This is a genomic window from Mycobacterium sp. E183 (genome assembly GCF_001667735.1).
GTDB lineage: Bacteria > Actinomycetota > Actinomycetes > Mycobacteriales > Mycobacteriaceae > Mycobacterium.
Map to the genome: position 1 here is coordinate 1 of NZ_LZJN01000156.1, position 57367 is coordinate 57367.

The 57367-nt window shown below is 68.7% G+C and carries 52 protein-coding genes, 2 tRNA genes and 2 pseudogenes (1 of these 56 cut by a window edge); 21 read left to right on the forward strand and 35 right to left on the reverse strand.

The window, feature by feature from the left end; genetic code table 11:
- Nucleotides 1-292: pseudogene (locus A5691_RS27475) on the reverse strand (hypothetical protein); the annotation flags it as partial.
- On the opposite strand from A5691_RS27475, the pseudogene A5691_RS17950 reads away from it, so the two are divergent.
- Together A5691_RS17950 and A5691_RS17955 are read left to right on the forward strand one after the other, a co-directional pair.
- Nucleotides 185-550 (forward strand): annotated as a pseudogene (locus tag A5691_RS17950) (RNA degradosome polyphosphate kinase); the annotation flags it as partial. The pseudogenes A5691_RS27475 and A5691_RS17950 sit on opposite strands and share 108 nt — an antisense overlap.
- Nucleotides 551-636: 86 nt before the next feature.
- Complete coding sequence (locus A5691_RS17955; protein ID WP_067886950.1) at nt 637-1566, forward strand: NUDIX hydrolase; 930 nt, start codon at nt 637-639, stop codon at nt 1564-1566.
- Nucleotides 1567-1635: 69 nt separating this feature from the next.
- On the opposite strand, the gene A5691_RS17960 is transcribed toward A5691_RS17955, so the two are convergent.
- From A5691_RS17960 to leuC, 3 genes are all read right to left on the reverse strand, one after another.
- A complete protein-coding gene (locus tag A5691_RS17960; protein WP_067758352.1) occupies nt 1636-2265 on the reverse strand; it encodes an HU family DNA-binding protein in 630 nt (209 codons plus the stop codon).
- A gap of 211 nt (nt 2266-2476) precedes the next feature.
- The gene (gene leuD / locus A5691_RS17965; RefSeq protein ID WP_067758349.1) at nt 2477-3073 is read right to left on the reverse strand and encodes a 3-isopropylmalate dehydratase small subunit; all 597 of its coding nucleotides are present in this window, start codon (nt 3071-3073) and stop codon (nt 2477-2479) included.
- A 24-nt stretch (nt 3074-3097) separates the two neighbouring features.
- Entirely contained in the window at nt 3098-4513 is a 1416-nt protein-coding gene (leuC, locus tag A5691_RS17970) for a 3-isopropylmalate dehydratase large subunit (RefSeq protein WP_067889053.1), read from the reverse strand.
- 86 nt (nt 4514-4599) lie between these two features.
- Between leuC and A5691_RS17975 the strand changes: the two genes are divergently transcribed.
- Entirely contained in the window at nt 4600-5301 is a 702-nt protein-coding gene (locus A5691_RS17975; RefSeq protein ID WP_067758343.1) for an IclR family transcriptional regulator, read from the forward strand.
- Nucleotides 5302-5457: 156 nt separating this feature from the next.
- A complete protein-coding gene (locus tag A5691_RS17980; RefSeq protein ID WP_067783874.1) occupies nt 5458-5970 on the forward strand; it encodes a pyridoxamine 5'-phosphate oxidase family protein in 513 nt (170 codons plus the stop codon).
- A gap of 5 nt (nt 5971-5975) precedes the next feature.
- Here the strand turns inward: A5691_RS17980 and A5691_RS17985 are convergent.
- From A5691_RS17985 to A5691_RS18000, 4 genes are all read right to left on the reverse strand, one after another.
- Nucleotides 5976-6048: transfer RNA gene (locus tag A5691_RS17985), tRNA-Glu, on the reverse strand.
- 72 nt (nt 6049-6120) lie between these two features.
- Nucleotides 6121-6192, reverse strand: a tRNA-Gln gene (locus tag A5691_RS17990).
- 147 nt (nt 6193-6339) lie between these two features.
- Nucleotides 6340-7809, reverse strand: a complete 1470-nt coding sequence (gltX, locus tag A5691_RS17995; protein WP_082950392.1) for a glutamate--tRNA ligase — start codon at nt 7807-7809, stop codon at nt 6340-6342.
- Nucleotides 7806-8603: a fumarylacetoacetate hydrolase family protein gene (locus A5691_RS18000; RefSeq protein WP_067758337.1), complete on the reverse strand. Its 798-nt coding sequence runs from the start codon at nt 8601-8603 to the stop codon at nt 7806-7808. The genes gltX and A5691_RS18000 overlap by 4 nt, the downstream gene beginning before the upstream one ends.
- A gap of 94 nt (nt 8604-8697) precedes the next feature.
- Between A5691_RS18000 and A5691_RS18005 the strand changes: the two genes are divergently transcribed.
- Complete coding sequence (locus A5691_RS18005; protein ID WP_067889050.1) at nt 8698-10002, forward strand: MFS transporter; 1305 nt, start codon at nt 8698-8700, stop codon at nt 10000-10002.
- Here A5691_RS18005 and A5691_RS18010 read toward each other — a convergent pair.
- Nucleotides 9902-10912: a 3-isopropylmalate dehydrogenase gene (locus A5691_RS18010; protein ID WP_067889047.1), complete on the reverse strand. Its 1011-nt coding sequence runs from the start codon at nt 10910-10912 to the stop codon at nt 9902-9904. The two genes, A5691_RS18005 and A5691_RS18010, sit on opposite strands and share 101 nt — an antisense overlap.
- A gap of 37 nt (nt 10913-10949) precedes the next feature.
- Complete coding sequence (gene serA, locus A5691_RS18015) at nt 10950-12536, reverse strand: phosphoglycerate dehydrogenase (RefSeq protein WP_067758328.1); 1587 nt, start codon at nt 12534-12536, stop codon at nt 10950-10952.
- Nucleotides 12537-12643: 107 nt separating this feature from the next.
- Here serA and wrbA point away from each other — a divergent pair, with 107 nt between their 5' ends.
- Entirely contained in the window at nt 12644-13243 is a 600-nt protein-coding gene (wrbA, locus tag A5691_RS18020) for an NAD(P)H:quinone oxidoreductase (protein WP_067758327.1), read from the forward strand.
- Between the two features lie 174 nt (nt 13244-13417).
- On the opposite strand, the gene ilvC is transcribed toward wrbA, so the two are convergent.
- The 3 genes from ilvC to A5691_RS18035 are packed head-to-tail and all read right to left on the reverse strand — an operon-like array spanning nt 13418 to nt 16771.
- Nucleotides 13418-14419, reverse strand: coding sequence for a ketol-acid reductoisomerase (gene ilvC, locus A5691_RS18025; protein WP_082950394.1), 1002 nt, complete (start codon nt 14417-14419; stop codon nt 13418-13420).
- A gap of 34 nt (nt 14420-14453) precedes the next feature.
- Nucleotides 14454-14954 (reverse strand): acetolactate synthase small subunit, encoded by a 501-nt coding sequence (ilvN, locus tag A5691_RS18030; protein WP_067758323.1) that lies wholly within the window; start codon nt 14952-14954, stop codon nt 14454-14456.
- On the reverse strand, nt 14954-16771 hold the full coding sequence (locus tag A5691_RS18035; protein ID WP_369807437.1) for an acetolactate synthase large subunit: 1818 nt from the start codon (nt 16769-16771) through the stop codon (nt 14954-14956). The genes ilvN and A5691_RS18035 overlap by 1 nt, the downstream gene beginning before the upstream one ends.
- Nucleotides 16772-17135: 364 nt before the next feature.
- Here A5691_RS18035 and A5691_RS18040 point away from each other — a divergent pair, with 364 nt between their 5' ends.
- On the forward strand, nt 17136-17492 hold the full coding sequence (locus tag A5691_RS18040) for a PH domain-containing protein (protein ID WP_067758317.1): 357 nt from the start codon (nt 17136-17138) through the stop codon (nt 17490-17492).
- A gap of 3 nt (nt 17493-17495) precedes the next feature.
- Here A5691_RS18040 and A5691_RS18045 read toward each other — a convergent pair whose 3' ends face one another.
- A complete protein-coding gene (locus A5691_RS18045) occupies nt 17496-18350 on the reverse strand; it encodes a DoxX family protein (protein ID WP_068016304.1) in 855 nt (284 codons plus the stop codon).
- 261 nt (nt 18351-18611) lie between these two features.
- Here A5691_RS18045 and A5691_RS18050 point away from each other — a divergent pair, with 261 nt between their 5' ends.
- Nucleotides 18612-19733 (forward strand): sorbosone dehydrogenase family protein, encoded by a 1122-nt coding sequence (locus A5691_RS18050; RefSeq protein WP_067758311.1) that lies wholly within the window; start codon nt 18612-18614, stop codon nt 19731-19733.
- Nucleotides 19734-19893: 160 nt separating this feature from the next.
- Here A5691_RS18050 and gatB read toward each other — a convergent pair whose 3' ends face one another.
- The 5 genes from gatB to gatC form a co-directional block, all read right to left on the reverse strand.
- Nucleotides 19894-21405 (reverse strand): Asp-tRNA(Asn)/Glu-tRNA(Gln) amidotransferase subunit GatB, encoded by a 1512-nt coding sequence (gatB, locus tag A5691_RS18055; protein WP_068016307.1) that lies wholly within the window; start codon nt 21403-21405, stop codon nt 19894-19896.
- A 45-nt stretch (nt 21406-21450) separates the two neighbouring features.
- Nucleotides 21451-22638, reverse strand: coding sequence for a MinD/ParA family protein (locus A5691_RS18060; protein WP_231980979.1), 1188 nt, complete (start codon nt 22636-22638; stop codon nt 21451-21453).
- A 144-nt stretch (nt 22639-22782) separates the two neighbouring features.
- Nucleotides 22783-23814, reverse strand: a complete 1032-nt coding sequence (locus tag A5691_RS18065) for an ATP-dependent 6-phosphofructokinase (RefSeq protein WP_067758305.1) — start codon at nt 23812-23814, stop codon at nt 22783-22785.
- A 67-nt stretch (nt 23815-23881) separates the two neighbouring features.
- The gene (gene gatA, locus A5691_RS18070; RefSeq protein ID WP_067758302.1) at nt 23882-25381 is read right to left on the reverse strand and encodes an Asp-tRNA(Asn)/Glu-tRNA(Gln) amidotransferase subunit GatA; all 1500 of its coding nucleotides are present in this window, start codon (nt 25379-25381) and stop codon (nt 23882-23884) included.
- A complete protein-coding gene (gene gatC, locus A5691_RS18075; RefSeq protein ID WP_067276513.1) occupies nt 25378-25677 on the reverse strand; it encodes an Asp-tRNA(Asn)/Glu-tRNA(Gln) amidotransferase subunit GatC in 300 nt (99 codons plus the stop codon). Before gatC ends, gatA begins: the two co-directional genes overlap by 4 nt.
- A 96-nt stretch (nt 25678-25773) precedes the next feature.
- Between gatC and A5691_RS18080 the strand changes: the two genes are divergently transcribed.
- A complete protein-coding gene (locus A5691_RS18080; RefSeq protein ID WP_156670191.1) occupies nt 25774-26430 on the forward strand; it encodes an amino acid-binding protein in 657 nt (218 codons plus the stop codon).
- Here A5691_RS18080 and A5691_RS18085 read toward each other — a convergent pair.
- From A5691_RS18085 to A5691_RS18115, 7 genes are all read right to left on the reverse strand, one after another.
- Entirely contained in the window at nt 26427-29351 is a 2925-nt protein-coding gene (locus tag A5691_RS18085; RefSeq protein ID WP_068016311.1) for an RND family transporter, read from the reverse strand. The genes A5691_RS18080 and A5691_RS18085 overlap by 4 nt on opposite strands.
- Complete coding sequence (locus A5691_RS18090; protein ID WP_231969403.1) at nt 29348-29779, reverse strand: MmpS family transport accessory protein; 432 nt, start codon at nt 29777-29779, stop codon at nt 29348-29350. Before A5691_RS18090 ends, A5691_RS18085 begins: the two co-directional genes overlap by 4 nt.
- A 173-nt stretch (nt 29780-29952) precedes the next feature.
- A complete protein-coding gene (locus tag A5691_RS18095) occupies nt 29953-30561 on the reverse strand; it encodes a TetR/AcrR family transcriptional regulator (RefSeq protein WP_156675585.1) in 609 nt (202 codons plus the stop codon).
- 27 nt (nt 30562-30588) lie between these two features.
- On the reverse strand, nt 30589-31704 hold the full coding sequence (locus A5691_RS18100; RefSeq protein ID WP_067891956.1) for a cystathionine gamma-lyase: 1116 nt from the start codon (nt 31702-31704) through the stop codon (nt 30589-30591).
- Nucleotides 31705-31708: 4 nt separating this feature from the next.
- Entirely contained in the window at nt 31709-33790 is a 2082-nt protein-coding gene (gene ligA / locus A5691_RS18105; protein ID WP_068016315.1) for an NAD-dependent DNA ligase LigA, read from the reverse strand.
- A gap of 69 nt (nt 33791-33859) precedes the next feature.
- Entirely contained in the window at nt 33860-34753 is an 894-nt protein-coding gene (locus A5691_RS18110; RefSeq protein ID WP_067751001.1) for a hypothetical protein, read from the reverse strand.
- A 79-nt stretch (nt 34754-34832) separates the two neighbouring features.
- Complete coding sequence (locus A5691_RS18115; RefSeq protein WP_068016318.1) at nt 34833-35846, reverse strand: methionine synthase; 1014 nt, start codon at nt 35844-35846, stop codon at nt 34833-34835.
- Between the two features lie 106 nt (nt 35847-35952).
- Between A5691_RS18115 and A5691_RS18120 the strand changes: the two genes are divergently transcribed.
- A complete protein-coding gene (locus A5691_RS18120; protein ID WP_067751013.1) occupies nt 35953-36588 on the forward strand; it encodes a sensor domain-containing protein in 636 nt (211 codons plus the stop codon).
- Here A5691_RS18120 and mnmA read toward each other — a convergent pair.
- The 4 genes from mnmA to A5691_RS18140 all read right to left on the reverse strand — a co-directional run bounded on the left by mnmA (nt 36585) and on the right by A5691_RS18140 (nt 40815).
- Entirely contained in the window at nt 36585-37661 is a 1077-nt protein-coding gene (gene mnmA, locus A5691_RS18125; protein ID WP_067751017.1) for a tRNA 2-thiouridine(34) synthase MnmA, read from the reverse strand. The genes A5691_RS18120 and mnmA overlap by 4 nt on opposite strands.
- Nucleotides 37662-38864 carry a cysteine desulfurase family protein gene (locus A5691_RS18130; RefSeq protein WP_067751020.1) on the reverse strand — a complete coding sequence of 401 codons (1203 nt, stop codon included), beginning with the start codon at nt 38862-38864 and terminating at the stop codon, nt 37662-37664.
- Nucleotides 38865-39070: 206 nt separating this feature from the next.
- On the reverse strand, nt 39071-39973 hold the full coding sequence (locus A5691_RS18135) for a 1-acyl-sn-glycerol-3-phosphate acyltransferase (protein ID WP_068016321.1): 903 nt from the start codon (nt 39971-39973) through the stop codon (nt 39071-39073).
- Nucleotides 39970-40815, reverse strand: a complete 846-nt coding sequence (locus A5691_RS18140) for a GNAT family N-acetyltransferase (RefSeq protein ID WP_067751030.1) — start codon at nt 40813-40815, stop codon at nt 39970-39972. The genes A5691_RS18135 and A5691_RS18140 overlap by 4 nt, the downstream gene beginning before the upstream one ends.
- Before the next feature lie 149 nt (nt 40816-40964).
- Between A5691_RS18140 and A5691_RS18145 the strand changes: the two genes are divergently transcribed.
- Nucleotides 40965-42509 (forward strand): cryptochrome/photolyase family protein, encoded by a 1545-nt coding sequence (locus A5691_RS18145; protein WP_369827069.1) that lies wholly within the window; start codon nt 40965-40967, stop codon nt 42507-42509.
- 11 nt (nt 42510-42520) lie between these two features.
- Nucleotides 42521-42901: an SRPBCC family protein gene (locus A5691_RS18150; RefSeq protein ID WP_082950396.1), complete on the forward strand. Its 381-nt coding sequence runs from the start codon at nt 42521-42523 to the stop codon at nt 42899-42901.
- Nucleotides 42902-42962: 61 nt separating this feature from the next.
- Here A5691_RS18150 and A5691_RS18155 read toward each other — a convergent pair whose 3' ends face one another.
- Complete coding sequence (locus A5691_RS18155) at nt 42963-43916, reverse strand: electron transfer flavoprotein subunit alpha/FixB family protein (protein WP_067751042.1); 954 nt, start codon at nt 43914-43916, stop codon at nt 42963-42965.
- Nucleotides 43917-43955: 39 nt separating this feature from the next.
- Complete coding sequence (locus A5691_RS18160; RefSeq protein WP_067751045.1) at nt 43956-44747, reverse strand: electron transfer flavoprotein subunit beta/FixA family protein; 792 nt, start codon at nt 44745-44747, stop codon at nt 43956-43958.
- A gap of 227 nt (nt 44748-44974) precedes the next feature.
- Between A5691_RS18160 and A5691_RS18165 the strand changes: the two genes are divergently transcribed.
- From A5691_RS18165 to A5691_RS18185, 5 genes are all read left to right on the forward strand, one after another.
- Entirely contained in the window at nt 44975-45790 is an 816-nt protein-coding gene (locus A5691_RS18165; protein WP_067751048.1) for a bifunctional 2-polyprenyl-6-hydroxyphenol methylase/3-demethylubiquinol 3-O-methyltransferase UbiG, read from the forward strand.
- A gap of 26 nt (nt 45791-45816) precedes the next feature.
- The gene (locus tag A5691_RS18170; RefSeq protein ID WP_156669999.1) at nt 45817-47379 is read left to right on the forward strand and encodes a glycoside hydrolase family 57 protein; all 1563 of its coding nucleotides are present in this window, start codon (nt 45817-45819) and stop codon (nt 47377-47379) included.
- Between the two features lie 13 nt (nt 47380-47392).
- Nucleotides 47393-48637, forward strand: a complete 1245-nt coding sequence (locus A5691_RS18175) for a glycosyltransferase family 4 protein (protein ID WP_067751053.1) — start codon at nt 47393-47395, stop codon at nt 48635-48637.
- 9 nt (nt 48638-48646) lie between these two features.
- Nucleotides 48647-50002 (forward strand): TIGR01777 family oxidoreductase, encoded by a 1356-nt coding sequence (locus A5691_RS18180; RefSeq protein WP_067751056.1) that lies wholly within the window; start codon nt 48647-48649, stop codon nt 50000-50002.
- Nucleotides 50003-50068: 66 nt separating this feature from the next.
- Complete coding sequence (locus A5691_RS18185; RefSeq protein WP_067751059.1) at nt 50069-51055, forward strand: hypothetical protein; 987 nt, start codon at nt 50069-50071, stop codon at nt 51053-51055.
- A 97-nt stretch (nt 51056-51152) separates the two neighbouring features.
- Here the strand turns inward: A5691_RS18185 and A5691_RS18190 are convergent, their stop codons facing one another.
- The 3 genes from A5691_RS18190 to A5691_RS18200 all read right to left on the reverse strand — a co-directional run bounded on the left by A5691_RS18190 (nt 51153) and on the right by A5691_RS18200 (nt 53298).
- Entirely contained in the window at nt 51153-51830 is a 678-nt protein-coding gene (locus A5691_RS18190; RefSeq protein WP_067751062.1) for a phosphodiesterase, read from the reverse strand.
- A 114-nt stretch (nt 51831-51944) separates the two neighbouring features.
- The gene (locus A5691_RS18195) at nt 51945-52676 is read right to left on the reverse strand and encodes a hypothetical protein (protein ID WP_067751066.1); all 732 of its coding nucleotides are present in this window, start codon (nt 52674-52676) and stop codon (nt 51945-51947) included.
- Between the two features lie 127 nt (nt 52677-52803).
- Entirely contained in the window at nt 52804-53298 is a 495-nt protein-coding gene (locus A5691_RS18200) for a MarR family winged helix-turn-helix transcriptional regulator (protein WP_067751072.1), read from the reverse strand.
- A gap of 260 nt (nt 53299-53558) precedes the next feature.
- On the opposite strand from A5691_RS18200, the gene A5691_RS18205 reads away from it, so the two are divergent.
- The 4 genes in view from A5691_RS18205 to A5691_RS18220 are tightly spaced (at most 27 nt apart) and all read left to right on the forward strand, a layout consistent with a single transcriptional unit that may run on beyond the window.
- Complete coding sequence (locus A5691_RS18205; protein ID WP_067751263.1) at nt 53559-54740, forward strand: polyprenyl synthetase family protein; 1182 nt, start codon at nt 53559-53561, stop codon at nt 54738-54740.
- A gap of 27 nt (nt 54741-54767) precedes the next feature.
- Nucleotides 54768-56300, forward strand: a complete 1533-nt coding sequence (gene crtI, locus A5691_RS18210) for a phytoene desaturase family protein (RefSeq protein WP_067751084.1) — start codon at nt 54768-54770, stop codon at nt 56298-56300.
- The gene (locus A5691_RS18215) at nt 56297-57253 is read left to right on the forward strand and encodes a phytoene/squalene synthase family protein (RefSeq protein WP_067751087.1); all 957 of its coding nucleotides are present in this window, start codon (nt 56297-56299) and stop codon (nt 57251-57253) included. Before crtI ends, A5691_RS18215 begins: the two co-directional genes overlap by 4 nt.
- Nucleotides 57250-57367, forward strand: the 5' portion of a protein-coding gene (locus tag A5691_RS18220; RefSeq protein WP_067751090.1) for a lycopene cyclase domain-containing protein. It continues 206 nt past the right edge of the window; the window shows 118 of its 324 coding nt (coding positions 1-118); the start codon lies at nt 57250-57252; its stop codon lies off the right edge, out of view. The genes A5691_RS18215 and A5691_RS18220 overlap by 4 nt, the downstream gene beginning before the upstream one ends.

Below are 57367 nucleotides of genomic sequence, written 5' to 3' on the forward strand. Positions count from 1 at the left end.
GACCGAGGATCGAGCGGACCGCAATGTTCTCCGAGAACTCTTCGGCGCCGGGGCGCAGCGCGCAGATGCCGCGCACCACCACCTCCACCCGCACGTCCGCCATCGATGCGCGATACAGCGCGTCGATGACCTGTTCGTCGACGAGGGCATTCATCTTGAGCCGGATCCGGCCGCCGCCGTGCTCGCGGTGCGCGGCATCTGCGCGCTGCGCCCCGGCGCCGAAGAGTTCTCGGAGAACATTGCGGTCCGCTCGATCCTCGGTCGTTTCCTCGAACATTCCCGCATCATGCATTTCAATCGCATCAACGAGTTCTGGATCGGCAGCGCCGACATGATGCACCGCAACCTCGACCGCCGCGTCGAGGCGTTGGTTCAGGTCAAGGATCCGAGGCTCACCTCATACCTGGACGACCTGTTCGAGTCCGCACTCGACCCCTCCACTCGATGCTGGGAGCTGGGGCCCGACGGGCAGTGGACCGCGTCGCCGCAAGAGGGCCACACCGTGCGCGATCACCAAGTGTCGTTGATGGAGCGGCACCGCAGTCCGTAACCCTCCGCGTGGTGCTTTACGGTTGTCTCCGGCCGCACCGCGACCGTGCGCGCGACCCCGCACCGAATTGACCTGCAGGAGTTGAGTTGCCGACCAAGAGCTCGCGTTCGGGAAGCCGGATCGTGTATGCCGCCGGAGCCGTGCTGTGGCGGCCGACCGATTCGACCAACCCCGGCCTCGAGATCGCGGTGATCCACCGCCCCCGCTACGACGACTGGTCGCTGCCCAAGGGCAAGGTCGACCCGGGCGAGACGGCGCCCGTCGCCGCGGTGCGGGAGGTACGCGAGGAGACGGGGCACCACTCCATCCTGGGCAGGCGGCTCGACATGGTGAGCTACCCGATCGATGCCGGGGTCAAGAAGGTCTACTACTGGGCCGCGCGCAGCACCGGCGGTGACTTCACCCCCGGCAACGAGGTCGACGAATTGGTGTGGCTACCGATTTCCGACGCGCTGAAGAAAATCAGCTACTCTCACGACCGAAAGATGCTGCGCCACTTCACCAAACATCCCGCGGACACGCACACGGTGGTGGTGGTCCGGCACGGGACGGCGGGCCGTAAATCGCGCTTCAAGGGCGACGACACCCAACGGCCGCTGGACAAACGGGGCCGCGCGCAGGCCGAGGCGCTGGTGCCGCAGCTGCTGGCCTTCGGCGCCACCGACGTCTATGCGGCCGACCGGCTGCGCTGCCACCAGACGGTGGAGCCCCTCGCGGAGGAGCTGGGTGTGCCGGTGCACAACGAGCCCACCCTCACCGAAGAGTCCTACGCCAAGAGCCCCAAACGCGGCCGGCACCGGATGCTCGCCATCGCGGAGCAGCAAGGCACACCGGTCATTTGCACCCAGGGCAAGGTGATCCCGGATTTGATCGCGTGGTGGTGCGAACGCGACGGGGTACGCCCGGACAAGTCACGCAACCACAAGGGCAGCACCTGGGTGCTCTCGCTCGCGGGCGGCCGGCTGGTGTCGGCGGACCACATCGGCGGCGCCCTGGCCGCCAACGTGCGGGCATAACACGCGAATACCCTTCGGGTGCATCGCTGCGCCCCGAAGGGTATTCGCGTCTAGAACTCGACCGATGCCTCAGCGGCGACCGCGACGCGCGGTGGCCTTCTTGGCGGGAGCCTTCTTTGCGGCGGTCTTCTTGGCCGGAGCCTTGGTTGCGGCCTTCTTGGCCGGAGCCTTCTTCGCCACGACCTTCTTCGCCGCGGTCTTCTTGGCCGGGGCCTTGGTTGCGGCCTTCTTGGCCGGGGCCTTGGTCGCCGCCTTCTTGACCGGAGCCTTCTTGGCGGGAGCCTTCTTGGCGGCGGCCTTCTTGGCGGGAGCCTTCTTGGCGGCCGCCTTCTTCGCCGGAGCCTTCTTGGCGGCCGTCTTCTTGGCCGCACCGCTTGCCACTACACCACGCTTCACTGCAGGTCCTTCCGACGGGAGACGCTGTGCCCCAGACACAACCGCTTTGAATTGAGCACCGGGCCGGAACGCCGGCACGGAAGTCGGCTTAACTTTCACCGTCTCGCCGGTACGCGGGTTGCGGGCCACCCGGGCCGCGCGACGCCGCTGCTCGAACACACCGAACCCAGTGATGGTGACGCTGTCACCCTTGTGCACGGCACGCACAATGGTGTCCACAACGTTCTCGACAGCCGCGGTTGCCTGCCGACGGTCGGTGTCCAATTTCTGTGTGAGCACATCAATGAGCTCTGCCTTATTCATCCAATCCCTCCGACGCTAGTGGTCCTCTGTTTGAACCGACTAGTGCACACGGTAAACCCTCACCCAGCAAATTTCCAAGAGCCACGCGCAATTTCAGGGTCGGACAATCGGAAGTTTTCGCAATCCGGTTGCCGCCCTTGACCGGTGGGGGACTGGAATTCCGCCCGAATTAGTTAGGTGAGCGAGAAGAAATTTCGGTCGTCACGACCGCTCAGGAGGCAGGCAGGGTGCGCGGTTTCCACTTCGGATACGCGGCCTCGTATGACTCGATTTTGTCGAGTTTCCGCAGCGTAAGGGCTATATCGTCAAGCCCCTCGAGAAGCCGCCAGGCGGTGTGGTCGTCAATCTTGAACGGCAACACCGTCGTTCCCGCGGTGATATTTCGATCTTGAAGATTGGCAGTGATTTCCAGCCCCGGACTCTGCTCGATGAGCTTCCAAAGGAGTTCCACGCCGTCTTGCGAAACCTCGGCCGCCAGGAGCCCCGCCTTGCCGGCGTTGCCCCGGAAGATGTCACCGAATCGAGACGAGATGACCACCCGGAACCCGTAGTCCATGAGGGCCCACACCGCATGCTCGCGCGACGAGCCGGTCCCGAAATCGGGTCCAGCGACCAGGACCGACCCCCGGTCAAAGGGGCTGAGGTTGAGGACGAATGAGGGATCCGAGCGCCAGCTGGCGAACAGTCCGTCCTCGAAACCGGTTCGGGTGACCCGCTTCAAATACACCGCCGGAATGATCTGATCGGTGTCCACATTGGACCGCCGCAACGGCACACCGATGCCGGTGTGCGTGTGAAATGCTTCCATGCTCTTGCCTTCTTCTCGAATGGATCAGTTCAAATCGGCCGGGGCGGACAACGTGCCGCGAACCGCCGTCGCGGCGGCGACGGCCGGAGACACCAGGTGCGTGCGGCCGCCTTTCCCCTGCCGCCCTTCGAAGTTGCGGTTGGACGTCGCCGCGCACCGCTCTCCCGGCGACAGCTGGTCCGGGTTCATCCCCAGGCACATCGAGCAGCCCGCCTGGCGCCATTCGGCGCCCGCGGCGGTGAAAACGTCGCCCAGCCCTTCGGCTTCGGCCTGCGCGCGCACCCGCATCGACCCGGGCACCACGAGCATCCGCACCCCCGGTGCCAGCTTGCGACCGCGCAGCACGTCGGCGACCACGCGCAGGTCTTCGATGCGACCGTTGGTACAGGAGCCCACGAACACGGTGTCGACGGCGATATCGCGCATCGGGGTGCCGGGGCGAAGGTCCATGTAAGCCAACGCCTTCTCGGCGGCCTGCCGCTCGGCGTCGCCGGTCATCAGCTCCGGGTCGGGCACGGCCGCGGACAGCGGTACGCCCTGCCCCGGATTGGTTCCCCAGGTCACGAACGGGCTCAACGTTGTTGCGTCGAGGTGGACCTCGGTGTCGAAGACGGCGCCGGGGTCGGTGTGCAGCTGCTGCCAATAGCGCATCGCCGCCTCCCATTGCTCGCCCTGCGGCGCGTGCGGCTTGTCGCGCAGGAATTCGAAGGTGGTGGCATCCGGTGCCACCATGCCCGCCCGGGCGCCGGCCTCGATGCTCATGTTGCAGATCGTCATCCTGGCTTCCATCGACAGCGATTCGATGGCGCTGCCGCGGTATTCGATGACGTGGCCCTGCCCGCCGCCGGTGCCGATCTTGGCGATCAGCGCGAGAATGATGTCCTTGGCCGTCACACCGGCGGGCAATTCGCCGTCGACATTTACCGCCATGGTCTTGAATGGCCGCAGCGGCAACGTCTGGGTCGCCAGCACATGCTCGACCTCCGACGTGCCGATGCCCATCGCCAGCGCGCCGAATGCGCCGTGCGTCGATGTGTGACTATCCCCACAGACAACGGTCATTCCGGGTTGCGTGAGCCCCAATTGCGGCCCGACGACATGCACGATGCCCTGTTCGATATTGCCCATCGGGTAAAGGCGGACGCCGAATTCGGCGCAGTTTCGGCGCAACGTCTCGACCTGAGTGCGCGACACCGGGTCGGCGATCGGCTTGTCGATGTCGACCGTGGGCACGTTGTGATCCTCGGTGGCCAGCGTCAGATCGGGGCGCCGCACCGGACGGCCCGCCAGGCGCAAACCGTCGAAGGCCTGCGGGCTGGTGACCTCGTGCACCAGATGCAGATCGATGTAGATCAGGTCGGGCGCGTCAGCGGCCCCTTTGTCCACAACGTGGTCCTCCCAGACCTTTTCGGCCAGGGTGCGCGGCTTGTCGGATCCCATCTGAAAACTCGCCTCTATTCCTGGTGCGCGGCTCGCCGATCCACCACGGGCTGTGATCTCAGAATGCGAGACGCTAGTATCTTCTTGTGAGACAGCATAGCGGCATCGGCGTCCTCGACAAAGCCGTGAGTGTCCTGCACACGATCGCCCAATCCCCGTGCGGACTGGCCGAACTGTGCGAACGGACCGGATTACCCAGGGCCACCGCGTATCGGCTGGCCGCCGCGCTCGAAATCCATCGCCTGCTGGGCCGCGACGACGAAGGGCGCTGGCTACTGGGCCCGGCCATCACCGAGCTCGCCGCTCACGTCAACGATCCGCTGCTGGCCGCCAGCGCGGGCGTGCTGCCCCTGCTGCGTGAGACCACGGGCGAGAGCGTGCAGCTGTACCGCCGCGAAGGCACGACGCGGGTCTGTGTGGCCGCCCTGGAACCCGCTGCGGGCCTTCGCGATACCGTGCCGGTCGGGGCTCGACTGCCGATGACCGCGGGCTCGGGCGCCAAGGTGCTGCTGGCCCACAGCGACGCGGCGACGCAAAAGGCGGTGCTGCCGACGGCGAAGTTCACCGAGCGCACGCTCGCCGAAGTGCGGCGGCGCGGCTGGGCGCAGAGCGTGGCCGAGCGAGAGCCCGGCGTCGCGAGCGTGTCGGTTCCCGTGCGCGATGGCCGGGGCGCCGTCATCGCCGCCATCTCCGTGTCGGGACCCGTCGACCGGATCGGCCGCCGTCCCGGCGCGCGCTGGGCCGCCGACCTGTTGTCCGCGGCCGACGCGCTCACCCGCCGGCTGTAGGGCCGCCAAGTCGGGTGTGCATCGATGGCGTTGCGAGTGCAACTATGGCGGCGAAGTCGCCAAAATCCCGCCGCACACGCACACCCGACGCCATCAGCGCACACTGAACGCCACCAGCGCACGCTCGACCGGACGTCGCCTGACAGACTGACCGCCATGGGAACCAATCAGCGCGCGAGCATCGTCATGTCGGAAGACGAAATCGCCGACTTCGTCGTCAAGAGCCGCACCGGAACGCTGGCCACCGTCGGCCCCGACGGCCAGCCGCATCTGACCGCAATGTGGTACGCCGTCGTGGACGGAGAAATCTGGCTGGAAACCAAGGCCAAGTCGCAGAAGGCGGTCAACCTCAAACGGGATCCGCGGGTGAGCTTCCTGATCGAGGACGGCGACACCTACGACACACTGCGTGGGGTCTCATTCGAGGGCGTCGCGGAGATCGTCGACGATCCCGACGTGTCGCACCGCGTCGGGGTCAGCGTGTTCGAGCGCTACACCGGGCCCTACACCGACGAGATGAAGCCCTTCGTGGAGCAGATGATGAACAAGCGCGTCTGCGTGCGCATCGTCGCTCAGCGCGCGCGGTCATGGGATCACCGCAAACTCGGCCTGCCGGCCATGCCGGTGGGTGGGTCCACGGCACCAGCCGTGTTGGGAACCGGTCAATAGTTTTGTAGCCCCGATGGGATTCGAACCCACGCTACCGCCGTGAGAGGGCGGCGTCCTAGGCCGCTAGACGACGGGGCCAGACACGATCCGAGGTGTCAGCATAGCTCACACGTCAAAGGCCACCTAATCGCTTGAGGTGGCGAGATTTTGCTGGGGTACCAGGACTCGAACCTAGAATGGCTGAACCAGAATCAGCTGTGTTGCCAATTACACCATACCCCATTGGCTGCCTAAAACCGCTGGTCAGCGGTCACTCTGAGCGATAACGCGCCGCTCCGGGGACCGCCGCTGCCAGCCGTTGTCGGCCTTTGCGAACCGCAGTGCAGACTACCAAAGACTCGGCACACAATCCGCACGCGATGTCTTCGCCTAGCCGCCGACCGTTTCGCGTGCGGCGCGTAACCGCTGCAGGCTGCGCTCACGGCCCAGCAGCTCCAGCGATTCGAACAACGGCGGGCTCACGGTCGTTCCGGTGGCCGCAACCCTGATCGGACCGAAGGCCTTGCGCGGTTTGAGGCCCAAATCCTCGATGAGGGTCGCCTTGAGCGCGGGCTCGATCTGGGCTGTCGTCCACTCCGACAGGCCGTCCAGCGCGGCCAGCGCCGCGTCTAGCACGGCGACCGCCTCCGGGCCGAGCTCCTTGGCGGCGGCCTTGGGATCGATGCCGTACTCGTCGTCGTTGAGGAACTTCAGCAGCTCCCACGCGTCGGCGAGCACCACGATGCGCGTCTGCACCAGGTCGGCGGCGGTGGCGAACGCCGGATCGTCCAACCCGAGGCGGTGGCCGTGCACGTCGAAGTAGTCGCGCAGCCGGCCCACGAAGTCGGCCGGCTCGAGCATCCGGATGTGCTCGGCGTTGAGCGCGTCGGCCTTTTTCTGGTCGAACCGCGCGGGGTTGGAGTTGACGTCGACGACGTCGAACGCGGCCACCATCTCGTCGAGACTGAACAGGTCGTGGTCGTCGGCGATGGCCCAGCCCAGCAGCGCCAGATAATTGAGCAGCCCCTCCGGGATGAAGCCCCGGTCGCGGTGCGCGAACAGGTTCGACTGCGGGTCGCGCTTGGACAGTTTCTTGGTCCCCTCCCCCAACACCGTTGGCAGGTGGGCGAACTCCGGGACGCGCTCGGCGACGCCGATCCGAATCAGCGACTGATAGAGCGCCAGCTGGCGTGGGGTGGACGGCAGCAAGTCCTCGCCCCGCAGCACATGGGTGATCCTCATCAGCGCGTCGTCGCACGGGTTGACCAAGGTGTACAACGGATCTCCGTTGGCGCGGGTCAGCGCGAAGTCGGGCACGCTGCCGGCGGCGAAGTTCGTGGGCCCGCGCACCAGGTCGTTCCAACCGAGGTCTTGGTCGGGCATCCGCAGCCGCACCACCGGCTTGCGCCCCTCGGCGAGGAACGCGGCCCGCTGGGCGTCGGTGAGTTGCCGGTCGAAGTTGTCGTATCCCAGTTTCGGGTTGCGGCCCGCCGCGATGTGGCGCGCCTCAACCTCTTCCGGGGTCGAGAACGCGTAGTAGGCCTCGCCCGCTTCGAGTAGCTTGGCCACCACGTCGCGGTAGATCTCCTTGCGCTGCGATTGGCGGTACGGGCCGTAGGGCCCGCCGACCTCGGGCCCCTCGTCCCAGTCCAAGCCGAGCCAACGCAGCGCGTCCAGCAGCGCCAAATAGCTTTCCTCGCTGTCGCGTTCGGCGTCGGTGTCCTCGATCCGGAACACGAACGTGCCACCCGTGTGCCGGGCGTAGGCCCAGTTGAACAGCGCGGTGCGGACCATTCCGACGTGCGGCGTGCCGGTGGGCGAGGGGCAGAACCGGACCCGGACTTTCGCTTCCGCCGTCACGACTTGCCCTTACGGACCACGGGATTGGACAGGGTGCCGATGCCCTCGATGGTGATCGACACCGTGTCGCCGTCCTCGATCGGGCCGACCCCGGCCGGCGTTCCGGTGAGGATCAGGTCGCCGGGCAGCAGGGTCATCACGGCCGAAATCCATTCGACGATGGCGCCGACGTCATGGATCATCAGCGAGGTGCGGCTGTGTTGCTTCACTTCGCCGTTGACCTCGGTTCGGATTTCGAGATCCGCCGGGTCGACATCGGTGACGATCCACGGTCCCACCGGGCAGAAGGTGTCGTGTCCCTTCGCCCGCGTCCACTGGCCGTCGGCCTTCTGTTGATCGCGGGCCGAGACGTCGTTGCCGACGGTGTAGCCCAGGATGCTGTCGGCCGCCTCGGCGGCCGTGACGTCCTTGCAGGGCCGGCCGATGACCACGGCCAGCTCGCCCTCGAAATGCACGGGTGATGCGTTGGCCGGCAACCGAATCGGCACATTCGGGCCGACGATCGCCGTGTTGGGCTTGAGGAAGATGATCGGATCTTGCGCGGCCGGACCGGTGAGCTCGGTCATCTCCGCGATGTGATCGGTGTAGTTCTTGCCGATGCAAACCACCTTGCTGGCCAGTATCGGGGCCAGCAGCCGCACGTCGGGCAGCGGCCACGAGCGGCCGGTGAAGTTCGGCGTGCCAAACGGATGCTCGGCGATCTCGCGGGCAATCATCGCGGCGGGATCGGTGAGTTCGCCCTCGATGCTGACGAAGGCGACACCGTCGGGGCTGGCGATTCGACCAAGGCGCATTTCGTTGAGCCTACTAATGAGCGGTTGCCTCATCGCAATGGCAGCAGGCACACGAGTATTACCAGCGGTTTTGCCGCGTATGCAAGCATGGGGGATGCAGACCGGGACGGCCGCGACGCGGGACCTGGGCGCGGGCGCGCGCTGGTCCATCATGGTCGTATCGCTGGTGGCCACCGCGAGCTCCTTCCTCTTCATCAATGGCGTCGCGTTCCTGATCCCGTCGCTGCAATCGGCGCGGGGAATCCCGCTCGACGAAGCCGGTCTGTTGTCCTCGATGCCCAGTTGGGGCATGGTCGTCACGCTGGTGCTGTGGGGTTACGTCCTGGACCGGGTGGGCGAGCGTCTGGTGATGGCCGCGGGTTCGGCGCTCACCGCCGTGGCGGCCTACGCCGCGGCCTCGGCGCATTCGATGGTGCTCATGGCGGTCTATTTGTTTCTCGGCGGCATGGCGGCCGCGAGCTGCAACACCGCCGGCGGGCGGCTGGTGTCGGCGTGGTTTCCGCCGCACCAACGCGGCCTCGCGATGGGCTTCCGCCAAACCGCGCAACCCCTCGGAATCGCCTTGGGAGCGCTGGTCATTCCCGAGCTGGCCGAGCACGGGCCAAGTACGGGGCTCAGGTTCACGGCGTTGGCGTGCGCCCTGGGAGCGGCAGCCAGCGCGGTCGGCATCATCGACCCGCCGCGCAAGCCGCGGGAGAAAGCCACCGACACCGAACTCGCCAGCCCCTACCGAGGGTCGTTGACGCTGTGGCGAATTCACACGGTCGCCGGTCTGATGATGGTGCCGCAGACGGTGACCGTCACGTTCATGCTGGTGTGGCTGATCAAGAATCTGAACTGGTCGGTCGCGGCCGCCGGCAGTCTGGTCACCCTCTCGCAGCTGCTGGGCGCCGTCGGCCGCGTCTTGGTGGGCCGCTGGTCCGACCGGATCGGTTCGCGAATGCGCCCGGTGCGCCTCATCGCGGGCGCGGCCGCCGTCACGCTGTTGCTGTTGGCCTGGGCCGATTTCCTGAATTCGAGCTATCAGGCGCCGCTGATGGTGGCCATCTCGGTGATCGCCGTGCTCGACAACGGGCTGGAGGCCACGGCCATCACCGAATTCGCCGGTCCGTTCTGGAGCGGGCGCGCCCTGGGCATCCAGAACACCACCCAGCGGGTGATGGCCGCCGCGGCGCCACCGCTATTCGGCGCCTTGATCACCGCCGCGAAATATCCGAATGCGTGGATGTTGTGCGGACTGTTCCCAATGATCGCGGTGCCCCTGGTTCCCGCGCGCCTGCTCCCGCCCGGCCTGGAAACTACAGCGCGGAAGCAATCCGTTCGCCGACTTCGGCGGTGGCGAGCCGTTCGCTCCCACGCGCTGCCAGGTAGGCCTCGACGGCCCGATCCACCCGGCTAGCGGCATCGTCCTCGCCGATATGGGCGAGCAGCAACGCCACCGACATGATCGCCGCGGTCGGGTCGGCGATGCCCTGGCCCGCGATGTCCGGCGCGCTGCCGTGCACCGGCTCGAACATCGACGGGTTCGTCCGCGTGGCGTCGATATTCCCGCTGGCGGCCAACCCAATTCCGCCACACACCGCCGCCGCCAAGTCGGTGATGATGTCGCCGAACAGGTTGTCGGTGACGATCACGTCGAAGCGCCCTGGGTCGGTCACCATGAAGATGGTGGCGGCGTCGACGTGTTGGTACGCGACTTCGACGTCGGGGTACTGCTCCCCGACCTCGGCCACGATGCGCGCCCACAGCTTGCCGGCGAACGTCAGCACGTTGGTCTTGTGCACCAGCGTCAGGTGCTTGCGCCGCCGCTGCGCGCGCTCGAATGCGTCGGCCACCACGCGGCGCACGCCGAAGGCGGTGTTCAGGCTCACCTCGGTGGCAACCTCGTTGGGCGTGCCGGTGCGGATGGCGCCGCCGGTGCCCGTGTAGGGACCCTCGGTCCCCTCACGCACGACCACGAAATCGATGTCGGGGTTTCCGGCGAGCGGGCTTGCCACACCGGGATACAGCCGGCCCGGGCGCAGGTTGACGTGATGATCGAGCTCAAACCGCAGGCGCAGCAACAGACCCCGCTCCAGCACGCCGCTGGGCACCGACGGATCGCCGATCGCGCCGAGCAGGATGGCGTCGTGCTGGCGCAGTTCGGCGAGCACCGATTCCGGCAAGAGCTCACCGCTGGCGTGAAAACGCCGGGCGCCCAAGTCGTATTCGGTCTTCTGGACACCGGGCAGCACCGCGTCGAGCACCTTGAGGGCCTCGGCCGTCACTTCCGGCCCGATACCGTCGCCGCCGATGACCGCCAACTTCATTGCGCCGCTCCTCGTTCTGCATCGTCGACGGCGCGCTTCACGACAGATCAACCACCTCAAGCTTGTTGGCGCCCACCGCCGAACCGATCTCCGATCGCACCTCGCTCGGCACGTCCCGGTCCAGCCGCAACAGGATCGTCGCGCCCGGGCCCTCGGCGTCCTCGGACAGCTGCGCGGCCTGGATGTTCACACCGGCCGAGCCGAGCAGGGTGCCGATCTTGCCCAGCGCCCCGGGTTGGTCGACGTAGTTGATCACCAGGTTGGTGCCGCGAGCGCGCAAATCGAAGTTGCGGCCGTTGATCTGGACGATCTTCTCCACCAACTGCGGCCCGGACAGCGTGCCGGCCACGTTGACGGCGCTGCCGTCGGCGGCGACCGCGCGCACGTCGACGACGCTGCGGTGGTTCGGGCTCTCCGAGGCCGTGGTGAGCTCCGCGGTGACGCCGCGCTCGTCGGCCAGCGCCGGTGCGTTGACGAACGTGACCGGCCCCTCGACCACCGCCGAGAACAGTCCGCGCAGAGCCGAAAGCTTCAGCACCTCAACGTCTTCGGAGGCCAGCTCGCCGCGCACTTGCACCGACACCGAAACGGGCGGCCCGGCGGACAACGAGGCGGCCAGCACGCCGAGCTTGCGCACCAGGTCCAGCCAGGGCGCCACCTCTTCGTTGACCACGCCGCCGCCGACGTTGACGGCGTCGGGAACGAATTCCCCGGCCAGCGCCAGTTTCACGCTTTCGGCTACGTCGGTGCCCGCCCGGTCCTGGGCCTCGGAAGTGGATGCGCCGAGGTGCGGGGTGACCACCACCTGCGGCAGCTCGAACAGCGGGCTGTCGGTGCACGGCTCTTTGGCGTAGACGTCGAGACCGGCCGCCCGGACGTGGCCGCTGCTCACCGCCTCGGCCAGCGCGGCCTCGTCGATCAGGCCGCCGCGGGCGGCGTTGACGATGATGACGCCCGGCTTGGTCTTGGCGAGCGCTTCCTTACCGATGAGGCCCGCCGTCTCGGGCGTCTTCGGCAGGTGCACCGAGATGAAGTCGGCGCGGCCCAGCAGGTCGTCGAGGGGCAGCAGTTCGATGCCCAGCTGCGCGGCCCGCGCCGGCGAGACGTAGGGGTCGTAGGCGACGAGGTGGGTGCCGAAGGCCGTCAACCGCTGGGCGACCAACTGCCCGATCCGGCCTAGCCCCACCACGCCGACCGTCTTGCCGAAGATTTCGGTGCCGTTGAACGAAGACCGCTTCCAGGTGTGCTCGCGCAGCGAGGCGTCGGCGGCCGGGATCTGCCGGGCGGCGGCCAAGAGCAGCGCCAGGGCGTGCTCGGCGGCACTGTGGATGTTCGAGGTGGGCGCGTTGACCACCAGCACGCCGCGCTCGGTCGCGGCGTCCACGTCGACGTTGTCCAGCCCGACCCCGGCGCGGGCGACGATCTTCAGCTTGGGGGCCGCCGCCAGCACCTCGGCGTCCACCGTGGTGGCCGAGCGCACCAGCAGCGCGTCGGCCTCCGGCACCGCGGCCAGCAGCTTCTCCCGGTCCGGCCCGTCTACCCAGCGCACCTCGACCTGGTCTCCCAGGGCGGCGACAGTCGATTGGGCGAGTTTGTCGGCGATCAATACAACAGGCAGATTCACCCGGCCAGCCTAACGGCTGCGTTTGACGGGCCTCGACGGGCTCACCACTGCCGTAACCTGCACCGACGGCCGTTGGGCGCGGGCCGGCGAGGTCCTACGATGCGCTGATGACCAAACTCGCGATCATCTACTATTCGGCCACCGGGCATAACACCGCGATGGCGCAACGCGTGGCCGCCGCGGCCGAGTCCGCCGGCGCCGAAGTCCGGCTGAGGCACGTCGCCGAGACCCGCGACCCGGAATCGTTCGCGCAGAACCCGGCCTGGACCGCGAATTACGAAGCAACCAAGGACCTTCCGGCGGCATCCGGTGAGGACATCGTCTGGGCCGACGCGGTGATCTTCGGTTCGCCGACCCGCTTCGGCTCTCCCGCTGCGCAATTGCGCAACTTCCTGGACTCGCTCGGCGGGCTGTGGGCCGAGGGCAAGCTCGCGGACAAGGTGTACGCGGGATTCACGTCGTCCAACACGCTGCACGGCGGTCAGGAAACCACCCTGCTGTCGCTATACATCACCCTGATGCATTTCGGCGGCATCATTGTGCCGCCCGGTTACACCGACCCGGTCAAGTTCGTCGACGGCAACCCGTACGGGGTGAGCCTGGTCTCCACCCACGACAACATTCACGAATTCGACGAGGCCACCGGGAACGCCCTGGACCACCTGGCCCGCCGCGTGGTCGAAACCGCCGGCCGGCTGGGTGCTTGAGCGGCGCCCGCGCCGAGCGTGAAACTGTCGCGAGAATAAGCCAAGAAATTCGCAACAGCTTCACGCTCGGCGGAGAGAGGACGCCGTAAACGGTCGCCGTGGTTTATGTCTCGCAGCCGCGGCAGGGCCGCCGGCAGCGGCAAGCCGCCGGCAGTCGGCAGCGCGGCCCGCCGGTTACGCGGTCTCGGTGATCGGCCGGTCGACCCAGCTCATCAGGTCGCGCAGCTTCTTGCCGGTCACCTCGATCGGGTGTTCGGCGTTCTCCTTGCGCAGCTGCTCGAGTTGCTTGTTGCCGCCCTCGACGTTGGCCACCAGCTTCTTGGTGAAGGTGCCGTCCTGGATGTCGCGCAGGATCTCACGCATCCGCTCTTTGGTGCCGGCGTCGATGACCCGCGGACCCGACAGATACCCGCCGAACTCCGCGGTGTCGGACACTGAGTAGTTCATCCGGGCGATGCCGCCCTCATACATCAGGTCGACGATCAGCTTGAGCTCGTGCAGCACCTCGAAGTAGGCCATCTCCGGCGGGTAGCCCGCCTCAACCATGACGTCGAAACCGGTCTTCACCAATTCCTCTGTGCCGCCGCACAACACGGCCTGCTCGCCGAACAGGTCGGTCTCGGTCTCGTCCTTGAACGTGGTCTTGATGACGCCGGCCCGGGTGCCGCCGATGGCCTTGGCGTAGGACAGCGCCAGCGCCTCGCCGTTGCCGTTCGGGTCCTGGTCGACCGCGATCAGGCAGGGCACGCCCTTGCCGTCGACGAACTGGCGGCGCACCAGGTGGCCGGGACCCTTCGGGGCCACCATCGCGATGGTCACATCGGCGGGCGGCTTGATCAGACCGAAGTGAATGTTGAGACCGTGCCCGAAGAACAGCGCGTCACCGGGCTTGAGGTTGGGCTCGATGTCGTTCTTGAAGATGTCCGCCTGCGCGGTGTCGGGCGCCAACAGCATGATGACGTCGGCCCACTTGGCCACCTCGGCGGGCGTGTCGACCTCCAGGCCCTGCTCCTCCACCTTGGCCCGCGACTTCGAACCCTCCTTGAGCCCGACGCGAACCTGCACACCCGAGTCGCGCAGGCTCAGCGAATGCGCGTGCCCTTGGCTGCCGTACCCGATGACGCCGACCTTGCGGCCCTGGATGATCGACAGGTCTGCGTCGTCGTCGTAGAACATTTCTAGTGCCACTGTTTCAATATCTCCTTGTGTGTTACTTGGCCGTGGCGATGCCGCGCGGACCGCGGGACAACGACACCACTCCCGATTGGACTATCTCGCGGATGCCGAACGGTTCCAGCACCCGCAGCAGCGCCTCGATCTTGCCGCGGTCACCGGTAGCCTCGATCGTCAGCGCCTCAGTCGATACGTCAATCACCTTGGCGCGGAACAGGTTCACCGCCTCGATCACCTGACTGCGGCTGCCCGCGTCGGCGCGCACCTTGATCAGCGCCAACTCCCGGGACACCGCGGCCCCGTCGTCGAGCTCGACGATCTTGATGACGTTGATCAGCTTGTTGAGCTGCTTGGTGATCTGCTCGAGCGGGGTCTCCTCCGCGCTGACCACAATCGTCATGCGCGACATGTCCTTTTGCTCGGTGGCCCCGACGGCCAGCGACTCGATGTTGAAACCGCGCCGGGAGAACAGCGCCGCCACGCGGGCGAGCACACCGGGCTTGTCCTCCACCAACACCGACAGCGTGTGCGTGTGCATCAGGCGTGCCCTTCGCTCTCGTCGTCGAAGAGCGGGCGAATGCCGCGAGCGGCCTGGATCTCGTCGTTGCTGGTGCCCGCGGCGACCATCGGCCACACCTGCGCGTCGGCGCCGACGATGAAGTCGATCACCACGGGACGATCGGTGATCGCCCGGGCCGCGTTGATCACGTCCTCGACGTCTTCCTCACGCTCGCAACGCAATCCGACACAGCCCAGCGCCTCCGCGAGCTTCACGAAGTCGGGGATGCGATGCGAGTGCGTGGCCAGGTCCGTCTGCGAATACCGCTCCTCGTAGAACAGCGTCTGCCACTGACGCACCATGCCCAGGTTGCCGTTGTTGATCAGCGCCACCTTGATCGGCACGCCTTCGATGGCGCAGGTGGCCAGCTCCTGATTGGTCATCTGGAAGCAGCCGTCGCCGTCGATGGCCCACACCTCGGCCTCCGGGCGAGCCATCTTGGCCCCCATGGCGGCCGGTATGGCGAACCCCATGGTGCCCAGCCCACCGGAGTTGATCCAGGTGCGCGGTTTCTCATACGAGATGAACTGCGCGGCCCACATTTGGTGCTGGCCCACCCCGGCGACGTACACCGCGTCGGGCCCGGCGATCTGGCCGAGCTTCTCGATGACGTATTCCGGGCCGAGACTGCCGTCGCTCTGCGGGTCGTAGCTCAGCGGGTAGGTGGACTGAACGCTGTCCAGATAGGCCCACCACTCCGTCATGTCGACGCTGCCGGGGATGTCGTAGTGCCGCAGCATCGCGATCAGGTCGGTGATGACCGCTTGGACGTCGCCGACGATCGGCACGTCGGCGTGGCGGTTCTTGCCGATCTCGGCCGGGTCGATGTCGGCGTGAATGACTTTCGCCTCGGGCGCGAAGGTGTCGAGCTTCCCGGTCACCCGGTCGTCGAAGCGTGTGCCCAGGGCGATCAGCAGGTCGCTGCGCTGCAGCGCCGCCACCGCGGCGACGGTGCCGTGCATACCGGGCATGCCCATGTGCTGGCGGTGGCTGTCGGGGAACGCCCCGCGCGCCATCAGGGTGGTGACCACCGGGATGCCGGTCAGCTCGGCCAGCTCGCGCAGCTGCTCGGTCGCCTCCCCGCGGATGACGCCACCACCGACGTAGAGGACCGGCTTGCGGGCGTCGGCGATCAGCTTGGCGGCCTCGCGGATCTGCCGGTTGTGCGGCTTGGTGTTCGGCTTGTAGCCGGGCAGGTCCATGCGCGGCGGCCAGCTGAACGTGCACTGCCCCTGCAGCACGTCTTTGGGGATGTCGACCAGCACCGTGCCGGGGCGGCCGGAGGACGCGATGTGGAACGCCTCGGCCATCACCTGCGGGATCTCGTCGCCGGAGCGGACCAGGAAGTTGTGCTTGGTGATCGGCATCGTGATGCCCGAGATGTCGGCTTCCTGGAAGGCGTCGGTGCCGATCAGCGTGCGACCGACCTGACCGGTGATGGCGACGACGGGCACCGAGTCCATTTGGGCGTCGGCCAGCGGCGTGACCAGGTTGGTGGCGCCGGGGCCCGACGTCGCCATGCACACCCCGACCTTGCCGGTGGCGTGGGCGTAGCCGCTCGCGGCGTGACCGGCGCCCTGCTCGTGCCGAACCAGCACGTGGCGAAGCTTTTTCGAGTCGAACAGCGGATCGTAAACCGGCAACACGGCGCCGCCGGGAATCCCGAAGATGACCTCGACGTCGAGCTCCTCCAGCGACCGGATCACCGACTGTGCGCCGGTAAGTTTCTCGGGCCCAACACGTTTCGGCTTCCGTGCGGGGGCGGCTGCCGGCGTTTCCGCCGCGTCCGTGGCGATGTCGGCGGCACGCTCCGGCTGGGTGGCGTGCTGCCTGGTGGGTGCGCTCACTGTCTTTCGTCCTTATTCACTCTGGGAGTCTCGCTGGGGGCAACAAAAAACCCCCGACAGCTCTTCTGCTGCACGAGGGTTGCGCGTTGGTCTGGATAGCTTCAAATGCCGAAGAGGCTAGTCAGGCACCAACGCGCCGACTAATTACTACGAGCATCCCGGGCTGTCCGGCGGTATCCATAACGTCCGACGGTAGCCTTCGCACAGCTCAGCAGTCAAATCCGCGCCCCGTGGCCCGCGCACAGATCCGGCCCCCCGCGACGGGTGAAATGATGGTCGGGTGGCTACCGGTTCGTCTTCCCACACACCCGTCGTGATCAAGGTGTCCCCGATCGCGCACCTGGCCGTCGGGTTCTTCACCCTCGGGCTGCTGATCCCGGTGATGCTCTGGCCGCCCTCGGCGCCACTGCTGGTGATCCCCGTGCTGCTGTCGGCGCTGATCGTCCGGTTGCGGACCGTCGCCGACGATCGAGGCGTGACGGTCCGCACGCTGCTGGGCAGCCAGACGGTGGACTGGGATGACATCGACGGGCTGCGCTTCCATCGGGGTTCCTGGGCACGCGCGCACCTCAAGAGCGGCGCGGAGGTGCGCCTGCCCGCGGTGACGTTCGCGACGCTGCCGCAGCTGACCGAGGCCAGCTCGGGACGGGTGCCCAACCCGTATCAGTGACGGTCAGGCGATCGGGTTGACCCCGTTGAGCAGCACCCACACCGCGATGCCGGCGGCGATGCCGACCAGCAGCGCGACGAACGACCCGATGAAGGGCCGATGCGCCCAGCCCCGTCGCGCGTCGAGGCCGTAGCGGCCCGGCCCGCACAGGATCACCGCGACGGCCATCACGATCAGGCTGATCTGGTATTCGTGCCCGTCGGGCAGGAAGTACGTGAAGCTGTGCGGATGCGGCCGCGCGGTGATGGTGGCCAGCATGCCGTTGATCAGAAAGGCGAGCGCGCCGGCCGCGGCCACCGGGGTGAACAGGCCGAGCACCAGAAGAACGCCCGCGACGAGCTCGCCGCCGGCGCTGACGTAGGCCAGGATGTCGGCGTGCTGGTAGCCGACGTCGGACAGTGAGTTCTTGAACCCGCCCACGCCGGAGCCGCCCCACCAGCCGGTCAGCTTCTGCAACCCGTGGGCGGCCAGCACGACACCGAGCCCGACCCGCAAGATCAGCAAACCCAGGTGCTGGGTTCCACGGCGGCCCACTTCGTGCAGCCGGCCGTGGTGTTCGTCCGCGTCGATCTCGGCGGGCTCGGCCGCTGCGTGCCGCGATGCCTGCGGCTGGACGTAGGGCAACGGCTCCTGTTGGTCGAGCACGTTGTACCCCGCCGCGCTGGACCCGCCGACGTGGTCGCCCATGTAGGGGATGACGGTGGTGGTTCCGGTGGAGGGGTTGAAGTCGCCGGGGTAGCCGACGGGCGTCAGATCGTCTTCGGGGTCAACCACACGCGCCGTCGCGGGGCGACCTGGAGTTGGCTCCGGGGATTCGCCGGGCCGCTGCCAATGTCCGTCATTCGGTTGACTGGTCACGCGTGTCAGGGTAAGGGCATTTGCCGCCGAATTGGGGATTTGAGCGGCGCTTTCGCCAGGCAATCGGCGGTTTGCCCGCCGAACACGTCCAGATCGGCCTGAAAACGCCTCCCGCGGGCCGACGCAGGGCCCAATCCGGCCGCAAATCGGGGGCCAGGCGCCGCCCGTGGGCCGTTCCCGGGCGCGCTCGGATCGCGTCGCGCCGGGCGGGCAGCGCATGCGTGTGGCGGGGGCGGCCGCACTATCCGTAGCCTGTCGGTCATGCGATTAGGGCGCTCGGTTCGGTGCGGGTTCGCCGCGCTTTGCGCGGTGGTGCTCGTCGCGAGCGGCTGCGCACGATTCAACGACGCCCAGTCGCAGCCGTTCACCACCAACCCCGAACTCAAGCCCCAACCCAGTTCGACGCCTCCCCCACCGCCGCCGCTACCGCCCACGCCGTTCCCCAAGGCGTGCCCGGCTCCTGGCGTGATGCAGGGCTGCCTGGAGAGCACCAGCGGACTGATCATGGGTCCCGACAGCAAAACCGCGCTGGTCGCCGAGCGCACCACCGGCGCGGTCAAGGAGATCTCGGTGAGCGCCGAGCCGAAGGTGAAGATGGTCATCCCGGTCGACCCCTCCGGGGACGGCGGGCTGATGGACATCGTGCTGTCGCCGACCTACACGCAAGACCGGCTCATGTACGCCTACGTCAGCACGCCTACCGACAATCGGGTGATCCGGGTGGCCGACGGCGACATCCCGAAAGACATCCTGACCGGGATCCCCAAGGGCGCCACCGGGAACACCGGCGCGCTGATCTTCACCAGCCCCACCACGCTGGTCGTGATGACCGGCGATGCGGGTAACCCCGCGGCGGCGGCGGATCCCAAATCGCTGGCCGGCAAGGTGCTTCGCATCGAGCAGCCGACCACCATCGGTCAGGCCCCGCCGACGACGGCGCTGTCGGGCGTCGGCGCCGGCGGCGGCCTGTGCATCGACCCCGTCGACGGCTCGCTCTACGTCGCCGACCGCACGCCGACGGCGGATCGGTTGCAGCGCATCACCAAGACCTCCGAGGTCTCCACGGTGTGGACCTGGCCGGACAAGCCCGGCGTGGCCGGCTGCGCGGCAATGGACGGGACCGTGCTGGTCAACCTGATCAACACCAAGCTGACGGTCGCAGTGCGGCTGGCTCCCGCGACGGGTGCCGTCACCGGTGAACCCGACGTGGTCCGCAAGGACACCCACGCCCACGCGTGGGCGCTGCGGATGTCCCCGGACGGAAACGTTTGGGGCGCAACCGTCAACAAGACCGCCGGCGACGCCGAGAAGCTCGACGACGTGGTGTTCCCGCTGTTCCCGCAGGGCGGCGGTTTCCCGCGCAACAACGACGACAAGACCTGATTGGGGCCTGCCGGAGCACGCCACAGCAGCCACATCCCTACCGGGGGCGAACCACCACATGATTCGGGAATTCGATATCGCGGGTGATATCGCGTTCGAGACTCGGCTAATGATGGGCTGAAGTCTCGCGCGTCCCGCCGAGTTGCTCCTGGTGGGCCGGCTACCCCTGCCCGCAGGCCGCCAGCACCAGTTCGCGGACCCGAGCCGCGTCGGCCTGGCCCCGGGTGGCCTTCATCACCGCGCCGACGATCGCGCCGGCCGCGGCCACCTTGCCGCCCCGGATCTTCTCCGCCACATCGGGATTGGCGGCCAGCGCCTCGTCGACCGCGGCCTGGGTCACCGAGTCGTCGCGCACCAGCTCGAGGCCGCGGGCCGTCATCACCTGCCCGGGCTCGCCCTCGCCGGCCAGCACCCCCTCCACAACCTGGCGGGCCAGCTTGTTGGACAGCTTGCCCTCGTCCACGAGCGCGATCACCGCGGCGACCTGTGCGGGGGTGATGGCCAGCTCGTCCAGGCCGATGTTGGCCTCATTGGCCTTCTGCACCAAGAAGTTTCCCCACCAGGCGCGCGCCTGCTCGCTGGTGGCGCCGTGCTTGACCGTCTCGATCACCAAGTCGACGGCGCCGGCGTTGACCAGGTCGCGCATCACCTCGTCGGAAACGCCCCATTCGTCCTGAATCCTCTTGCGGCTCAGCCACGGTAGCTCCGGGATCGTCTGGCGCAACTGCTCGACCAATTCACGGCTGGGCGCCACGGGTTCGAGGTCGGGCTCGGGGAAATAGCGGTAGTCCTGGGCGGTCTCCTTGGCCCGGCCCGGGCTGGTGTACCCGGCCTCGTGAAAGTGCCTGGTCTCCTGGATGATCTGACCGCCGGACGCGAGGACGGCGGCCTGCCGCTGCATTTCGTAACGCACCGCCACCTCAACGCTTTTCAGCGAGTTGACGTTCTTGGTCTCGGTGCGGGTGCCGAACTCGACGGCACCCTTGGGCATCAGCGAAACGTTGGAGTCGCAACGCATCGACCCCTGGTCCATCCTGACATCGGATACGCCCAAGGCGCGCAACAGGTCTCGCAATGCCGTGACATAAGCCCGGGCGATCTGGGGGGCCCGGTCGCCGGCACCGACGATCGGCTTGGTGACGATCTCGATCAGCGGCACACCGGCCCGGTTGTAGTCGAGCAGCGAAGTCGTCGCGCCGTGGATGCGGCCGGTCTCGCTGCCCAGGTGGGTGAGCTTGCCGGTGTCCTCCTCCATGTGCGCGCGCTCGATCTCGACCCGCCAGGTGGTGCCGTCGTCCAGCGGCGCTTCCAGGTATCCGTTGATCGCGATCGGCTCGTCGTACTGGGAAATCTGGTAGTTCTTGGGCATGTCCGGGTAGAAGTAGTTCTTCCGGGCGAACCGGCACCAGGGCACGATCTCGCAGTTGAGGGCCAGCCCGATCCGGATCGCCGATTCCACCGCCGTGCGGTTGAGCACCGGTAGCGAGCCGGGCAGCCCGAGGCACACGGGGCATACCTGCGTGTTGGGCTCGGCGCCGAAGGCGGTGGAGCAGCCGCAGAACATCTTGGTGACGGTCGACAGCTCAACGTGCACCTCGAGGCCGAGTACCGGGTCGAAGCGCGCGAGGACCTCGTCGTAGTTCATGAGATCGGCGCTGGCAGCAACACTCATGCAGCCGATCCTAGTGGTGACCTCGAGCTCGGCGGAGCCGGGCGATCAGGGCCAGTGCGGGGACCGCGGCGCCGGGTACCGGTTGAGCTCCTCACCCCTGCCCGGGAACATGTCGGCCAGCACGGCCGCCATCTCGAGGTAACTTCGTCGGCTTTCCTTGCTCAGCCGGTCCAGTTCGATCTGGTTCCCGCCGTGTATGTGTCGATCGAACGGCAGCACCACCGTTGCGCCGACGCGCGCGGACAATCGCTCGAGCTCCTTGGCGGCCAGCACTTCCACCTTGGCCGGCTCCACGTGGTTGATCGCCAATACCGTCGACTGCACCAGCCATTGATATGCGTTGTTGGCCAACCAATCCAAAGTGGTAGCGGTTTTCCGAATCGCGTCTATGGACGTGCTGGTCACCACGACCAGCGCCAGCGCCTCACGCAGGACGGCATCCATCACACCCGAATTGAGCGCCTTCGCGCAGTCCACCAGCACCACCGAATAGTGGTTGCGCAGGATCGAAAATGCCTTCACCGCGTCATGACGCTCGAGCCGCCAATCGGTGTGCGCGTAGTCGGGCAGTCCGAGCACTTCCAGGCCGAAGTTGTTCATGTAGGTATGTGCGCGTACGTCCGGGTAGCTCGTGACCTTGTCGTCGGCGAGCAGCTCGGCCATTCCCAGCGCGTTGGGCTTGCCGTGGCGATCCGCCAGGTCGCCGGCGTCCATGTCGACGGCGATGATCCGGTCGTTGCGCGCGTCGGCGAACGTCGACCCGAGCGCCTCCACCACAGCGGTCTTGCCGACGCCACCCTTGAGGTTGAGCACGGCGATGGGAAACGCCCCGCCCACCTCAGCGCGGATGCGGTTGCGCAAGTCCTCTTTGTACCGTGCGTCTTTGCCGGGGCCCAGATCGACGCCCGTCAGGCGATGGACCACTTCTCGCCAGCTGAACCGGGAGGAGCCGTCGCGCTCCTGCAGGTCGAGTCCGTCCAGCGCCGTCCCGCCCGGCAGTCGCGCGGGCCGCCGTACCGGGGGGACCCGTGATGCGGGCGCGGGCGGGGGTGGCCTGAACTGCGGCCCGCGGATGGCCGGATCCGAAGGATGGGGCTGAGGCATCGTGGCGGCCGCCGGATCGGCATCGACGCGCCAACCGGGCGGTCGCGGGCGACGGGCCGGCGGGCCCACCGGCCCCGCCGTCGCCGCGGGGTGCTGAACGACTCCGCGAATCGAACCGCGGTTGCTCACTCCGGAGGTATAACCGCCGGGAACCCGTCCGGAAACCACGAATTTGCGCAAACGGCCCGCAGCTGGCCGGTAGCCGGGCGAATTCAACCCCTGGCCAGGCCGAAGTCAGACCAGGGCCACCCGCCGTTTGCCGAAATGGCGGGGTCAGCCGAAGAAGGCGGCGGCGTCGTCGTACCGGCTTTCGGGCACCAGCTTGAGCTGGCGCACCGCGTCGGCCAGGGCCACCCGGCCGATGTCCTGCCCCCGCAACGACACCATCTGGCCGTACTCACCGGCGTGCGCGGCGTCGGCGGCGTTGACGCCGAACCGGGTGGCCAGCACCCGGTCGAAGGCCGTCGGCGTCCCGCCGCGCTGGACGTGGCCCAGCACGGTCACCCGGACGTCCTTGTTGATCCGCTTCTCCACCTCGGCACCTAGCTGGGCCGCGACACCGGTGAACTTCTCGTGGCCGAACTCGTCAAGCCCGCCCTCGCGCAGCGAGATTGAGCCCGGGATGGGTTTGGCGCCCTCGGCGACCACGCAGATGAAGTGCGAATCTCCGCGCTGGAAGCGGCGTTTGACCAACCGGCACACCTCCTCGACGTCGAAGGGCTGCTCGGGGATCAGTGTCATGTGCGCGCCCGAGGCCAGGCCGGCGTTCAGCGCGATCCAGCCCGCGTGCCGGCCCATCACCTCCACCAGCATCACCCGCTGGTGGGATTCGGCGGTGCTGTGCAGCCGGTCGATTGCGTCGGTGGCGACGGTGAGCGCGGTGTCGTGGCCGAAAGTGACGTCGGTGCAATCGATGTCGTTGTCGATGGTCTTCGGCACGCCGACGACGGGAACGTTCTCCTCGGACAGCCAGTGCGCGGCGGTCAGCGTGCCTTCACCGCCGATCGGGATGAGCACGTCGATGCCGTTGTCGTCCAGGGTCTGCTTGATCTGGTCCAGCCCGGCGCGCAGTTTGTCGGGGTGCACCCGGGCGGTCCCCAGCATCGTGCCGCCCTTGGCCAGCAGCCGGTCGTTGCGGTCGTCGTTCTGCAGTTGGATACGCCGGTTTTCCAGCAACCCCCGCCACCCGTCCTGAAAGCCGACCACCGACGAGCCGTAGCGGGCGTCGCAGGTGCGCACCACCGCCCTGATGACGGCGTTCAGCCCCGGACAGTCACCACCACCAGTGAGAACTCCGATCCGCATGCCTTCATCTTGCCTGGGGCGACGCCCCTATGGCGCGGGCAAGCGCAAAATCGCTCCGGACTCGGCGCTACAGGGTGGGTGCCGACGGTAGCGGGCCGCGGGCCACCTCGTACGCGGCGCCAACCCGGTAGAGGCGGTCGTCGGCCAACGCCGGCGCCATGATCTGCAGCCCGACCGGCAGCCCGTCGTCCGGGGACAGCCCCGCAGGCACCGACATGCCGCAGTGGCCGGCCAGGTTGAGGGGCAGCGTGCACAGATCGAACAGGTACATCGCGAGCGGGTCGTCCACCTTCTCCCCCAGCGGGAAGGCGGTGGTCGGTGTCGCCGGCGACACCACCACGTCGACCGACTCGTAGGCGCGGTCCAGGTCGCGGGCGATCAGCGTGCGCACCTTCTGGGCCTGGTTGTAATAGGCGTCGTAATAGCCGGCCGACAGCGCGTAGGTGCCGATCATGATGCGCCGCTTGACTTCCGGACCGAAACCGGCGGCCCGGGTCAGCGCCATCACCTCCTCGGCGCTGTGTGTCCCGTCGTCGCCGACGCGCAGCCCGTAGCGCATCGCGTCGAAGCGGGCCAGGTTGCTCGACACCTCCGACGGCAAGATCAGGTAGTAGGCGGCCAGCGCGTATTCGAAGTGCGGGCAGTCGACTTCGGTCACCTCGGCGCCCAGCTCGGTCAGCCGCCCGACGGCGGCCTCGAACGAAGCCAGCACCCCCGGCTGGTAGCCGTCGCCGCGCAGCTGCTTCACGACTCCGACCCGCACGCCCTTGAGGTCACCGGCCGCGCCGGCTTTGGCGGCCCCGACGACGTCGGGCACCGCGGCTTCGACGGACGTGGAGTCGCGGGTGTCGTGCCCGGCGATCACCTGGTGCAGCAGCGCGGTGTCCAGCACCGTGCGAGCGCACGGGCCGCCCTGGTCAAGCGACGACGCGCAGGCCACCAGCCCGTAGCGCGACACGGTGCCGTAGGTGGGCTTGACGCCGACCGTCGCGGTCAGCGCCGCCGGCTGCCGGATCGAGCCGCCGGTGTCGGACCCGATGGCCAGCGGAGCCTGGAACGCGGCCAGCGCCGCCGCGCTGCCTCCCCCGGAGCCACCGGGCACCCGGTCGAGGTCCCACGGGTTGCGGGTGGGGCCGTAGGCGGAGTTCTCCGTCGAGCTGCCCATCGCGAACTCGTCCATGTTGGTCTTGCCGAGGATCGGGATGCCCGCGGCACGCAACCGCGTGGTGAGGGTGGCGTCATAGGGGGAACGCCAGCCCTCGAGAATTTTGGAGCCGCAGGTGGTGGGCATGTCGATGGTGGTGAAGACGTCCTTGAGCGCCAGCGGCACCCCGGCCAGCGGTGAGGGCAGCCGCTCCCCCGCGGCCATCGCCTCGTCGACCTGCTTGTCGACGGCGGCCGCCGCGGCAAGCGCCTCGTCGGCGGCCACGTGCAGGAAGGCGTGGTAGCGGTCGTCGGTCGCCGCGATCTGGTCCAGGCACGCCTGGGTGACCTCGACCGACGACAGCTCCTTGGCGGCGATCCGGGCCGCCAGGGTCGCGGCGTCGGACCGGACGATGTCGTTCACTCGCTGTCCCCCAGGATTTGCGGCACCGCGAAGCGGCCGTCGGCGGCCTCGGGCGCCTGGGCCAGCGCCTCCGACTGTGTCAGGCAGGGGGTCGGTTCGTCGGGGCGGGTGACGTTCACGTCCTTGAGCGGGTTGTCGGTCGCTTCGACGCCGGTGACGTCGACCGCCTGCACCTGGCTGACGTGGGTCAGGATGGCGTCGAGCTGGCCGGCGAAGCTGTCGAGCTCGCTATCGGTCAGCGCCAGCCGGGACAGCCGGGCCAGGTGCGCCACCTCGTCGCGGGAGATCTGAGACACGACAGGAAAGCCTAGTCGCGCGCGCGGGGCCGGGTTCAGGGCCGCCGGTTATCCGCAGAAATGCAGTGCACGCATCGCTGTGTAACAGTGTTGGCCGTGCCGTCGTATTTGTTGCGCATCGAGCTGGTCGACCGCCCGGGCAGCCTGGGCTCGCTGGCGGTCGCGCTCGGTTCGGTCGGCGCCGACATCCTGTCGCTCGACGTGGTCGAGCGCAGCTCGGGGTATGCGATCGACGACCTGGTGATCGAATTGCCGCCCGGGGCGATGCCGGACACGCTGATCACCGCCGCGGAATCGCTCAACGGTGTCCGGGTGGACAGCGTGCGGCCCCACACCGGGTTGCTGGAGGCCCATCGCGAGCTGGAACTGCTCGACCACGTCGCCGCGGCCGGCGACAACGCCTCCCGGCTGCAGGTCCTGGCCGACGAGGCGCCCCGGGTGCTGCGGGTCAGCTGGTGCACCGTGGTGCGCAGTGCCGGCGACGGGCTGGAGCGGCTGGCGTCCAGCCCGGGTGCGCCGGAGACGCGGGCGGATTCGGCCCCGTGGCTGCCCCTCGAGCGGGCGGTGACGCTGGACAGCGCGGGCGACTGGGTGCCGCAGGCGTGGCGCGACATGGACACCACGATGGTCGCGGCCCCGCTGGGTGATCCGCACACCGCGGTGGTGCTGGGCCGCCCGGGCCCGGAATTCCGGCCGTCGGAGGTGGCTCGCCTGGGCTACCTGGCCGGGATCGTGGCCACCCTGCTGCGCTAGCGCGCCGTGCCGGACAGCGCCGGCGAAGTCGAACCGGACAGCACCGCCGGGTCGTCGTCTTCCCACAGCAACAGCTGCCGAACCGCCGGACGCGGACCGTAGGGCCGCAGCATGGTGCTGGCCGGGCGCGGGCGCACCCGTTGCGGCCACCAGAACCAGCGCCCGAGAATCCTTGCGACAGAAGGCGTCATGAACGATCGCACGATCAGCGTGTCGAACAGCAAACCGATGCCGATCGTCGTCCCGATCTGACCGAGCACCTGGAAACCGCTGAAGACGAACGCACACATGGTCACCGCGAAAACGATGCCGGCCGAGGTGACCACCGACCCGGAGCCCGCCATCGCTCGGATGATGCCGGTGTTCAAGCCGGCATGAATTTCCTCCTTGAACCGGGAGATCAACAGCAGGTTGTAGTCGGATCCCACCGCAAGAAGCAGGATGACCGCCAGCGCGAGCACCACCCAGTACAGCTGAATGCCGAAGATGTACTGCCAGACCAGGACCGAGAGCCCGAACGAGGCACCCAGCGACAGAGCGACGGTGCCGACGATGACCAGGGCGGCGATCAGGCTGCGCGTGATGATCATCATGATCAGCAGGATCAAGCTCAGAGCGGCGAACGCGACGATCATCAGGTCGTACTTGGCCCCGTCCTGAATGTCCTTGTAGGTCGCGGCCGTACCGCCGAGATAGATTCCCGCGTCCGCCATCGGCGTGCCCTTCAGCGCCTCGTGCGCAGCCTTGGCAATCGGGTCGATGTGCGAAATACCCTGGGGCGTAGCGGGATCGCCTTCGTGCGTGACGATCATGCGGGCGGCCTTACCGTCGGGCGAGAGGAACAATTTGAGCCCGCGCTTGAAGTCCGGGTTGTTGAACACCTCCGGCGGCAGGTAGAAGGTGTCGTCGTTCTTGGCCGCGTCGAAGGCCCGCCCCAGCGCCGTCGCGTTGTCGATCGCGGCCGCGGTCTGCGCGTAAATGCCGGACAGCGTGGCGTAATTGGCCAACGTCAGGTCGCGGTTGGTCTGCTGACTCTCGATCTGCGGCGGTATCAGCGCCACCAGTTTCGGCTGCAGGGCGTCGAGCTTATCGAGTGACGCCGTGAGGTTTTCGAACTTCTCGGTGAGCTGATCGATTCCGTCGAGCGCGTCGAACAGCGATCTGAACGCGAAGCAGATGGGGATGTCGTAGCAGTGCCGCTCCCAGTAGAAGTAGCTGCGAACCGGCCTGAAGAAGTCGTCGAAATACGCGATCTTGTCGCGCAGGTCCTGGATCGTGCCGAGCGTGTCGTGGAAGCTCTGGGTCTCGTCGTGGGTGGTGCCGGCGAGCTGCTGCTGCAACACGTATTGCTGCTTCAAGATGTTGATGGTCTTGTTCAGCTCGTTGGCCTGCTTGAGGGCATCGTTGGCCCGATCCTGTTGATAGGTCAGGTTTTCCTGCTGCGCCGCGCTGGAATTGCTGACCACGAACGCCAGCGAGCTGTGGACCAGCGGGGTGCCCAGTGGGCGGGTGATGGTCTGCACCTGCGCGACGCCGGGCACGTGGAATACCGCCTTGGCCACCTTGTCCAGCACGAGCATGCTCTCCGGGTTGCGCATGTCGTGATCGGTTTCGACCATGAGCAATTCGGGCTCCAGCCGGGCCCGGGAGAAATGCTTCTCGGCGGCGGTGTAGCCGACGTTGGCCGGCGCGCTGGCCGGCATGTAGGGACGGGTGTCATAGCTGGTCTTGTATCCGGGCAAGGCGATCAGGCCAACCAGGGCCAACGCGCACGCCGCGGCGAGAACGGCCCCCGGCCAGCGGACGATGGCGGTGCCGATGCGCCGCCAGCCGCGGGTTCTGACCGCCCGCTTGGGGTCGAAGATGCCCACCCTGGCGCCCAGGGTGAGGATCGCGGGGCCCAAGGTCAAGGCGGCGAACAGCGCGACGAGGATGCCCAGCGCGGCCGGAATGCCCAAACTCTGGAAGTAGGGCAGCCGGGTGAAGCTCAGACAGGCCACCGCGCCGGCCACCGTCAGACCCGAACCGAGCACGATGTGCGTCGTGCCGTGATACATGGTGTAGAAAGCCTTTTCGCGGTCCTCACCGGTTCCACGGGCTTCCTGGTAGCGGCCCACGAAGAATATCGCGTAGTCGGTGCCCGCGGCGATCACCAGAAGCGTCAACAGATTCGTCGCATACGTCGACAACCCGATGACGCCCGCGTTTCCGAGGAACGCGACAAGGCCTCGGGCGGCGGACATTTCGATCAGGACCGTGGCGAGCACCAGCAGCGTGGTGAGCACCGAGCGGTAGACGAAGAACAGCATCAAGGCGATCACGCCGATCGTGATCGCGGTGACCTTCGCGGTGCCCTTGCTGCCGACGTCGAACTGATCGGATATCAGCGGCGCCGCGCCGGTCACATAGGCCTTGACACCGGGCGGGGGCTTGATGCGCTCGACGATGTCGCGCAGCGCCCCGACGCCCTCGTTGGCCAGCGCCGAGCCCTGATTACCGGCCAGGTTCACCTGGACGTAAGCGGCCTTGCCGTCGCTGCTCTGCGATCCCGCCGCCGTCAGGGTGTCGCCCCAGTAGTCCTGGACGTGCTCGACGTGCTTCTTGTCCTGCTCGAGCCTGCGGATCATCTCGTCGTAGTAACGGTGCGCGTCCGCACCCAGCGGCTTGTCGCCCTCCAGCACGATCATCGCCGAGCTGTCGGTGTCGAATTCCCCGAACTTTTCGCCGATGCGCTTGATGGCTTTGAGCGACGGGGCGTCGGGCGAGTTCAGCGCCACATTGTGCGTCTTGCCAACCTCTTCCAGCTGCGGCACCGCGATATTGGTGATCGCGGCCAGCGCCACCCAGAACAGCAGGATGGGCAGTGCGAGCCGGCGGATGGTGCGCGGGACCCGCGCCCGCGGCGGTTCGTGGTCGCTCATCCCGATTTGTCCAGACAGAAGGTGTAGGCGTCGACTTTGTCAACGGTGCGTTGGTCTTTCACTTCGCCGTTGACGGTGATGCGGCAGCCGAGGCTGTCGCCGTTTCCCTGTGCGACGACATTGCCCAGGACCGCGGGCTCCGTCGTGGTGATCGTGAACGACCACGGCAGCGGGGCGTCCTTGACTTGCTGCGGTTGGGCGTTGACATCAAGGTAGTTGATGGTCGCGGTGGCGCCGGGCCTGCCGAAGACCTCGAGCACCACCCGCTTGGGGTTGAACGGCACGATTTCGTTGGCCAGGCCGCTGTTCGCCGAGGCGCTGCTGTCTGAGCCGAAGATGCCGTGCAGGCGATAGATGCCGAATCCCGCGAGCGTGACCACCAGCACCGCAACCAGCACCATCCACCCTCGTCTGACGAGGAATGCCACCGAATTCCCCTTCACCCGTTCACCTTTCGATTATCGGGCGACACGACCACCTCTCAAGCCAGAGGCGGCTGCCGGCGGGTCGGGCGTGCTCGACAGCTATGACAGTACGGTACGGGACCGTACTGCACAAGAGACGCGCGCGTACACATTCCGCTGGGCGGGTCGACGCCGGATTACCCGTTGGTTCTGGTCAAGCCGGGGATGAGGAACCCGTCCACGAGGGCTTGGACGGTGCGACGGGTGGGCGGCCGGCCGGGAATAATGGACCGGAAGATGAGATAACCGGGCAACAGATCCCACAGCTCGTCGGTGATGACGTCCTCGCTGATCTCACCGCGGTCGACGGCTTGGCGCAGCACATGCTGAATCAACGCCTTGCGCTGCTTGAGGAATTGCTCCTGCAGAGCGTCGTTGAGCGCCGGGTGCCTCGAAACTTCGACCATCACCGCGCGGATGGTGCTGGCATGCTCGGAGCCGTGCCGACCACACGTCTCCCCCAAACTCAGCAGGTCGCCGCGCAGGGTGCCGGTGTTGGGCGCGACGGCGACCACGCGGACGCCCTCGGTGAAGGCGGCCAAGACCAATTCGGCCTTGGACGGCCAGCGCCGATACACCGTGGCCTTGCTCGCGTGGGCGGCGGCGGCGACCGCGTCGACCGTCAGCTGGTCATAGCCGTGCTCCTGCAGCAACCGCAGCGTGACCGCCAGTATCTCGGCCTCGCGTGGAGACCACGGTGATTCCTGCGTGAACCGGTCCGCCGTCTGGGTCATAGCGCCCACCATAGGACTGCCGGGGCGATGCGGGGTAATTTATGGCCGGATGGCCGTGAGGGCCCGTCCGATGTCGGCGACCAAGTCGTCGGTGTCTTCGATGCCCAGCGAGATGCGCGCGAATCCGTCGTCGACGGCGTCGCCCCAGCGTGCCCGGCGATCCACCGACGTGTGCAGGCCGCCAAAGCTGGTGGCCGCGACGAGCAGCTCGCTGCGCTCGACGAGGGCGTGTACCGCTGCGGCGTCGGCCAATTCGACCGAGACCAGAGAGCCGAACCGGCGCATCTGGGCCATGGCCACGCGATGGGAGGGGTCATGCGCCAACCCCGGGTAACGCACCACCCGGGCCGCCGGGTGGCGGGCCAACATCGTCGCCACGGCCCGGGCGTTCTGGCATTGCCGCTCGAAACGCAATCCGGCGCTGGCCAGGCTGCGCAACAGCAGCCACGCCTCGAACCCGCCGAGGATCGCGCCGGCGAGCAATCGTTGGCGTTCCACGGCGGCGGCCAACTCGGGGTCGTCGGTGGCCACGTAACCGGCCAGCAGGTCACTGTGACCGGACAGCGCCTTGGTGGCACTGGCCACCACCGCGTCGGCGCCCAGTGACAGCGGCCGCTGGCCCAGGGGCGTGGCGGCCGTGTTGTCCACGATCAGCCGTGCGCCGCGGCCACGGCAGATGGTGGCCAACCGGTGCAGATCAACGACATCCAACGCCGGGTTGGTGGGGGTTTCGGTCAGCACGACGTCGGCGCCCGCCGCGGCGTCGTAAATACGCGGGCTCGACGCCTCGATGACGGTCACCCCCGCCGTCGCCAAGTCTTCCCGGGCCCAACGACGGACTTGGTAGTAGCCGTCGGCGGGCACCACCAGAACCGATCCCGGCGGCGCGAGCACCCGGAGCACGGCGTTGATGGCGGCCATGCCCGAACCGAACACCAGCGCACCGCCCGCTCCCTCCAGCTCGGCGAGCGCCGACTCCAGTTGTCGCCACGTGGGATTGGAGCCGCGGCCATAGGTGTCCGCGGCGTCGGTCTCGTCGCTGCTCAGGTGGTAGGCGGCGGCGAGCACCGCCTGCGGCGCCACCGGGTGTCCCGAAATCGCCTCCGGGCCAACGGCTTTGAGACTGCGGGTGGAATCGCCGTAGCGACCGGTCATCGGCCTAGCCCGCCGGAGCTTCCGGCGGACCCTCGGCCAACAGTTTCCGGAACCCGTCCTCGTCGAGGACCGGCACGCCGAGTTCCACCGCCTTGTCGTACTTCGAACCCGGTGCGTCGCCGGCGACGACGTAGTCGGTCTTTTTCGACACCGACCCCGCCGCCTTTCCGCCGCGGGCGATGATCGCCTCTTTGGCGTCGTCGCGCGAAAACCCGGTCAGCGAGCCGGTGACGACGACGGTCAGCCCTTCCAGGGTGCGGGGCACGTTCTCATCGCGCTCGTCGGCCATCCGCACCCCGGCGGCCCGCCACTTGTCGACGATCGCGCGATGCCAGTCGACGGTGAACCATTCGGTGAGCGCGGCGGCGATCGTCGGCCCGACACCCTCGACCACGGCCAACCGCTCGGTCGACGCCGACATGATCGCGTCCAGGCTGCCGAACTCGGTGGCCAGTGCGCGCGCGGCCGTCGGGCCGACATGCCGGATGGACAGCGCCACCAGTACCCGCCACAGGGCCACCGTCTTGGCCTTGTCCAGGTTGTCGAGCAGGCGCCTGCCGTTGGCGGACAACGCGCCGGCCTTGGTCCGAAAAAGGTCGGTGCGCAACAGGTCGTCCTCGGTGAGGGTGAACAGGTCGCCCTCGTCGGCGATCGCCCCGGCCTTCAGCAGTGCGATAGCCGCCTCATAGCCCAGCCCCTCGATGTCGAACGCTCCCCGACCGGCGACGTGGAAGACGCGCTCGCGCAGTTGCGCCGGACAGGACCGGGCATTGGGGCACCGGATGTCGGCGTCGCCCTCCTTCGCGGGGGCCAGCGTGGTGCCACACTCGGGACACGTTGTCGGCATGACGAATTCGCGTTCGGAGCCGTCCCTGAGGTCGACGACGGGCCCGAGCACTTCCGGGATGACGTCACCGGCCTTGCGGATCATCACCGTGTCGCCGATCAGCACCCCCTTGCGCTTGACCTCGGCGGCGTTGTGCAGGGTGGCCAACCCGACGGTCGACCCGGCCACCTTCACCGGCGTCATGAACGCGAACGGGGTGACGCGCCCGGTGCGGCCGACGTTCACCCGGATGTCGAGCAGCTTGGTCTGCGCCTCCTGCGGCGGGTACTTGTAGGCGACCGCCCACCGCGGTGCGCGCGACGTCGTCCCCAGCCGGCGTTGCAACGCAAAGTCGTCGACTTTGACCACCACGCCGTCGATTTCGTGGTCGATGTCGTAACGGTGCTCGCCCCAATACCCGATCCGGTCCTCCACGGCGGCGAGGCCACGCACGCGTGCGGTCTCTTCGGCCACCGGCAGGCCCCAGGCTTTCAGTGCGCTATAGGCCTCGTGCAGGGTCTTGGGCGCGAACCCGTCGGTGCGGCCGATGCCATGACAGATCATCCGCAGCTTGCGCCGGGCGGTGACCGCCGGGTTCTTCTGCCGCAGCGAACCGGCCGCGCTGTTGCGCGGATTGGCGAACGGCGCCTTGCCGTCCTCGACCAGGCTGGCGTTGAGGGCCTCGAAATCGGCCAGCATGAAGAAGACCTCGCCGCGCACCTCGAGCACGGCCGGAATGGGCAAATCGGCACTGGCAGTGAGCCGCTCGGGCACGTCGTCGATGGTGCGGGCGTTGAGGGTCACGTCCTCGCCCACCCGGCCGTCGCCGCGCGTGGCGGCCCGTTCCAGCCGGCCGTCGCGATACACCAGCGACAACGCCACCCCGTCGATCTTGAGCTCGCACAGGTAGTAGGGCTCGCGACCGATCTCGTTCTCCACGCGATTGCTCCAGGCGACCAGCTCGTCGCGGTCGAACACGTCGTCGAGGCTGAGCATCCGCTCGAGGTGCTCGGCCTCCGTGAAGTCGGTGGCGAACCCGGCCCCACCGACCAGTTGCGTCGGAGAATCGGGGACCCGCAGTTCGGGGTGACGGTCCTCAAGTGCGAGAAGGTCGTTGAACATCGTGTCGAACTCGGCGTCGGAGACGATCGGGGCGTCCTTGACGTAGTAGCGGAACTGGTGTTGACGGACTTCATCGGCCAGTTCCTGCCACTGCCGCCGCACCTCGGGCGACACCTGATCAGCTTCTGCTGAGCTCACCCTCGCAGGCTATCCGAGAGCGCCGACACCCCGCCGGGGCGATGCCGCGTCCGCGACGGCGGACCAATCTCAGGTCGATTGTTCGGCCGTATCCGGGAAGCCGCCGAATGGAACTTCCACCCCTTTTTGAAATGACAAAGCCGCGCCCTGGATCAGCAACGTGCCGGCAAGCACGCCGACCCACAACCACGCCTCGGCCGGGCTGATATGGGTGGCGGTATTTGCATAGCGCAATTCGACAATGGACCGCACAATCACGGCGGAGACGACCACAACGGTGAGGTACGGCACGGCCATCCGGAATTGCCGGGCAATGCGGCTGGCGGGCAATTCCGAACGCCGCCTTTTGCTGCCGAGAAACCAAGCCACGGCGCCCACAAATCCGATTGCCAGCGGTATCGGAATCGCGAGCCTGCTGGCCCAATCCCAAAGCGGCTGAAGCGGCCGGTGCGTTTCCGGATCGCCCAGCGCCAGCGCCAGGTGTGTGAGCGTATCTTCGACCAAGAACACCGAGATCGGGGGCACGAGCACCACCAAGACGAAGACGCAGTGGCGGGCCAGCACGCCGGCGCTGCCCGAGAAGAACTGCACGATGGCGTTGAGCAGCATGTAGATCGAGGCCGCGAACGAGACGGCGGCAAGGACTTCGGCGGAGGCCGCGCGGCCTTCGGTCAGGGCGCAGCCGCCTTCGCCGGCCAGCAGGCCATATCGCAGCGTCGTCAAAAACAGCCCCAGAAACGCGCACACCAGCGCAATTCCGACTTGTGTCTCGTGCTCGACCTCACGCGTCACCAGCACGCGACCGTCGGTGCGGCGCCGGTAGGCGCGGTCGATCACCAGATTGATGACGACAAAGGCAAAACCGGCGAGGATTCCGGTGAACTGGGCGTAGGTCCTGGCCACGATCGAGATGTCGAAGCCCGTCCAAAGGGTGCAGGAGTCGGCCATCAGTCGCGTCACCATTGTCGAGATGCTAGTCGCCGCGGCCACGGCCCTCGTGAATTTGCCGCGACGTCGCTAATGGAATTTCCGCCACGAAAATCTAAATGGCGTCCGGGTCCTCCGCGAATGCCTCGGCCGCCCCGCGGGCGAGCTCGATCGCCAGGCGCGCCCACTGGGGCGTCGCGCCGGCCAACCCACACGCCGGGGTGACACCGATGCGATCCCGCAACGACGAGCGTCCGAAGCCGAGCCGATCGGTCACCGCGACCAGTGCGGCGGCCACCTCCTCTGTCGAAGGGCGCCGCGGCGGCGCGCTGGCCGCAACCACCCCCAACATGACGGCTCGACCCGATTCGACGAACGCGGCGATACCGTCGAGATCCCCCGCCGCCAGCGTGCCCGCGTCCACCGAGACCGCGCCGATCCGGCTGTCCTGCAACATTTTCCACGGAAGCGCCGGGGCGCAACTGTGCAACAACACCTCGCCTCCCACCGCGGCGACGCACGTATCGAGCAGGGCGACGGCCACCGCCTCCTCCAGCGGCGCCACCGGGCTCAGCGCCGTCACCCCGGTCAGCTGCCCGCCCAACGCCTTCGGCAGCGACGGCTCGTCGAACTGGACGACCACCGGTGTCTCGAGCCGACGGGCCAGCGCCGCGCGGTGAGCGGCTACGCCTTCGCCCAGCGACGCCGCCAGATCCCGCACCGCGCCCGCATCGGTGATCGCCCGGTGGCCGTTGGCCAGCTCGAGCTCGGCGGCCAGCGTGATCGGCCCGGCGGCCTGCACCTTGACCACGCGATCGCCACCGCGCAGGCCGGCCACCTCCCAGGCCTCTTCCAGCGCGTCCATGTCCTCGTCGAGCAGACTCACGGCACGGCGGGTAACCGCGCCGGGCCGAGGCGCAAGGCGGTAGCCGCGGGGCGAGATGTCGATGGCCACATCGATCAGCAGCGCACCGGCCCGACCGAGCATGTCGGCGCCGATCCCGCGGGCGGGCAGCTCGACAATGTGGGACAGCGCTCCTGCCAACTCCCCCACGACGACTTCGGCGGCCTCGCGAGGCTTGATGCCGGGCCACGACCCGACGCCGCTGGCCTTCGCGAAAACGCTCACCGGGCCAACCGTATTCGACGTCACCCGACCCGCCGGTGGGCAGGGGTGTCTGCCGCGCTCCGCCACGGGTAGGTTCGACGCAAGAAGGGTGCGAAACGTGTCACGGATGGCGGGATTGGCACGGCCGCTGCTGTTGTGCGGGGCCACGGTGCTGGTTGCGGCGTGCACCCGAATGGTCGACGGTGCGGCAGTGGCCGAGTTCGGCACTCCCCGTAGGGCGGTGCAGGGAGTCAACGTCGACACGATCCTGTTGGACCAGTCGCGGATGCGCGCGATCACCGGCGCCGGCGAGCACCTGACGATCATTCCCTCGATGGACGGCACCAGCCCGGTGGACATCGACGCGCTCGCGGACACCACACCGCGGGAATGCCGGTTCATCTACGCCGAGACGGCGACGTTCGGGCCCGACATCGAGGAGTTCCACAAGACGACCTTCCAAGACCCGCCCGACGGCGCGCTGATCTCCGAGGGGGCCGCCGCCTACCGGGATGCCGACACCGCACGGCGTGCCTTCGGCGCGTTGGTGACCACGGTCGGGGATTGCGCGAACGGCTCGGCCGGGCAGCAATACGTCGGTGACTGGAAATCCGACGCCGCCTCCCTGCACCTGCGGCCGGGCGGCTGCGGCCGCGACTATCGGCTGCGGTCGGTCGCGATTGTCGAGGTCACCTTCTGCGGCTTCGCGCAATCGGTGTCCGACATCGTGATGACGAACATCGTCGCGAACATGCCGGCCTAGCGAGCGGTGGCGGCGATGGTGGCGCTGCCGAGCACTTCGTCGCCGTCCGGGTCGGGTCGGTAGAGCACCAGCGTCTGGCCGCGCGCGACGCCGCGCAGCGGGGCGCGCAACCGCACGACGAGCTCGTCGCCGACCAACTCCGCCACCGCATCGGCGGTTTCACCGTGCGCGCGCACCTGGACCGCGCACTCGACGGGACCCGCCGGTGACCGGCCGGCCGTGAAAACCGGCTCCCGCCCGCGCAACTCGCGCACATCGAGGTCCGCCGCCTGCCCCACCCGAACGGTCGCGGTGTCGGCGTCGATGGCCGTCACGTAGCGCGGGCCCCCGTCGGGCCCCGGCCCGCCGATGCCCAGGCCCTTGCGCTGGCCGATGGTGAACCCGTGCACCCCATCGTGTTCGGCGAGGACCGCGCCGTCGGCCCCGACCACGGTGCCGCGGCGCACCGCGATGCGCTCGCCCAGAAATGCCCGGGTGTTCCCGGACGGGATGAAGCAGATGTCGTGGCTGTCCGGCTTTTCGGCGACCGCGAGGCCGCGGCGCGCGGCCTCCGCGCGAATCTGCGCCTTCGGAGTGTCCCCGATCGGGAACGTGGCGTGGCGCAGCTGCTCGGCGCTCAGCACGGCCAGCACGTAGGACTGGTCCTTGTCCGGATCGACGGCGCGGCGCAGCCGCCCACCGGACAGCCTGGCGTAGTGGCCGGTGGCCACGGTGTCGAAGCCCAGCGCAAGTGCTTTCGCGGACAGCGCCGAGAACTTGATCCGCTGATTGCACCGCACGCACGGGTTGGGCGTCTCGCCGCGTGCGTACGACGACACGAAGTCGTCGATCACATCGGCTTGGAATCTCTCGGCGAAATCCCAGACGTAGAACGGAATTCCGAGTACGTCGGCGACGCGGCTGGCATCCGAGGCGTCTTCTTTGGAGCAGCACCCACGCGAGCCGGTGCGCAGGGTGCCGGGCGCGGTCGACAACGCCAGGTGCACTCCCACCACGTCGTGCCCGGCGTCGACCATCCGGGCGGCGGCGACCGACGAGTCGACGCCGCCACTCATCGCGGCGAGGACCTTCACCTAGGAAGCCCCCGCGGCGGCCAGGGCCGCCCGGCGCGCCCGGTCCACGGCCGCCGGCAGAACCTGCAGCACGGCGTCCACGTCGGCGTCGACACTGGTGTGCCCCAAGGACATTCGCAAAGAACCGCGGGCGCTGGTCGGGTCGGCGCCCATCGCGAGCAGCACATGCGACGGCTGCGCGACGCCCGCGGTGCACGCCGATCCGGTCGAACACTCGATTCCGTTGGCGTCCAGCAGCATCAGCAGCGAGTCACCTTCGCAGCCGCGGAACGTGAAGTGCGCGTTGCCCGGCAACCGCTGGGGGTACCTCCCGCTTGCGGGGGACGGGTCGCGAGCGCCGTTGAGGCTGACGTCCTCGATGCCGGCCAGCACCCCGTCGATCAGGCGATCCCGCAGAGCCCGCAGCCGTGCGCTGTTCGCCTCGATCCCGTCCACCGCGATCCGGGCGGCGGCCGCCATGCCGACCGCACCGGCGACATCGGCGGTGCCCGAGCGGATGTCGCGTTCCTGCCCGCCCCCGTGCGCCAGGGGCACACACGTCACGTCGCGGCGAACCAGTAATGCGCCGACGCCGGGCGGGCCGCCGAACTTGTGCGCGGCCACGCTCATGGCCGAGAGCCCGCTGGCGGCGAAGTCCACCGGCAACTGCCCCACCGCCTGCACGGCGTCGCTGTGCATCGGAACTCCGAATTCGGCCGCGACACCGGCGAGCTCGGCGGCAGGCAGCACGGTGCCGACCTCGTTGTTGGCCCACATCACCGACACCAGCGCGACATCGTCGTGGTTGCGCAGCGCCTCGCGCAGCGCGGCCGGCGACACGGAGCCGTCGGCGGCGGTGGGCAGCCAGGTCACCTCGGCGCCTTCGTGCTCGGCGAGCCAGTTCACCGAATCCAGGACGGCGTGGTGTTCCACCTCGCTGGTGATGATGCGCCGATGGCGCGGTTCCGCGTCGCGGCGGGACCAGTAGATGCCCTTGACGGCCAGGTTGTCGCTCTCGGTCCCGCCGCCGGTGAAGATGACCTCGGACGGGCGGGCGCCCAGCCGATCGGCGATCAGCTCCCGGGACTCCTCGACGCGCCGCCGCGCCGCCCGGCCGCTGGTGTGCAAGGAGGAGGCGTTGCCGACGGCGCCGAGGACCGCCGTCATCGCCTCGACGGCGGCGGGGTGCATCGGCGTGGTAGCGGCGTGATCCAGGTAGACCATGACCCGACCCACGATACCGGCAGGTCCGAGGGCCTTTGACCAGTGGTGATCGCAAGCGCGGCGAAGCCGGGCGCCGCGGGTCGCCACCATCTGGTTCCGTGGTGATCGCAAGCGCGGCGAAGCCGGGCGCCGCGGGTCGCCACTATCTGGTTCCGTGGTGATCGCAAGCGCGGCGAAGCCGGGCGCCGCGGGTCGCCACTATCTGATTACGAGGCCACCAGCACGGGGCCGTGACCAGCGGACCGGGCCGTGCCCACGCCCACCACCGACTGGCAGCGGCTCGCCAAGGCCCGCCGATCGGTCCCCGGGAGCTGCAGGGATTCCACATGCACCCGGGCCAGGGTGCGACGCACGGTCAGCAGCCTGCGGATGGATCCCACCAGCGTCTCGTCGCCGACGAAGGCAGGCACGGTCGAGACGCTGCCGTCGACGTGGTGATACGTCAGCCGGAGCGGCTGCACCGGACGGCCGGCGTCGATCGCGGCCTGGAACATCGCCGGGTAGAAGGCCCCGCGGCCGCGGTGCGGCTGCCCGCCACCTGCTGCGGCCGCGCGGGCGGATACGTCGCCGGGCGCACCGCACCAGGTGGTGCCCTCCGGGAAGCACACCACCGTCTGGCCGGCCCCCAGCCGGCGGGCGACGGTGTCCACCACCGCGGGCAGGCGCCGCAGACTGGCCCGCTCGATCGGGATGATCTTCAGGATGCGGGCCACGGTCCCGGTGGCGGCCCCGGTGAACATGTCGGCCCGGGCGACGAACGACCCGGGCAGCACCGACCCGATCGCGAAGACGTCCAGCCAGGACATGTGCGGGCTGACCACCAGGACCCCGCGCAGGTTGCGAATCGGGCTGCCCGTGACCGTGATCCGAATGCCGAAGCAACGCAACACCATCCGGCAGTAGATGCGCTGCACGCGGGTCCGGCCGGGCAGGGGCACCGCCAGCAACACCACCCCGGGCGCCAGCAGCAGCGCCAGCAGGACGCGAAGCGTCACCCGCAGCGCCACCAACAGCCCGGGCGACGCGGCCACGTCGCCGCGGCGCACACAACCGGCGTCGCACGATGCGCGCGGTAGCCAAGAGTGTCCGGTGCGGGCGGGAGTGCTCATCGGTCGCCGCCGGCCAGTTGCGAGGCGGCCGACACCGAGCGCAGCCGCTTCAGGTATCGGGTGTCGGCGCGCTGCTTTTCCAGCAGGACGCAGAAATCGCCCACCCCGAAGTCGGGGTCGTGCGCGGGCTCGCCGCACACCTGAGCGCCCAGCCGCAGGTAACCGCGCATCAGCGCCGGGATCGACGGACGCGCGGGAGCCGGAATCTGGTCAAGCGCCTGCCCGTCGACCACCACCGGCCGGTGCGGACGCACCCGGTACTGCGGCGGGGCGGCGTGACGGCTGAGGATGAAGTCGCGCACCCCGCGAAGCTGGCTACCGGGGGGTTCGGTATCTCCGCCGATGGGCACCGACACGCAGCCGGTCACGTAGTCGTAGCCGTAGCGGTCCAGGTAGGCCAGGATGCCGGCCCACATCAAGAGCACGACGCCGCCGTTGCGGTGCCCCTCGCGCACCACCGCGCGGCCCATCTCCACCAGCGACGGCCTGAGCGGGTCGAAGCCGCGGATGTCGAACTCCGTCGCGGTGTAAAGCCCACCGGCCGCGATGGCGCCGGCCGGGGCGAGCATGCGGTAGCAACCCACCAGCTCGCCGGTGCCGTCGTCGCGGACCAGCAGGTGGTCGCAGTGCTCGTCGAACCTGTCGACATCCCGCCGTTCGCCGTCGTTCGTCGGCAACGCGAAGCCGGGCGTGCTGCTGAACACGTCGTACCGGAGCCGCTGCGCCGCCTCGATCATGCTGGGATCGGTCGACAGCAACAGTGAGTATCGGGGCCCGGCGGACGACGCCGTCGTCGCGCCGTCGGGCTTGTCGCTGGGAATCAGGACAGAAGCAATGCTCATGTCAACCAACGTTGCGCAATCGGTGAGCGAGTCGGCATCGTCGCTGTGACGTGTCCGTGCACGTCAGATGACGAAATGTGGATGCGGGGGCACGTTGTCGCAGGCCGAAGGGATCGGGCCGCGCCGTTTTCGGGTATGCCGGACACCATGTGGCGAGCAAATCCCCGGGCGGCGGCCTGCCCGCGGGCGCCGATTGCCCGGCGGCGGCCCCGATGAGTCCGCACGTGCGCCGATGGTGCTTCGCCGACCAGCTGGGTCCGCACTTCCTGGACGGTCCCGGCCAGCCGGTGTTGCTGATCGAGTCCAGGGCGGCGTTCGAACGCCGCCGGTTCCACCGCCGCAAGGCCCACCTGGTGCTCTCCGCACTGCGTCACCGCGCCGCCGAACTCGGCGACCAGGCCGTGTTTCTGCGGACACGGACGTATCGCGAGGCGCTGAATCAGGTCAAGGCGCGCATCAGTGTGTGTCAGCCGACGTCGCGGGCGGCGGATCGGTTCGTGCGCTCGCTGCCCGATGTCGACGTGCTGCCCGCGCGCGGCTTCTGCACCGGACGCACCGAATTCGAGGACTGGTCCGGCCGGCAACGAACCCTGCTGCTGGAAAATTTCTACCGGGACGCGCGCCGTCGGTTCGATCTGCTGATGGAGGGTGACCGACCAGCCGGGGGCAGGTGGAACTTCGACGCCGACAACCGCCAGCCTGCGCCCAAGAATGCCGGCGCCCTGCCCGTGCCCGCGCCCTGGCAACCTGAAGAGGATGAGATCGACGAGCAGGTGCGCGCCGACCTGGACCGGTGGGAACGCGACGGCGACGTGGCCTTCGTCGGCCGCGACGGCCCGCGCGAATTCCCCGTCACGGCAATGGAGGCACGGGCTGCGCTCCAGGTTTTTTTGCGAGATCGCTTGCCGCACTTCGGTCCCCACGAAGATGCCATGCTCGCCGGCGATCGGTTCATGGCGCACAGCCTGTTATCGGCGCCCATGAACCTCGGCTTGCTGGACCCGTTGGAATGCGCCTACGCCGCCGAGGACGAGTACCGCGCGGGGCGCGCGCCGCTCGCCAGCGTGGAGGGTTACATCCGCCAGCTGATCGGGTGGCGCGACTACATCTGGCACGTCTATTGGCATTTCGGCGCGGACTACCGCAGCCGCAACGCGCTCCGGGCGCACGTCGGGTTGCCCGACTGGTTCACCGGACTGGACGCCGACGCCGTGCATGCGCACTGCCTCAAAGACGTCCTGGCCCAGGTGCGCGATCACGGTTGGGTGCACCACATTCCGCGGCTGATGGTGCTGTCCAACTACGCGCTGCAGCGTGGGTGGAATCCCGCCGAGGTCACCGACTGGTTCCACCGCTGCTTCGTCGACGGTTACGACTGGGTGATGGTGGCCAACGTCGTAGGCATGTCCCAGCATGCCGACGGCGGGCTGATGGCGACCAAGCCGTATGCCGCCGGCGGCGCCTACATCAACCGGATGAGCGATTACTGCGGCCGCTGCCCATATCGACCGACCGAGCGGGTCGGCGAGCGCGCCTGCCCGTACACCGGTGGCTATTGGTGGTTCCTGGACCGCAACAAGCGACAGCTCGCGGGCAACCGGCGGATGAGCCAACCACTCGCCGGGCTGCGCCGGCTCACCGATCTGGACGAGGTCGTCGAGCAACAACGCCGGCTCGGGCGGTCGGCCCCGTGATGGGCGGCGTCATGCTCACCGTCGACCGGGTGATCGCGGCGCCGCCCACGGCGGTGTGGGACGTGCTCGTCGACCTCGACGCTTGGCCGAAGTGGGGCCCGACGGTACGCGGCGCCCGACTGGACGAACCGCACACCGAACTGGCGCTGGGTGCGACCGGCGTGGTGAACACGTCGCTGTTGGTCCCGGCGCCATTCGTCGTCACCGACTTCGAGCCGGGTCGCCACTGGGCCTGGCAGGTGGCCGGCGTCCCGGCGACGCGGCACTGGGTGGACCCGGTGGACGGCGGATCGCGGGTCGGCATGGCGGTGCCATGGTGGGCGGCGCCCTATGTCACGGTGTGCGCGATCGCGTTGCGGCGCATCGACGAAATGGTGACCGCCGCGCAATAGCCGCCGTGAAACGCGAGAGCCCCCGACGCCGCGGCGTCGGGGGCTCCTGGGCCGAGAAGGCTTAGCCCTTGCGCTGCTTGATGGCGTCGGTCAGCTGCGGGGCGACCTTGAAGAGGTCGCCCACCACGCCGTAGTCGGCGATCTCGAAGATCGGCGCCTCTTCGTCCTTGTTGACGGCGACGATGGTCTTCGAGGTCTGCATGCCGGCGCGGTGCTGAATCGCCCCGGAGATGCCCAGCGCGATGTAGAGCTGCGGCGACACCGTCTTGCCGGTCTGACCGACCTGGAACTGGCCCGGGTAGTAACCGGAGTCGACCGCGGCGCGCGACGCACCGACGGCGCCACCCAGCGAGTCGGCCAGCTCCTCGACCACGTGGAAGTTGTCGGCGCTGCCGACGCCGCGGCCACCGGACACCACGATGGTGGCCTCCGTGAGCTCCGGGCGGTCGCCGGCCACGGCCGGCTCGCGCGCGGTGATCTTGGTGGCGTTCTCGGCGGGCGCGGGCACCTCGACGGTGACCTGCTCGCCGGCGCCGGCCTGCGGTTCGGCGTCGATGGCGCCGCCGCGGACCGTGACGATCGGGGTGTCCCCGTTGGCCTGCGCCTCGACGGTGAACGCGCCACCGAAGATCGAGTGCACGAACTTGCCCTCCTGGACGCCGACCACGTCGACCAGCAGGCCGGAGCCGATCCGGGCGGCGAGCCGGCCGGCGACCTCTTTGCCGTCGGCGTTGGCGGACAGCAACACCGCGGCGGGCGAGTTGGACTCGGCCAGCGAGGCCAGCACGTCGACCACCGGCGTGATCAGGTAGTTCTCGGCGTCGTCGGACTCGGCGACGTAGATCTTTTCGGCGCCGGCCTCCTTGAGGCCGTCGACCAGCGGCGCGGCCGTTCCGGGCTTGCCGACCACGACCGCGGCCGGCTCGCCCAGTGCGCGGGCGGCGGTGATCAGTTCGGAGGTGACCTTCTTCAGTGCGCCTTCGGCGTGCTCAACGAGCACCAAAACTTCTGCCATGGTTTCTTCGCTCTTCTCGTCTCTGGGATGGGTGCTCGGCTAGATGATCTTCTGGGCCACGAGGTACTGGGAGATCTGGTTCCCGCCCTCGCCCTCGTCGGTGACCTTCTCACCCGCGGTCTTCGGCGGCTTCGGCGTCGACGACAGCACCTTCGACCCGGCGTTCTCCAACCCGACCTCGTCGCTTTCGACCCCGATCTCGGCGAGGGTCAGCACCGTGACCTCTTTCTTCTTGGCGGCCATGATGCCCTTGAAGGACGGGAAGCGCGGCTCGTTGATCTTCTCGGTCACACTCACCACGGCGGGCAGCGACGCCTCGAGCGTGAACACACCGTCGTCGGTCTCGCGCTCGCCCGTGACCTTGCCGCCCTCGATCGACAGCTTGCGCAGGTGGGTCAGCTGCGGCAGGCCCAGGTACTCGGCGATGATGGCCGGCACCGCGCCGCCGGAGCCGTCGGTGGACTCGTTCCCGGCGATGACCAGCTCCGTGCCCTCGATGGTGCCCAGCGCGCGCGCCAGCGCCCACGCGGTTTGCACCACGCACGAGCCGTGCATGCCGTCGTCCTTGAGGTGGACGGCCTTGTCGGCTCCCATCGACAGCGCCTTGCGGATCGCCTCGGTGGCACGTTCGGGGCCGGCGGTCAGCACCGTGACCGATCCCTCGCCGCCCTCCCGCTCGCGGATCTGCAGTGCCTCTTCGACGGCGCGCTCGTTGATCTCGTCCAGCACTGCATCGGCGGCCTCGCGGTCGAGCGTGTAGTCGCCGTCGTTCAGCTTGCGCTCGGACCAGGTGTCTGGGACCTGCTTGATCAGGACCACGATGTTCGTCATGAGTGTGGTTCGTCCTCCTCGAAGGAGTCTCGCAGCAGTCGACCACGAGACTTTCAGTACGCGTTTCGCAGCGCACGGTCGTGTTACTACTCGGTAACTTTGTGCAGCCTGCCTTCACACCATAGCGGGTGGTACTGCGGGTTCTTCCGGCGTGTCCACCCTCGCCAACCGCGGGCGCCCCACTCCCGGTTCGCGAATCCGACACTTCGCGTTAGCCTGCCTATGCGATGAGCGCAACCGTCCCCGACGTCCCCTGGCACCGCCCCGGCGATCCCTCGCCCGGGGCCGATCCCGTGCTGACGTTGACGGGCGAGCGCACCATCCCGGGCCTGGACGTCGAGAACTACTGGTTCCGCCGCCACGAGGTCGTCTACCAGCGGCTGGCCGGACGCTGTGCGGGCCGCGAGGTGCTCGAGGCCGGCTGCGGCGAGGGGTACGGCGCGGACCTGATCGCCGCCGTCGCCCGCCGGGTCGTGGCCGTGGATTACGACGAGGCCGCCGTGGCCCACGTGCGCCACCGCTACCCGCGCGTGGAAGTGATGCAGGCCAACCTGGCGGCGCTGCCGCTGCCCGACGCGTCGGTGGATATTGTGGTCAACTTCCAAGTGATCGAGCACCTGTGGGATCAGGCACAATTCGTCGCCGAATGCGCGCGGGTGCTGCGCCGCGGCGGGTTGCTGATGGTGTCGACACCGAACCGGATCACCTTCTCGCCCGGCCGCGACACCCCGATCAACCCGTTCCACACCCGCGAACTCAACGCCGCCGAGCTGAGCGAGTTGCTGGTCGACGCGGGCTTTCGCGACGTGTCGATCAGCGGGCTGTTCCACGGCCCCCGGCTGCGCGAGATGGACGCCCGCCACGGCGGCTCCATCATCGACGCGCAGATCGAGCGGGCAATGGCCGCTGACCCGGGGGCGCCGTGGCCGCCGGAGCTGGTCGCCGACGTGGCCGCGGTGACGTGCGACGACTTCGACATCGAAAACGGCCCCCGTGACATCGACGACAGCCTGGACCTGATCGCGATCGCGGTAGCGCCGTGAGCAATTCGCACGACCGGGTGCCCGGCATGTTCACCCTGGTCCTGCACACCCACCTGCCGTGGCTGGCCCATCATGGCCGGTGGCCGGTCGGCGAGGAGTGGCTCTACCAGTCTTGGGCGGCGGCCTATCTGCCGCTGATGCGGGTGCTGACCACGCTGGCCGACGAGGACCGACGCGGATTGATCACGCTCGGCGTCACCCCGGTGGTGAACGCGCAGCTCGACGACCCGTACTGCCTGGACGGCATGCACCATTGGCTCGCCAACTGGCGGCTGCGGGCCGCCGAGGCGGCCAGCGTCCGGTCCGCCGCGCGCTCGAAGTCGGCCGAATACCAATCTTGCACGCCGGAAGCGTTGCGCGCCTTGGGGATTCGGGAATGCGCCGAGGCGGACGGGGCGCTGGAAGATTTCGCCACCCGATGGCGGCACGGCGCCAGCCCGCTGCTGCGCGGCCTGCTCGACGCCGGCACCGTGGAGTTGCTCGGCGGCCCGCTGGCCCACCCCTTCCAGCCGCTGCTCGCGCCGCGGCTGCGCGAGTTCGCCCTGCGCGAGGGGCTGGCCGACGCGCAGTCGCGGCTGGGGACGCGAAAAGGGCAGGGCCCCAGCGGGATCTGGGCGCCCGAATGTGCCTATGCCCCGGGCATGGAGCACGACTACGCCGCCGCCGGTGTCACCCACTTCATGGTCGACGGCCCGTCGCTGCACGGCGACACCGCGCTGGGCCGGCCCGTCGGCGACACCGACGTCGTCGCGTTCGGACGCGACCTGCAGGTCAGCTACCGGGTGTGGTCACCCAAGTCCGGCTACCCCGGGCACGCCGCCTACCGCGACTTCCACACCTACGACCACCTCACCGGGCTGAAGCCGGCACGGGTGACCGGCCGCAACGTGGCGTCGGAGGCCAAGGCCCCCTATGACCCCGAGCGCGCCGACCACGCCGTCGACGTCCACGTCGCCGACTTCGTCGAGGTGGTCCGCAACCGGCTGACCAGCGAATCCGACCGCATCGGGCGCCCCGCGCACGTGGTCGCCGCCTTCGACACCGAACTTTTCGGCCACTGGTGGTACGAGGGGCCGACGTGGCTGCAGCGGCTGCTGCGCGCCCTGCCCGCCGCCGGAGTGCGGGTGGGGACGCTGAACGACGCCATCGACGGCGGATTCGTCGGGCGCCCGGTCGCGTTGCCGCCCAGTTCGTGGGGTTCGGGCAAGGACTGGCAGGTCTGGGCGGGCGAGAAGGTGGCCGACCTGGTCCAGCTCAACAACGAAGTGGTCGACACGGCGCTGAGCACAGTGGATAAGGCGCTCGCGCAACGGGCCTCGCTGGATGGGCCGCTGCCCCGCGACCACGTCGCCGACCAGATCCTGCGCGAGACCCTGCTCACCGTGTCCAGCGACTGGCCGTTCATGGTGAGCAAGGACTCGGCCGCCGACTACGCGCGCTACCGCGCCCACCTGCACGCCCACGCGACCCGCGAGATCGCCGGGGCGCTCGCGTCCGGGCGCCGGGACGCCGCTGGGCGCCTGGCCGAAGGCTGGAACCGCGCCGACGGACTGTTCGGCGCCCTGGACGCGCGCAGGCTGCCCCGATGAGCTTGGCGGCCGCGTGAAGATCCTGATGGTCTCGTGGGAGTACCCGCCGGTGGTGATCGGCGGGCTCGGCCGGCACGTGCATCACCTGTCGACGGCGCTGGCCGCGGCCGGGCACGAGGTCGTCGTGCTGTCCCGCCGCCCCACGGGCACCGACCCCAGCACGCACCCGTCGTCCGACGAGGTGGTCGACGGAGTCCGGGTGATCGCCGCCGCCCAAGACCCGCACGAGTTCTCGTTCGGCACCGACATGATGGCGTGGACGCTGGCCATGGGCCATTCCATGACGCGCGAGGGCCTGTCGTTGAAGAAGCGGGGCACGAACCGGCCGTGGCGTCCCGACGTCGTGCACGCGCACGACTGGCTGGTGGCCCATCCGGCGATCACGCTCGCGCAGTTCTACGACGTGCCAATGGTTTCCACCATCCACGCCACCGAGGCCGGACGGCACTCCGGCTGGGTGTCCGGCGCGATCAGTCGTCAGGTGCACGCCGTGGAGTCGTGGTTGGTGCGCGAATCCGATTCGCTGATCACCTGTTCGGCGTCGATGTCCGACGAGATCACCGAACTGTTCGGGCCCGGCCTGGCCGCAATCACGGTCATCCGCAACGGAATCGACGCCGCGCGCTGGCCGTTCGCCGAGCGCCGGCCGCGCACCGGTCCCGCCGAACTGCTCTTCCTCGGGCGGCTGGAATACGAAAAGGGTGTGCATGACGTCATCGCCGCCCTGCCCCGCATCCGGCGCGCCCACCCCGGGACCACCCTGACCATCGCCGGGGAGGGCACGCAGCAGGAGTGGCTCGTCGAGCAGGCCCGAAAACATCGGGTGCTCAAGGCAACTCGGTTCGTCGGCCACCTCGGCCATGCCGAGCTGCTCGCGGTGCTGCACCGGGCCGACGCCGCGGTGCTGCCCAGCCACTACGAGCCGTTCGGGATCGTCGCGCTGGAAGCCGCCGCGGCGGGGACGCCGCTCGTCACGTCGAACATCGGGGGCCTGGGCGAGGCGGTGATCAACGGCCGGACCGGGGTCTCCTGCCCACCCCGCGACGTCGCCCGGCTCGCCTCGGCCGTGCGGGTCGTGCTCGATGATCCATTCGCCGCGCAGCAGCGCGCCCGCGCCGCCCGCGAACGGCTCACCTCGGCCTTCGACTGGAAGACCGTGGCCCGGGAGACCGCGCAGGTATATCTCGCCGCCAAGCGCGGCGAGCGGCAGCCCCAGCCGCGCATGCCCATCGTGGAGCACGCGCTGCCCAACCGCTAGCCTGCAGCGATGGGGCTGGAATTTTCGAGCGTGGTCGACGCGCCGATCGGCGACGTGTTCGCCTGGCACGCCAGGCCGGGCGCGTTCGCCCGGCTCTCACCGCCGTGGCAACCCATGCGCCTGGTCTCCGAGGCCGCCTCACTCAAGGACGGGCGGGCGACGCTTGCGCTACCGGGCGGCCTGCGCTGGGTCGCCGTCCACCAGGCGGCAGACTACGACCCGCCGCGGCGCTTCGTGGACGCCATCGGCGGCGACGGCCTGGCCACGCTGCCCACCCGAGTCGCCGTGCGCTGGCGGCACACCCATGACTTCGAGGCCGTCGGCGACGGCCGCACCCGGGTCATCGACCGGGTGGACACACCGGTGCCCGGGTCGCTGCTGCGGCCCATGTTCACCTACCGGCACCGTCAGCTCGCCGACGATCTGGCCGCCCACCGGCTGGCCGCCGACAACGGGCTGGCTCCGCTGACCGTCGCGGTCACCGGTGCGTCCGGGCTGGTGGGTTCGGCGTTGACGGCGTTTCTGAGCACGGGCGGCCATCGCGTCATCCGGTTGGTGCGCCGCCCTGCGCGCGGAGACGACGAGCGCGAGTGGGATCCCGACGACCCCGACCCGGGACTGTTCGATCGCGTGGACGCCGTCATCCATCTGGCGGGGGCCTCGATCGCCGGCCGGTTCACCGACAAACATCGACATGCCATCCGCGACAGCAGGATTGGCCCCACCCGCCGCCTCGCCGAGGCGCTCGGCCGCGCCAACGACCGCCCGGCGGTGCTCATCTCGGCGTCGGCGATCGGATATTACGGATCCGACCGGGGCGACGAGGTCCTCACCGAGGACAGCGACCGGGGCGGCGGTTTCCTCGCCGACGTGGTCGCCGACTGGGAGGCCGCAACCGAGCCCGCCGAGCAGTCCGGGGTGCGCGTGGTACGGGTGCGCACCGGGATCGTGCAATCCCCGCGCGGGGGCACGCTGAAGCTGATGCGCCCGTTGTTCAGCGCCGGGTTGGGCGGGCGACTGGGCGACGGCCGGCAATGGTTGTCGTGGATCGGGATCGACGACCTGGTCGACATCTACCACCGCGCTCTATGGGACCGGGCGCTGTCGGGAGCCGTGAACGCCGTTGCCCCGCAGCCGGTTCGCAACAGCGAGTACACGACGACGCTGGCGCGCGTCGTGCACCGGCCCGCGGTGTTGCCGGTGCCGTCGCTGGGGCCGCGGGTGCTGCTCGGCGAGCAGGGCGCACGCGAATTGGCGTGCGCCAGCCAGCGGGTTCTTCCGCACAAGCTGAGCGCGCAAGGGCACCGGTTCCGCCAACCCGACCTCGATCAGGCGCTCCGCCACCTGCTCGGGCACGCCCGCTGAATCGCACATAGCGGGATTGGGGGCCGATGAGGCCCCATTTAACTAACTTAATGGTTCAATCCCTTAATGAAGTTCGGTGCGCCGGCCTGGCGTGCCCGTCGGACCAGCGCGACCGTGATCGGCATCGTCGCGCTGGCCGCGATCGCGTTCGCCCCGTGCCCGGCCCGGGCCGAAGCCACGGAGGCCGACAGCACGACCGACGTCACCTGCGCAAGCGCAACGCAGGCGGTACCCACGACGTGGTATTTCCCCAGCACGCCCCCGCTCGGGCTGGTCTGGTTGCAGCACGGATTCGTGGAAGGCAAGAAGGTGTGGTCCGCGTTCGGCCCCGAGCTCGCGGGCAGCGGTTACCTGGTGGTGGCCACCACCCTGTCCACCCTCAACATCTTCGGCTGCACCGTGGAGCACCTGATCGACAACAGAGGGTTCCTGGACAACATCGCGGACGTCTTCGCGCACAAAGACGACCCGCGGGGCGCGTTGGCGACGTCGTTCGCGACGGCGGCCGAGAAGGCCGGCCGCCCCGTCGCGCCGCTACCCGACAACATGGTGTTCGTCGGCCACTCGGCGGGCTCCGAGGCCGTCGAATACGTCGCCGAGCGCCTGCACAGCTCCTACCCGGCCGCCTTCACCCAGCTGCGCGGCGTGGTCAGCGAGGACGGCGTCAAGTCGTTCCTCGGCTCCAATACCGACGACGCGCTGGCGGGCCTCGCGGGTACGACGCTGCCGATCTACGCCACGGCGTCGCCGCATCTGCTGTGCAACTTCTTTCAACGCGGGACCAAGGCGATCGAGCGGTACTTCCCGGACCGCACGTTTCACGGGGTGAAAATCACGACCGGCGCCCACGGCGACGCACTCGGCCCGTCGTCGCCGGGTTACGAGAACCTCGTGTGTGGGCGCCCGAAGGCCGACAACGTCGCCGCGGTCTGGGGTCTGACCCGGGGCTGGATCGCCGACATGATCGCGGGAACGACCACACCCGATTTCTACCCTGGCGGAAGCTATTACACCGATCTCTTGACGGCCGGGACCATCACCACGCTGCCGTGACGAGTCTGCGCACCGGTCGAGCGGTGAGCGGTCCGTCCGGCCGACGCGTCGCGGGTGACCACCTCGACGAACGACCGTGAATCCACTGCCCGGTCTCCTATTCCGCGTCCCTGCCATGCCGGCTTCGCCGGTAGGCGCGGGCGCGCAGATCGGCGAGCCAGCGCGGGCGCAGGCTCACGCCGGGTGGCGTGTTGATCACGGGATCGAATGACACGTCGGCCGCCGGTTCGGGATCGACGGCCCCGGTCAGCGTGAGCCGGCCCAGCGGCGTGAAATCCCCACTGCCACAGGCTTGGTCGAGCGAGACCTCGATGCTGTCGTGCTCGAGGCGGTCGCGCACGCCGTCCAGCGACAGGCCGGGACCGTCGATCTTGCTGACGATCCGGGCCCTGAGCCACCAATTGGCTCCCCGGTAGTGCAGCGGCATCAGGGTGGTCAGCGTCTGATCGCTCCACGAGATGGCAGGGCGCAGCGCGAGTGCCCGGGACAGCAGCCCCGAGCCCGAGGAGACGACCAGGATGTCCCACGGCCCGGTCCCCTGCGGCGGTGTGACCCGGAAAGCCAGGCCGATGAAGTCAGGCAAGGCCCCGGGCGTGCCACTGGCCTTCGACACCCGGGCGACAACCTCGGACGACGAAATGGGCAGCCCCTGGCCGGCCGGGGCGACCCGTTCGATGAAGCCCTCCGCCAGAACCCCGATCGGATGAAACAACCGTTTGCCCCGGATGGCGGAGCCCCACTGGAAGGGCAGTGCGACAAGATCGGAAACGCTCACCGGCGGCGGGTTCCCCTTTCCCCGCGTCGGAAACGCGCCGGTGCGACGTCGATTCCCCAGGGCTCCGCCCGGGTGTTTGGGTTTCAGCGGCGCGTCGGCAGATGCCGGACCGGTTTACGCGGGCACCCGCAGGCCGACCATGTGCGGTTCCCCGGGTGGTTGCGGCTGCTGGTTTTGCGCCCGGCCGTCGATGTAGACCTGCTGCATGACCGCCTGCCACGACTCCATCTCGGGCACCGATCCCCACATCCCTTCGAAAAGCCCGACGATCACGGCCGCGTTGTCGTCGGTCAGGGCATAGACCGGTCCACCGAAGTCACGACTGTCGACGGCCACGTCGGCGATGATGAACCGCCCTTCGCTGACGGAGGTGATCGATCCGCACCGCTGGCCGACCGATCGACGAAACTGGCACACCGGCAGCCCCGGCTGCGCACGCAGGCCCGGGGAAGACTTCAGTTGCCGGCCGGTCGGCAACTGGTCCGAGGCGGTCACGTCGGGGCCGAGCGCGATGACTTCGTACTCGACGGGCGACATCGCGCGACTCGCCGCCACGTCGTCGGCGGCCTGGCGACGGGCGAGCACGACCTTGCCCACCGGGTTTCCGTCGTGGTCGGTGACGTCCGACTCCCCGTTACCGCATTGACCGCTGGTCACCGCGACCCGCAGCCGGGGCTCGACCAACCCCACCATGCACACGGCCCCGCCTTGGCGGATCTCCATACCGGGAAAGGCCGTGACGGCCGGGGTGGCCGTCGCGGGGGCCGGGTAGCCGACCACCGTTATCGCAATCGTGAAGGCGAAGGCGATCGCCACGCGAGTGTTTCGCCCGCTGGCCATTTCCATTGGGCCCCACCACCCCTCATGTCCGTCCGAGGGATTTTTGTCGGACACTTGAGTTGAGTCGCGTATACCCGCGGGCAACGGCGCCAAACGGCCCCAAGCGCCCGGGCGGACGCGGCGAAGTCGCCGATCACTCCTGGGGCACTGCGAGTTCGCCCTGGAATCGTTGCATGGCGTCGATGACCGCACCGAGCACACGATGCGCTGCCATCAGGTCGGCGTCGGGTAACTCTTCGAGGGCGACCCGGCTGTGGGCATCGAGCGGACTGAAGAACGACCGGGCGGTGGCCAGGCCGGATTCCCCGTGGCGCAGGATGACCTTGCGGCGGTCATCGGGGTGGGAATCGCGCCGGATGTGGCCCGAGTCGATCAACCGATCCACCAGGTAGGTGATCGCCGAACCGGACAGCCCCATCCGATGACTGAGGTCGCCCGAGGTCATCGGCCTCCCCGCGGCTTCTGCCACCATGATGTACATCAATGCACGGAAGTCATTGGGCCGCAGACGATGTAACATCGCGAATTGCCGACCGATCTGGTCGGATTCGGTCGATATCTCCCGCAGATCGGCCGAGATCAGCGACTCCAGCACATCGCGGCGCAGGCGCTGCTCTTCAGCTTCCATAACAAAGTGAGCATATCCCTGAACCGGCACACAGTTCAGTTCGTTAATGGTTAATTGATTGAAATGGACCTCCGGCGACGATGGCACAGGGGACGAGACGTGACCACGACTGGCGAACCGAGGACAATTTCAGTAAGTTAATGTTTAAGTTATTGAAGGTGATGGGTAAGTCGTCCGAGGTTGGGAAGGGCTGATCGGAGCGGGATCGCGGCGACGGCATGGGCCGGTTCTTCGCCTCCGAACAGCGGAGATGGCGGCGCGTGTTTGAGCCGTCCCGACCTGGGAATGCCAAGCCGTCCAGGAGGGAGCGCGTGGCCAAGATGGGTGCTTTGTCGTTGACACCCGCCACCGAGTCGCCGGCAGCTGCGGCGGACTGGCCGGGCACCGCCCCCTTCGACGAGTGGCGCTCGAGCGTGCGGAACGGCGTGCTCGCCCTCCTCTGCGACTTCGTCGAACCCCGGCGCTCCCAGTTGGACGACACCCGCGTCGACGCCGCCGGCGACATCCTGATGGCGTTCGCGTCTGGCGGCAAGTGTCTGCGGTCGACCTTCATGTACTTGGGGTGGCTCTGCGGTGCCGCGCCCGACCGGGCGGCGCTGCGGGCGGCGGCCAGTTTCGAGCTGCTGCACGTATTCGCGCTGCTGCAGGACGACGTCATGGACGGTTCGGCCGAACGGCGGGGGCGCCCGTCGGCACACCTGCAATTTTCCCAATGGCACCGCGCGCGCGGGCTGTCCGGCTCGTCGGCGCGGTTCGGCGAATCGGCCGCCATCCTGCTGGGTGACCTCTGCCTGATCTGGTCGGAGCAGATGCTGCGCGAGAGCGGTGTCGATGCCCGTCGGTTGCAGCGCGCCTGGCCGCGCTACGACACGATGCGCACCGAGCTTGCGCTGGGCCAGTTCGCCGACCTGGTGAGCGATGTCCGGCGCATGCCTACCCTGGATGCCGTGCTGGACGTGGCCCGCCGCAAGTCGGGCAACTACACCGTGCGGCGGCCGTTGGAGATCGGCGCGGCGATGTCCGATTGCGACGATCGGACGCTGAGCCGACTCGGCCGGTACGGCGCCGCCATCGGGGAAGCCTTTCAGCTTCGCGACGACGTGCTCGGCGTCTTCGGCTCGCCGGCGATCACCGGGAAGCCGGCCGCCGGAGACCTGTTGGAGCGCAAGGCAACCAGCCTCGTGGTGACCGCCCACCAGCTCGCCGATGCGTCCACCCGGGCCGAACTGACCGAACTGATGAACGGCCACGCCCTCGACGGTGAAGCGCTCGATCGATGCAAAACGCTGATCGTGGGGACGGGGGCGGTCCAGCTGATCGAGCAGATGATCAGCGACCGGGTCGCGGCCGCGCGCGAACACCTCGACGACGCCTCGATCGACGGACCCGTTCGCACCGCGCTGGAGGAAATGGCGACCGCCTGCACGGATCGCGCCGAATGAGCGACGCAAGTTTGGGAGCATGCTGACATGCGGACCATCGAAGGACGCAGCGAGCGCGTCGTGGTGATCGGGGCCGGCCTGGCCGGTCTGTCCGCCGCGCTGCATCTGGCCGGCCGTGGACGCGCGGTCACGGTGGTGGAACGCCACCCCTGGCCGGGGGGGCGCGCCGGCCGCCTCGACGTCGACGGCTATCGAATCGACACCGGGCCGACGGTGCTCACGATGCCGGACATCATCGACGAGACTTTCGCGGCCGCCGGCCAGAGCCGGTCGGGCCGGCTGGAATTGCTGCCGCTTGACCCGGCCTACCGGGCGGTGTTCGCCGACGGCAGCGCGCTCGACGTGCACACCGACCCCGACCGGATGACCACCGCCATTGCAGAGTTCGCCGGATCCGGGCAGGCAGCGGGCTACCGGCGGCTGCGCGAGTGGCTGCAGCGGTTGTACCGGATCGAATTCGACGGGTTCATCGCCGCCAACTTCGACTCCCCGCTGTCGTTGCTCACGCCGCAGTTGGCGCGGCTGACGGCGATCGGCGGCTTCCGCAAGTGGGATCGCGTAGTGAAGCGGCATATCAGCGACCCCCGGCTGCAACGGGTCTTCACGTTCCAATCCCTGTACGCGGGCGTGGCGCCGCGGAACGCCCTGGCCGTGTACGCGGTCATCGCCTACATGGACACCGTCGCGGGCGTGTTCTTCCCGCGCGGCGGGGTTCGCGCGCTTCCCGACGCACTGGCCGCGGCCGCCGCCGATGCGGGGGTCGAATTCCGTTACAACGCCACCGTTACCGGGCTCGACCGCGCCGCCGGACGGGTCAGGGCCGTGCTGACGGATCGCCTGGACCCCATCGCGTGCGACGCGGTGGTGCTGACCACCGAACTGCCGCAGACCTATGAACTGTTGGGCCGCACACCGCGCCGCCCCGTGCGGCTGCGGCCGGCGCCTTCGGCGGTCGTGGCCCACCTGGGCTCCCGCCGCGTCGCCTCCGACGCGGCCCATCACACGATCCTGTTCGGCGATTCCTGGGATCAGACCTTCACCGACATCATCCGCGACGGCCGCCTGATGCGGGATCCCTCGCTGCTGGTCACCCGCCCGACGGCGAGCGACCCCGCCCTGGCCCCGGACGGGCACGACCTGCTGTACGTGCTCGCCCCCGCGCCGAACCTGGATCGCGGGCCCATCGACTGGGACACCGTCGGGGCGCGTTATGTCGACACCCTGATCGACGAGGTCGCGGCGCGGCTACTGCCCGGGTTGGCCGAGGACGCAACGGTATTGGACACCGTCACGCCCGCGGACTGGGCGCGTCAGGGCATGGCGGCGGGCAGCCCCTTCGCGCTGGCCCACACCTTCGGGCAGACGGGCCCCTTCCGGCCGGCCAACATGGTGCGCGGCGTCGAAAACGCGGTGCTGGCCGGCTCGTCAACCGTGCCCGGCGTCGGCGTCCCCACCACGCTGATCTCGGGTCGGCTAGCCGCCGACCGCGTCACCGGCCCCAGCGCCGGCCGAGCCAACCGGATGACGACGCACCACGACATGAGGGCCGGGCTGACATGATTCGCAGCGAATTGGACGCGGCCGGGATCGACGATCCGCGCCTGCGCGAGGGTTATCGGCGCTGCCGCGAACTCAACGCCGCGCACGGCCGCACCTTCTTCTTGGCCACCCGCCTGCTGGCGCCCGACCAACGTCCGGCCGTGCACGCCCTCTACGGTTTCGCGCGCTATGCCGACGACATCCTCGACGACCTCGACCCCGGGCTGAGCGCCGACGTCCGCGGCATGCGGTTGCAGCAACTCGCCGACCAATTCTTCTCCGGCGGAGACCATCTGGACGACCCCGTGCTCGCCGCGGTCACCCACACCGCCCGCCGCTACCGCATCGGCACCGAGCTGTTCGACGACTTCCTGGCGTCGATGCGGATGGACCTGACGGTCACCGATTATCCCGACCGCGGTGCGCTCAACCTATACATGCGTGGATCCGCCGAAGCCATTGGCCTGCAGGTTCTTCCGGTCCTGGGCACCGTGGCGCCGGTCGAGGAGACCGCGCCCTACGCCGCGGCGCTGGGTAGGGCGTTTCAGCTCACCAACTTCCTGCGCGACGTCGACGAAGACCTGTTGCGGCAGCGGGTCTACCTGCCGGCCGACGAGCTCGCCGCACACGGTGTGGATCGCGAGCTGCTGACCTGGTGTCACCGCAAGCGCCGCACCGACCCGCGGGTGCGCGAGGCGCTCGCCGCCCAGCACGAGATCACCCGCGAGACTTACCGATTCGCGGCCGCCGGCATCGGCATGCTGAGCCCGCGGTCGCGACCGTGCGTGGCGACCGCGGCGGCGCTGTACTCCGAAATCCTGGACCGCATCGAAGAGAGCGATTTCGCGGTGTTCAATCACCGGGCCACGGTCGGCAGAGCCCGACGGCTGCAGGTCGCCGGCATCGGGCTGATACGGTCGTGGCGGGCGCGCAGTAGTTCGCCCGGCGTTGCCGATGCCCCGGGGGCCGCATGACCGATCGCTGGCAGTATCTTCTGGTCCTCGCCGCATGCCTGGCGATCACCGCGCCCCTGGAGTTCTTCGGCCCCGGCGTCTACCGGCAATGGCGGCGGCTGGTGAAGGCCGTTC

Bases quoted from the DNA above. Each gene is read 5' to 3' on its own strand.
- A5691_RS17960 (WP_067758352.1), bottom strand. From the start codon at position 2,265: ATGAATAAGGCAGAGCTCATTGATGTGCTCACACAGAAATTGGACACC.
- leuD (WP_067758349.1), bottom strand. From the start codon at position 3,073: ATGGAAGCATTTCACACGCACACCGGCATCGGTGTGCCGTTGCGGCGG.
- leuC (WP_067889053.1), bottom strand. From the start codon at position 4,513: ATGGGATCCGACAAGCCGCGCACCCTGGCCGAAAAGGTCTGGGAGGAC.
- A5691_RS17980 (WP_067783874.1), top strand. From the start codon at position 5,458: ATGGGAACCAATCAGCGCGCGAGCATCGTCATGTCGGAAGACGAAATC.
- A5691_RS18000 (WP_067758337.1), bottom strand. From the start codon at position 8,603: ATGCGCCTTGGTCGAATCGCCAGCCCCGACGGTGTCGCCTTCGTCAGC.
- A5691_RS18005 (WP_067889050.1), top strand. From the start codon at position 8,698: ATGCAGACCGGGACGGCCGCGACGCGGGACCTGGGCGCGGGCGCGCGC.
- A5691_RS18010 (WP_067889047.1), bottom strand. From the start codon at position 10,912: ATGAAGTTGGCGGTCATCGGCGGCGACGGTATCGGGCCGGAAGTGACG.
- wrbA (WP_067758327.1), top strand. From the start codon at position 12,644: ATGACCAAACTCGCGATCATCTACTATTCGGCCACCGGGCATAACACC.
- ilvC (WP_082950394.1), bottom strand. From the start codon at position 14,419: ATGTTCTACGACGACGACGCAGACCTGTCGATCATCCAGGGCCGCAAG.
- ilvN (WP_067758323.1), bottom strand. From the start codon at position 14,954: ATGCACACGCACACGCTGTCGGTGTTGGTGGAGGACAAGCCCGGTGTG.
- A5691_RS18050 (WP_067758311.1), top strand. From the start codon at position 18,612: ATGCGATTAGGGCGCTCGGTTCGGTGCGGGTTCGCCGCGCTTTGCGCG.
- gatB (WP_068016307.1), bottom strand. From the start codon at position 21,405: ATGAGTGTTGCTGCCAGCGCCGATCTCATGAACTACGACGAGGTCCTC.
- A5691_RS18065 (WP_067758305.1), bottom strand. From the start codon at position 23,814: ATGCGGATCGGAGTTCTCACTGGTGGTGGTGACTGTCCGGGGCTGAAC.
- A5691_RS18085 (WP_068016311.1), bottom strand. From the start codon at position 29,351: ATGAGCGACCACGAACCGCCGCGGGCGCGGGTCCCGCGCACCATCCGC.
- A5691_RS18095 (WP_156675585.1), bottom strand. From the start codon at position 30,561: ATGGTGGGCGCTATGACCCAGACGGCGGACCGGTTCACGCAGGAATCA.
- A5691_RS18100 (WP_067891956.1), bottom strand. From the start codon at position 31,704: ATGACCGGTCGCTACGGCGATTCCACCCGCAGTCTCAAAGCCGTTGGC.
- A5691_RS18110 (WP_067751001.1), bottom strand. From the start codon at position 34,753: ATGGTGACGCGACTGATGGCCGACTCCTGCACCCTTTGGACGGGCTTC.
- A5691_RS18120 (WP_067751013.1), top strand. From the start codon at position 35,953: ATGGCGGGATTGGCACGGCCGCTGCTGTTGTGCGGGGCCACGGTGCTG.
- A5691_RS18130 (WP_067751020.1), bottom strand. From the start codon at position 38,864: ATGGTCTACCTGGATCACGCCGCTACCACGCCGATGCACCCCGCCGCC.
- A5691_RS18135 (WP_068016321.1), bottom strand. From the start codon at position 39,973: ATGAGCACTCCCGCCCGCACCGGACACTCTTGGCTACCGCGCGCATCG.
- A5691_RS18140 (WP_067751030.1), bottom strand. From the start codon at position 40,815: ATGAGCATTGCTTCTGTCCTGATTCCCAGCGACAAGCCCGACGGCGCG.
- A5691_RS18150 (WP_082950396.1), top strand. From the start codon at position 42,521: ATGCTCACCGTCGACCGGGTGATCGCGGCGCCGCCCACGGCGGTGTGG.
- A5691_RS18155 (WP_067751042.1), bottom strand. From the start codon at position 43,916: ATGGCAGAAGTTTTGGTGCTCGTTGAGCACGCCGAAGGCGCACTGAAG.
- A5691_RS18160 (WP_067751045.1), bottom strand. From the start codon at position 44,747: ATGACGAACATCGTGGTCCTGATCAAGCAGGTCCCAGACACCTGGTCC.
- A5691_RS18165 (WP_067751048.1), top strand. From the start codon at position 44,975: ATGAGCGCAACCGTCCCCGACGTCCCCTGGCACCGCCCCGGCGATCCC.
- A5691_RS18170 (WP_156669999.1), top strand. From the start codon at position 45,817: ATGTTCACCCTGGTCCTGCACACCCACCTGCCGTGGCTGGCCCATCAT.
- A5691_RS18180 (WP_067751056.1), top strand. From the start codon at position 48,647: ATGGGGCTGGAATTTTCGAGCGTGGTCGACGCGCCGATCGGCGACGTG.
- A5691_RS18185 (WP_067751059.1), top strand. From the start codon at position 50,069: ATGAAGTTCGGTGCGCCGGCCTGGCGTGCCCGTCGGACCAGCGCGACC.
- A5691_RS18195 (WP_067751066.1), bottom strand. From the start codon at position 52,676: ATGGAAATGGCCAGCGGGCGAAACACTCGCGTGGCGATCGCCTTCGCC.
- A5691_RS18200 (WP_067751072.1), bottom strand. From the start codon at position 53,298: ATGGAAGCTGAAGAGCAGCGCCTGCGCCGCGATGTGCTGGAGTCGCTG.
- crtI (WP_067751084.1), top strand. From the start codon at position 54,768: ATGCGGACCATCGAAGGACGCAGCGAGCGCGTCGTGGTGATCGGGGCC.
- A5691_RS18215 (WP_067751087.1), top strand. From the start codon at position 56,297: ATGATTCGCAGCGAATTGGACGCGGCCGGGATCGACGATCCGCGCCTG.